Annotated in this window: 45 protein-coding genes and 1 pseudogene (2 of these 46 running past the window's edge); 24 read left to right on the forward strand and 22 right to left on the reverse strand. The window is 72.3% G+C overall.

Annotation, left to right across the window (positions count from 1 at the left end; translation table 11 throughout):
- A protein-coding gene (locus FHX40_RS06515; protein ID WP_142258777.1) for a hypothetical protein crosses the window boundary here: on the reverse strand, positions 1-73 show its 5' portion. It extends 440 nt beyond the left edge of the window; 73 of the gene's 513 nt are visible here — the first part of the coding sequence; its start codon is at positions 71-73; its stop codon lies beyond the left edge, outside the window.
- 633 nt (positions 74-706) lie between these two features.
- Here FHX40_RS06515 and FHX40_RS06520 point away from each other — a divergent pair.
- A complete protein-coding gene (locus FHX40_RS06520; RefSeq protein ID WP_142258778.1) occupies positions 707-1,339 on the forward strand; it encodes a hypothetical protein in 633 nt (210 codons plus the stop codon).
- On the forward strand, positions 1,339-1,872 hold the full coding sequence (locus FHX40_RS06525) for an OmpA family protein (RefSeq protein WP_142258779.1): 534 nt from the start codon (positions 1,339-1,341) through the stop codon (positions 1,870-1,872). The genes FHX40_RS06520 and FHX40_RS06525 overlap by 1 nt, the downstream gene beginning before the upstream one ends.
- A gap of 81 nt (positions 1,873-1,953) precedes the next feature.
- Here the strand turns inward: FHX40_RS06525 and FHX40_RS06530 are convergent, their stop codons facing one another.
- From FHX40_RS06530 to FHX40_RS06555, 6 genes are all read right to left on the reverse strand, one after another.
- Positions 1,954-2,700: a DNA-formamidopyrimidine glycosylase family protein gene (locus tag FHX40_RS06530; protein ID WP_142258780.1), complete on the reverse strand. Its 747-nt coding sequence runs from the start codon at positions 2,698-2,700 to the stop codon at positions 1,954-1,956.
- A 70-nt stretch (positions 2,701-2,770) separates the two neighbouring features.
- On the reverse strand, positions 2,771-4,600 hold the full coding sequence (locus FHX40_RS06535) for a glycoside hydrolase family 15 protein (protein WP_189136201.1): 1,830 nt from the start codon (positions 4,598-4,600) through the stop codon (positions 2,771-2,773).
- Between the two features lie 239 nt (positions 4,601-4,839).
- Positions 4,840-5,142 (reverse strand): hypothetical protein, encoded by a 303-nt coding sequence (locus tag FHX40_RS06540; RefSeq protein WP_142258781.1) that lies wholly within the window; start codon positions 5,140-5,142, stop codon positions 4,840-4,842.
- 4 nt (positions 5,143-5,146) lie between these two features.
- Complete coding sequence (locus tag FHX40_RS06545) at positions 5,147-5,710, reverse strand: hypothetical protein (protein ID WP_142258782.1); 564 nt, start codon at positions 5,708-5,710, stop codon at positions 5,147-5,149.
- Positions 5,707-7,572 carry a DUF6571 family protein gene (locus FHX40_RS06550; protein WP_142258783.1) on the reverse strand — a complete coding sequence of 622 codons (1,866 nt, stop codon included), beginning with the start codon at positions 7,570-7,572 and terminating at the stop codon, positions 5,707-5,709. The genes FHX40_RS06545 and FHX40_RS06550 overlap by 4 nt, the downstream gene beginning before the upstream one ends.
- Positions 7,573-8,388: 816 nt before the next feature.
- Complete coding sequence (locus tag FHX40_RS06555) at positions 8,389-9,093, reverse strand: hypothetical protein (protein ID WP_142258784.1); 705 nt, start codon at positions 9,091-9,093, stop codon at positions 8,389-8,391.
- A gap of 560 nt (positions 9,094-9,653) precedes the next feature.
- Between FHX40_RS06555 and FHX40_RS06560 the strand changes: the two genes are divergently transcribed.
- The 3 genes from FHX40_RS06560 (at position 9,654) to FHX40_RS06570 (ending at position 23,153) form a co-directional block, all read left to right on the forward strand.
- Positions 9,654-15,935, forward strand: coding sequence for a protein kinase domain-containing protein (locus tag FHX40_RS06560; RefSeq protein ID WP_142258785.1), 6,282 nt, complete (start codon positions 9,654-9,656; stop codon positions 15,933-15,935).
- 91 nt (positions 15,936-16,026) lie between these two features.
- Complete coding sequence (locus FHX40_RS06565) at positions 16,027-18,972, forward strand: DEAD/DEAH box helicase (protein ID WP_142258786.1); 2,946 nt, start codon at positions 16,027-16,029, stop codon at positions 18,970-18,972.
- Positions 18,972-23,153: an Eco57I restriction-modification methylase domain-containing protein gene (locus FHX40_RS06570; protein ID WP_142258787.1), complete on the forward strand. Its 4,182-nt coding sequence runs from the start codon at positions 18,972-18,974 to the stop codon at positions 23,151-23,153. The genes FHX40_RS06565 and FHX40_RS06570 overlap by 1 nt, the downstream gene beginning before the upstream one ends.
- Positions 23,154-23,192: 39 nt before the next feature.
- Here FHX40_RS06570 and FHX40_RS06575 read toward each other — a convergent pair whose 3' ends face one another.
- Positions 23,193-23,609, reverse strand: a complete 417-nt coding sequence (locus FHX40_RS06575; RefSeq protein ID WP_170198740.1) for a hypothetical protein — start codon at positions 23,607-23,609, stop codon at positions 23,193-23,195.
- A 201-nt stretch (positions 23,610-23,810) separates the two neighbouring features.
- Here FHX40_RS06575 and FHX40_RS06580 point away from each other — a divergent pair, with 201 nt between their 5' ends.
- A complete protein-coding gene (locus tag FHX40_RS06580; RefSeq protein WP_142258789.1) occupies positions 23,811-24,533 on the forward strand; it encodes a DUF6882 domain-containing protein in 723 nt (240 codons plus the stop codon).
- A 31-nt stretch (positions 24,534-24,564) separates the two neighbouring features.
- Here FHX40_RS06580 and FHX40_RS06585 read toward each other — a convergent pair whose 3' ends face one another.
- Positions 24,565-25,251, reverse strand: a complete 687-nt coding sequence (locus FHX40_RS06585; RefSeq protein ID WP_142258790.1) for an SDR family oxidoreductase — start codon at positions 25,249-25,251, stop codon at positions 24,565-24,567.
- A gap of 144 nt (positions 25,252-25,395) precedes the next feature.
- Between FHX40_RS06585 and FHX40_RS06590 the strand changes: the two genes are divergently transcribed.
- The 3 genes from FHX40_RS06590 to FHX40_RS06600 all read left to right on the forward strand — a co-directional run bounded on the left by FHX40_RS06590 (position 25,396) and on the right by FHX40_RS06600 (position 27,783).
- Positions 25,396-25,926, forward strand: a complete 531-nt coding sequence (locus FHX40_RS06590; protein ID WP_170198741.1) for a PadR family transcriptional regulator — start codon at positions 25,396-25,398, stop codon at positions 25,924-25,926.
- A gap of 110 nt (positions 25,927-26,036) precedes the next feature.
- Complete coding sequence (locus tag FHX40_RS06595; RefSeq protein ID WP_142261581.1) at positions 26,037-26,993, forward strand: ATP-binding cassette domain-containing protein; 957 nt, start codon at positions 26,037-26,039, stop codon at positions 26,991-26,993.
- Positions 26,994-27,030: 37 nt separating this feature from the next.
- Positions 27,031-27,783, forward strand: a complete 753-nt coding sequence (locus tag FHX40_RS06600; protein ID WP_142258792.1) for an ABC transporter permease — start codon at positions 27,031-27,033, stop codon at positions 27,781-27,783.
- A 69-nt stretch (positions 27,784-27,852) separates the two neighbouring features.
- Here FHX40_RS06600 and FHX40_RS06605 read toward each other — a convergent pair whose 3' ends face one another.
- The 5 genes and pseudogenes from FHX40_RS06605 to FHX40_RS06625 all read right to left on the reverse strand — a co-directional run bounded on the left by FHX40_RS06605 (position 27,853) and on the right by FHX40_RS06625 (position 35,487).
- Positions 27,853-28,878, reverse strand: a complete 1,026-nt coding sequence (locus FHX40_RS06605; protein WP_142258793.1) for an NAD-dependent epimerase/dehydratase family protein — start codon at positions 28,876-28,878, stop codon at positions 27,853-27,855.
- A 178-nt stretch (positions 28,879-29,056) separates the two neighbouring features.
- A pseudogene (locus tag FHX40_RS06610) lies at positions 29,057-30,553 on the reverse strand (SulP family inorganic anion transporter); the annotation flags it as partial.
- A 428-nt stretch (positions 30,554-30,981) separates the two neighbouring features.
- Positions 30,982-33,114 carry a hypothetical protein gene (locus FHX40_RS06615; RefSeq protein ID WP_142258795.1) on the reverse strand — a complete coding sequence of 711 codons (2,133 nt, stop codon included), beginning with the start codon at positions 33,112-33,114 and terminating at the stop codon, positions 30,982-30,984.
- 192 nt (positions 33,115-33,306) lie between these two features.
- A complete protein-coding gene (locus tag FHX40_RS06620; RefSeq protein ID WP_229788629.1) occupies positions 33,307-33,843 on the reverse strand; it encodes a YbhB/YbcL family Raf kinase inhibitor-like protein in 537 nt (178 codons plus the stop codon).
- Positions 33,844-34,200: 357 nt separating this feature from the next.
- A complete protein-coding gene (locus tag FHX40_RS06625) occupies positions 34,201-35,487 on the reverse strand; it encodes a serine hydrolase domain-containing protein (RefSeq protein WP_142258796.1) in 1,287 nt (428 codons plus the stop codon).
- 178 nt (positions 35,488-35,665) lie between these two features.
- Between FHX40_RS06625 and FHX40_RS06630 the strand changes: the two genes are divergently transcribed.
- Positions 35,666-36,181, forward strand: a complete 516-nt coding sequence (locus FHX40_RS06630) for a PH domain-containing protein (protein ID WP_229788631.1) — start codon at positions 35,666-35,668, stop codon at positions 36,179-36,181.
- Positions 36,178-37,905: a PH domain-containing protein gene (locus tag FHX40_RS06635; protein ID WP_229788634.1), complete on the forward strand. Its 1,728-nt coding sequence runs from the start codon at positions 36,178-36,180 to the stop codon at positions 37,903-37,905. The genes FHX40_RS06630 and FHX40_RS06635 overlap by 4 nt, the downstream gene beginning before the upstream one ends.
- Before the next feature lie 102 nt (positions 37,906-38,007).
- On the opposite strand, the gene sepH is transcribed toward FHX40_RS06635, so the two are convergent.
- From sepH to FHX40_RS06650, 3 genes are all read right to left on the reverse strand, one after another.
- Positions 38,008-39,393: a septation protein SepH gene (sepH, locus tag FHX40_RS06640; protein WP_142258797.1), complete on the reverse strand. Its 1,386-nt coding sequence runs from the start codon at positions 39,391-39,393 to the stop codon at positions 38,008-38,010.
- Between the two features lie 487 nt (positions 39,394-39,880).
- On the reverse strand, positions 39,881-41,182 hold the full coding sequence (locus tag FHX40_RS06645; RefSeq protein ID WP_142258798.1) for a D-arabinono-1,4-lactone oxidase: 1,302 nt from the start codon (positions 41,180-41,182) through the stop codon (positions 39,881-39,883).
- Positions 41,183-41,197: 15 nt separating this feature from the next.
- Entirely contained in the window at positions 41,198-42,430 is a 1,233-nt protein-coding gene (locus FHX40_RS06650) for an MFS transporter (RefSeq protein ID WP_229788636.1), read from the reverse strand.
- A 232-nt stretch (positions 42,431-42,662) separates the two neighbouring features.
- On the opposite strand from FHX40_RS06650, the gene FHX40_RS06655 reads away from it, so the two are divergent.
- Positions 42,663-43,913, forward strand: coding sequence for a lytic transglycosylase domain-containing protein (locus FHX40_RS06655; protein WP_229788639.1), 1,251 nt, complete (start codon positions 42,663-42,665; stop codon positions 43,911-43,913).
- A gap of 15 nt (positions 43,914-43,928) precedes the next feature.
- Here FHX40_RS06655 and FHX40_RS06660 read toward each other — a convergent pair whose 3' ends face one another.
- Positions 43,929-44,900: a ferrochelatase gene (locus FHX40_RS06660; protein ID WP_142258799.1), complete on the reverse strand. Its 972-nt coding sequence runs from the start codon at positions 44,898-44,900 to the stop codon at positions 43,929-43,931.
- Between the two features lie 65 nt (positions 44,901-44,965).
- On the opposite strand from FHX40_RS06660, the gene FHX40_RS06665 reads away from it, so the two are divergent.
- The gene (locus FHX40_RS06665; RefSeq protein ID WP_268241038.1) at positions 44,966-45,784 is read left to right on the forward strand and encodes an inositol monophosphatase family protein; all 819 of its coding nucleotides are present in this window, start codon (positions 44,966-44,968) and stop codon (positions 45,782-45,784) included.
- A 282-nt stretch (positions 45,785-46,066) separates the two neighbouring features.
- Here FHX40_RS06665 and FHX40_RS25005 read toward each other — a convergent pair whose 3' ends face one another.
- Positions 46,067-46,243, reverse strand: a complete 177-nt coding sequence (locus FHX40_RS25005; RefSeq protein WP_170198742.1) for a hypothetical protein — start codon at positions 46,241-46,243, stop codon at positions 46,067-46,069.
- Positions 46,244-46,697: 454 nt separating this feature from the next.
- Here FHX40_RS25005 and FHX40_RS06670 point away from each other — a divergent pair, with 454 nt between their 5' ends.
- The 5 genes from FHX40_RS06670 to FHX40_RS06690 all read left to right on the forward strand — a co-directional run bounded on the left by FHX40_RS06670 (position 46,698) and on the right by FHX40_RS06690 (position 51,852).
- Positions 46,698-47,351, forward strand: a complete 654-nt coding sequence (locus FHX40_RS06670; protein ID WP_142258800.1) for a response regulator transcription factor — start codon at positions 46,698-46,700, stop codon at positions 47,349-47,351.
- 7 nt (positions 47,352-47,358) lie between these two features.
- Complete coding sequence (locus FHX40_RS06675) at positions 47,359-48,720, forward strand: sensor histidine kinase (RefSeq protein WP_142258801.1); 1,362 nt, start codon at positions 47,359-47,361, stop codon at positions 48,718-48,720.
- Between the two features lie 451 nt (positions 48,721-49,171).
- Entirely contained in the window at positions 49,172-49,471 is a 300-nt protein-coding gene (locus tag FHX40_RS06680) for a DUF4193 domain-containing protein (RefSeq protein ID WP_142258802.1), read from the forward strand.
- Positions 49,472-49,499: 28 nt separating this feature from the next.
- Positions 49,500-50,327, forward strand: coding sequence for a hypothetical protein (locus FHX40_RS06685; RefSeq protein ID WP_373286889.1), 828 nt, complete (start codon positions 49,500-49,502; stop codon positions 50,325-50,327).
- A 139-nt stretch (positions 50,328-50,466) separates the two neighbouring features.
- A complete protein-coding gene (locus FHX40_RS06690; RefSeq protein ID WP_142258803.1) occupies positions 50,467-51,852 on the forward strand; it encodes an alpha,alpha-trehalose-phosphate synthase (UDP-forming) in 1,386 nt (461 codons plus the stop codon).
- Between the two features lie 63 nt (positions 51,853-51,915).
- Here FHX40_RS06690 and FHX40_RS06695 read toward each other — a convergent pair whose 3' ends face one another.
- A complete protein-coding gene (locus FHX40_RS06695) occupies positions 51,916-52,200 on the reverse strand; it encodes a DUF4235 domain-containing protein (RefSeq protein ID WP_142258804.1) in 285 nt (94 codons plus the stop codon).
- 161 nt (positions 52,201-52,361) lie between these two features.
- Between FHX40_RS06695 and FHX40_RS06700 the strand changes: the two genes are divergently transcribed.
- The 5 genes from FHX40_RS06700 (at position 52,362) to FHX40_RS06720 (ending at position 56,075) form a co-directional block, all read left to right on the forward strand.
- Positions 52,362-53,642, forward strand: coding sequence for an AI-2E family transporter (locus FHX40_RS06700; protein ID WP_229788641.1), 1,281 nt, complete (start codon positions 52,362-52,364; stop codon positions 53,640-53,642).
- Positions 53,643-53,682: 40 nt separating this feature from the next.
- Positions 53,683-54,120 (forward strand): dUTP diphosphatase, encoded by a 438-nt coding sequence (gene dut, locus FHX40_RS06705; RefSeq protein WP_142258805.1) that lies wholly within the window; start codon positions 53,683-53,685, stop codon positions 54,118-54,120.
- Between the two features lie 84 nt (positions 54,121-54,204).
- Positions 54,205-54,882 (forward strand): DUF3710 domain-containing protein, encoded by a 678-nt coding sequence (locus FHX40_RS06710; protein WP_229788643.1) that lies wholly within the window; start codon positions 54,205-54,207, stop codon positions 54,880-54,882.
- 48 nt (positions 54,883-54,930) lie between these two features.
- The gene (locus FHX40_RS06715) at positions 54,931-55,344 is read left to right on the forward strand and encodes an OB-fold nucleic acid binding domain-containing protein (protein ID WP_142258806.1); all 414 of its coding nucleotides are present in this window, start codon (positions 54,931-54,933) and stop codon (positions 55,342-55,344) included.
- Entirely contained in the window at positions 55,341-56,075 is a 735-nt protein-coding gene (locus tag FHX40_RS06720) for a DUF3159 domain-containing protein (RefSeq protein ID WP_142258807.1), read from the forward strand. Before FHX40_RS06715 ends, FHX40_RS06720 begins: the two co-directional genes overlap by 4 nt.
- A gap of 60 nt (positions 56,076-56,135) precedes the next feature.
- Here the strand turns inward: FHX40_RS06720 and FHX40_RS06725 are convergent, their stop codons facing one another.
- Complete coding sequence (locus tag FHX40_RS06725; protein WP_142258808.1) at positions 56,136-56,795, reverse strand: potassium channel family protein; 660 nt, start codon at positions 56,793-56,795, stop codon at positions 56,136-56,138.
- Positions 56,795-57,457 (reverse strand): potassium channel family protein, encoded by a 663-nt coding sequence (locus FHX40_RS06730; RefSeq protein WP_142258809.1) that lies wholly within the window; start codon positions 57,455-57,457, stop codon positions 56,795-56,797. Before FHX40_RS06730 ends, FHX40_RS06725 begins: the two co-directional genes overlap by 1 nt.
- Positions 57,458-57,615: 158 nt before the next feature.
- Between FHX40_RS06730 and FHX40_RS06735 the strand changes: the two genes are divergently transcribed.
- Positions 57,616-57,671, forward strand: partial view of an APC family permease gene (locus FHX40_RS06735; protein WP_142258810.1) — the beginning only. 1,975 nt of this gene lie beyond the right edge of the window; 56 of the gene's 2,031 nt are visible here — the first part of the coding sequence; its start codon is at positions 57,616-57,618; its stop codon lies beyond the right edge, outside the window.

Genomic DNA, 57,671 nt, shown 5'->3' on the forward strand with positions numbered 1-57,671 from the left:
TGAACGCGGCTATCGCCACGAGGGCCAAGCCGGCGCCGAAGTCGGATAACTCATCCTTTTTCTCCTCTGCCATCATGACCTCCTGTCGACATGGTCCGCAGGTGTCGTCCGGTGTACCGACCGGATACGGCTGCAGTCATGACGGTCGGACGGTGTGCGGGGAGAGGAGGATGCGGTATGTCGTCGCTCGGCCTCTTCGCCCGGCCACCGGCCGTACCTCTGGGCCCAGCAATGCGTGACAAGTCACGTTTTCCTGAACGGATCGAGGTCGTGAGGAAAGAGACTGCAGCGCTTTTCGGTGTCGGTGGCTTGTGAGCATTGGCGAACCTACCATCCGGAACCCGGGTTTGGGTGGGGATCCGGCGAATTCGTTTTTCTGACTATTCATAATGAAGTCGGATTTTGTAGGACGATATTTGTCTCGCCGTGGACGTGACCGTCTTTCGGTGAATGCGGTCCGCCGTGGTCACTTTGGGTGCGCCGTCCACGGATGCGGGGAACGGGCTTTCGCGGTGGGCTGGGTGGACCGTATGCCACCAGGTGGGTGGCCTGCAGCAGACTTGGGTCGCGTCCGTGCGCCGGCGCTGTTTCGTAGAAATTTCAACAATTGCGGGCGGGATTGGTGCTCAGGTAGAGACGGCCTTTCCGGTCTTGACTCGCTAACCTCTCTGGTTGTCCGTTGTGTCGTCATTTGGGGGGACCTCGAATGAGTCGCCGGATCTGGTTGCCCGGCCTGCTTGTCTGCGCCGTCGCCGTGTCCGGGTGCGGGCTGGTGCAGCGTGGTGTCGCCGCCATGGAGAGTCCGGCCGAGAGCGCCGCGGCCGAGGGGCGGCAGAACGCGGCATCCGAGCAGGACGCGGCGAGCGGCGAAGAGCGGAATCCATCCACCGGGCAGGACGAGGCCGGCCAACCCTCGACCGTGGACGCGAGCAAGGTGATCGTCAAGGCCGTCCACGACGCGGCGTTCGCGCCGAGGGCGACGGTGGAGATCGCCGTGCACTCGCTGAAGCGTCGCGGCAAGCTCGCCGACCTGGTCATCTCGCTCACCCCGCGCGTGCCCGAGGGCGTCAAGGTGGACGAGAAGCTCAGCCCCTTCGAGATCAACGGCCGGAACGTCTTCCGCGTCTACCTGATCGACACCGTGAACCTCAAGCGGCACATGGTGGTGCGGGACGCCAATCGCAGGCTGCTGGAGCCCGACGAGGTGTTCACCTCGATCCGGATCGGCCAGCGGGCGATGCTCACCTACACCTTCGCGGCGCCACCGGAGAACGTCACCAAGATGGACGTGCACGTGAGTAACTTCCCGCCGTTCACCGACGTACCCCTGGAGTCCTGATGCTGCGCTCGCTGGCCGTTCTGCCGCTGCTGCTGGGCACTCCGAGCCCGAGCCCGCAGCCCACCGTGCTCGATTCGGCGATCCAGGAGTCGATCGTGGATCTGCCGCTCGACGGGACGATCCTCGATCTGAGGCTCACCGTCGAGGACCTGGAGGTGGAGACGCGCCAGGGGGAGCAGACCTTGGTCACGATCTCCTCGGACGTGCTGTTCGCGTTCGACAAGGCCGACCTCACCGAGACGGCCCGGCGCCGGATCGCCGCCCTCGCCGACCGGCTGAAGAACAGCCGGGGCGTGATCACGGTCGAGGGGCACACCGACTCGCTCGGCTCGCCGTCGTACAACCTGCGCCTCTCCCGCAAGCGCGCCGACGCGGTCAAGCGGGAGCTCGCCCGGCTGGTCCCCGAGGCGCGGATCAAGGCCGTCGGGTACGGCGAGGCCCGCCCGATCGCGCCGAACACCAAGGACGGCAAGGACTACCCGGAGGGCCGGGCGAAGAACCGCCGGGTGACCATCAAATTCAACGGCGGCTGACCCGCGGCGACGGCCCAGGGTCCCGTCGCCGTGCGTGCGGAACGCGCGCCCCGGCCGGGCGGAGCACCGCGCGGCCCGGCGTCACTCCGGCTGGTCGACGGGGCACCGGTACACGGTCCGGTGCGCGAGCTGCCAGGTCTGGACGGGAGCGCCGCACCGGCGGCAGTGCTCGCGCTTGTAGACCCAGCGCTCGGAGGGCGCGTCCGGGTCGCTGACCACCTGCCCGGCGTCCCGGCCGAGGGCGAGGTAGGCGACCGCGGCGTCCCACAGCCGGCCCGCCGTACCGGAGGAGAGGTGGCGGGCGCACGGGTGGAGACCGGCGAGGAAGAGCAGCTCGGCCCGCCACGCGTTGCCGATCCCGGACCAGACCTTCTGGTCGAGTACGGCCGCGCCGACCGGGCCGCGGAACGCGGTCAGCCGGGCGATCGCCTCGTCGCGGGAGGCGTCGGCGCGCAGCGGGTCGGGGCCGAGCGAGGCGCGGAGCGCGGCGACCTCGGCCGGGGACAGCGCCTCGCAGCGGGACGGGGCGATCAGGTCGTACGCCACCGCGTCGGTCGCGAGCCGCAGCCGGGTGCCGCGGCGCGGGCTCGCCGTGGGGTCGGCGTAGCGCAGGAAGAGCCCCTGCATGCCGAGGTGCACGTGCACGGTGGGCGCGTCCGCGAAGTGGTAGAGCAGGTGCTTGCCCGCCGCCTCCACCGCGGTGAGCACCCGGCCGTCCCAGGGCCGCGCGTCGAAGCGGCCCTGCGGCCCGGACGCCCGTACCGCCCGCCCGGCGAGGTCCGCGTGCTGCTCGGCGGCGTGGCGGTGGATGAGATGTCCCTCCGGCATGCGGACCGCCTACCCATCCTGGGCCGCCGCATGGGCGGCCGGGCCACGCGTCGGCCATGGGCGCGGGCGGTCAGCGTTCCAGGGCGCGGTCGAGGTTGAACGCGGCGCTGATCAGGGACAGGTGGGTGAAGGCCTGCGGGAAGTTGCCGAGCTGCTCGCCGGTGTGGCCGATCTGCTCGGCGTACAGGCCGAGGTGGTTGGCGTAGGTGAGCATCTTCTCGAAGGCGAGGCGTGCCTCGTCGATCCGGCCCGCCCGGGCGAGGGCCTCGACGTACCAGAACGAGCAGATGGAGAAGGTGCCCTCGGGGCCGCGCAGGCCGTCGGGGTCGCCGGTGGTGTCGTACCGGTAGACGAGGGAGTCGGAGACGAGCCTGCGGGTGATCGCGTCGAGGGTGGACAGCCACTTCGGGTCGGTCGGGGAGACGAACTTCGCCAGCGGCATCATGAGCAGGGACGCGTCGAGCACGTCGTCGCCGAGGTGCTGGACGAACGCGTTCTCCGCCGCCGACCAGGCCCGGCGCATGATCTGCCGGTAGACGGCGTCCCGGGTGACACGCCAGCGGCGCATGTCGGCGGGCAGGCCGCGGCGGTTCGCCATGCGGATGGCGCGCTCGATCGCCACCCAGCACATCAGGCGGGAGTAGACGAAGTTCCGGCGCCCGCCGCGGGTCTCCCAGACGCCCTCGTCGGGCTGGTCCCAGTGCTCGCACACCCAGTCGACCAGCGCGCACACCTCGTCCCAGCGGTCGCTGGAGATCGGCTCGCCCCACTTGTCGTACAGGTAGATCGAGTCGATCAGCGCGCCGTAGATGTCGAGCTGGAGCTGGCCGGCCGCGGCGTTGCCGACGCGCACGGGGGCCGAGCCGCGGTACCCCTCCAGGTGGCCGAGCTCGATCTCGGGCAGCTCGCAGCGGCCGTCGACGCCGTACATGATCTGCAGCGGGCCGGTGGGGCCGTCGCCCACGAGGTTGACGTGACGGCCGAGGAAGCGCATGAAGTCCGCGGCCTCCTCGGTGAAGCCGAGCCGCAGCAGCGCGTACACGGTGAACGCGGCGTCGCGCACCCACACGTAGCGGTAGTCCCAGTTCCGGCCGCCGCCGATCAGCTCCGGGAGGCTCGTGGTGGGCGCGGCGACCGGGCCGCCGGTGGGCGCGTAGGTGAGCAGCTTCAGGGTGAGCGCCGAGCGGTGCACCATCTCCCGCCACCGGCCGCGGTAGCGGGACTTGGACAGCCAGTTCCGCCAGAACCGCACGGTGGCGGTGAACTCGCGCTCGGCCTCCGCGACCGGGCAGCCGCGCAGCGGAACCTCCTCGCCCACCCGGTCGAGGGCGAACACGGCCGACTCGCCCTCGTGCAGCTTGACCTGCGCGATCACGTCGGCGCCGTCGGCCTCCATCGGGGCGGACCCGGTCAGCGTCAGGGTGAGGTCGGGGGACTCGAACACCGCGCGGTCGGCGTGCAGCCGCAGCGTGTGCGGCTGCAGGGCGTAGCCGAAGCGCGGGGCCACGCGGACCCGGAACGGCAGCGTGCCGCGTACGCAGACCACGCGGCGGATCAGCCGGTGCCGCCGCGCCTCGCGCGGGTCGTCGACGATGGGCATGAAATCCTGGACCTCGCCGACGCCCTGCTCCGAGTAGAAGCGGGTGATCAGGATCGCGGTGTCCGGGAAGTAGAACTGCTTGGTACGGCTCGGCACGTCGGCCGCGAGCTCGAACGACCCGCCGCGGTCCGCGTCGAGCAGCGAGCCGAACACGCTCGGGGCGTCGAACCGGGGGCAGCAGTACCAGTCGATCGTGCCGTTCGTGCCGACGAGGGCCGCGGTGTGCAGGTCGCCGATCAGCCCGTGCTCAGAGATGGGCAGATAGCGGTCACGGGCCGGGGCCCGGCCCTCGGTGATCACGGCGGTCCTCCCTTCCCCCGCCCCACGCTATGGGGCCGCGGGGAGGAGACGGGTCTGCCGCAGGTCAAGGAACGGCCGCGGATCCTCCCGATCCGGCGACCGGGGTACGGCAGGCGGCCGGTTCGCCGGGCGCTCCGGCCGGCGTGGGCGGCCGACCTCGGACGCGGTCCCCGGAGCGGCGCCACAGGCGATCGGACGCCGACGCCGGGCGACTCCGCCCGGTCATGCCGTTCGCCGGATCACGGCATGTTGTAGCGTTCCCGGATACGCCGCGCCTCGTCCTCGGGCACCTCGCGCGGCGTCCTGGCCAGGGTCTCGCGCAGGTCGGCCAGGATGTGGGCGGTCGCCGTACGGACCCTGGCGCGGTACTGGGCGAGTTCCTGGTCGAACCGCCGCGCCGCCGGCCCGGTCCACACCTTGCCGGAGCGGAACTGCTCGCAGGGGACCCCCAGATCCCTGTCCACCGCCTGCACGAGCGGCTCGACCAGGTTGAGGGTGTCCTGGAGCGCCCGGTGCAGTGGGTTGGGTACGAGCTGCGCCACCTGTTCAGGAGCCCTTCCCGGGAGTGGGTGAGGGGACGGCGTCGCCGAGCAGCCTCGGTGCGATCAGCCTCATCAGCGCCACGACGTCCGCCTCGTGGTCACGGCCTTCCGCGCCGCGGTCCATGTCCACGACGAGCATGGACTTCCCCCGGATCAGGACCGCGAGCGCACCCGCGTGATCCCCGAACCGGGTCGCGGAATAGTAGCCGTCCGCGTCCGCGAGAATCCTGGGAAGGCGCTTGGCACCGTCACGGACCTCCGACTCGACCCGTCCGGGATCATTGTTGGTGGCCAGCTCGATGTCGAGAACCTTCACCTCTTCTTCGTCCGGGCGGTAGACCCCGCACCACCCTTCTCGATCCCCATCCGCCGGAGCCAGCTCGAAAGAGCCTTTGGCCGGGGGGTTGCGCAGCCCCGTCATGCGCTCCACCGCCTGCAGGGGCACGTGATCGCAGACGAATGGCGGAGAGGCCGTCGTGGGCAGGGGCGTGGTGTCCGGCCGGCTGCATGCCGTGGTCAGGATGCACGCGGCCAGGACCGCCGTGAACAACGCTCTTCTCGGCGTCATTGGAACTTCCTGAACCCCTTTTGGTATCCGCTGCTCAACGCGGCCTCGACCTCGGACCACGTCTTTCCCGCCAGTCCTTCGTACAGCCATCGGCGATACGCGTCGTAGGCAACGGGATTGCCGTCGGCATCCCGGGAAGCGAGCATCTCCGCCCGAGTCAGCAGGGTCGTGCCGTCCTCCTTCAGGAAGTTGTTCGGAGCCTTGCGGGGGTCGTCACCGGGACGGAGATCGCTCAGCGACGCCCAGGGGTGGGTCTTTGCGGGAGGATCCGCCGAGCCGAACAGCCCGTGATCGAGGAGGGACTGGGCGGCGAGCTGGTGCACGAGAAACTCGATCTCCGCCGCTGTGCCGTTCGCTTTCCGCACGGCCTTTTCCGTCGACGCCTCGGTCTCCAGCGCGTTCTCGATGACGCCGGTCCAGGATGAGGTCGTGCCGGCCACGATCGGCCATCCCGCGTGCTGCGGAATGGAGAGCCCGGAATTGACCAGGGCGATCACGATTTTCACGGCATTGTTCTGCCGCTCGTCCAGCTCCTTGCCTGCCGCGATGGTCGCGACACCTGCCGCACTCGTGATGAACCCGAATCCTGCGCCGAGCTCTCTCGCCGCCGCTTTGAAAGCGACGCTGCCCCGCCCGTCCGCCAATTCGGCGGCACTCGCGCCCAGCAGCATGCGCGCCCATATGGTCTGCGCGCCGGAGACCATGGCGAACGCTTTCGGGTCGGCCTGGAAAACCTCCTTCATCACCGCATGCAGCTCTTCCCGGTCGAACCGGGCTCCCCAGTCCTCCCGGCCGGGCAACAGCGCGTGATCCTCTCCGGCGACACCCGGTTTGGCGTCCGCGCCTGCGGCGGCGACCCGATTCACGTCGCGGATGTAGGAGGCGAAGATCTGGCTGAGGGCTTCGGGGGAGAGCCGCAGCGAACGTCCCCGGTCGAGGCGTTGCGCCTCCAGGTGGATGACCTGGGACGCCAGCTTGGCGGACAGGTAGCCCCGGGACGGGTTGTCCGCCGATCCGGCGTGGTCGCGGAACACCGTGGTCGCGGCGAGCAGCGCCGCGCTCAGTGCCTTACCGTCGTCCAGCGCGCGCCGCTCGTTCATGAGCCGGTCGAGGACGCCGGGCTGGGCGAAGAAGTCCTGCGCCGCTGCGGGGACGCGGGACAGGGCGGTCAGCACCCCGGGCAGCGGATCGAGGACCGGGACGCGGTTCGCCGCTTCGATCTTTCTCGCCACGTCCAGCAGGAAGGCGGCGTCGTAGGTGCCGTGCATCAGGGCACGGGAGAGCCAGTAGTGCTGCCCCTCCGACCCCTTGGCCGTCAGCTCCGCTCGCCAGGCGGCGTCCAGGCGCGGGCTCGCCGCGGCCAGAGCCTTCCCCAGGGCGGCCTGGAGACGCTGCGCGGCCGCCCGGTCGGTGCCCTTCCCGGTCGTGGCGAGCACGGTGCGGAACCCGGTCGCGCCGAGGGCGTGCATCAACGCCGTGGCGAAGTCGGCGTCACCGGCGCGTCTCTCCAGCTCGGCGAGCACGGTCCGGTCGATCTCGCCGCTGTGGGCGGTACGGCCGAGGGCCAGGGCGGCGGCGTACGCGTCGGGGTCTCCGGCCGCCCGCGCGTACCGGCCCTCGTCGAAGGGGGCGAGGCCGGTGGCCGGGACGGCGCCGGGGCTCCAGCGTTCCCGGACGGCCTGGACGGCCTCGTGGCGGCGGCGGAGGTCGGGACGCTTGTCGGCGATCCACTGCCGGGTCTCGCGCAGGACGGCCAGGTGCGAGGTGTCGAGGTCGAGTGCCTCAAGGGCGTGGCGGATGCGCGGCTCGTTGGTGCCGAGGGTGTCCTGGGCGCGGGCCAGCGCCTTCTCGAAGGCGTCCATCTGCGCCGGGTCGATGCCGGAGAAGCCCCAGCCGCCCGCGTCGGGGCGGACGTCGACCGTGGGGTGGGGATTGGGGGTGGCGCCCCCGGTGGGATGGCCGTCGCGCCGCGGGGCGGCCTGGGGCGCGGGCGAGGGCTCCGGGGAGGGGCTGGGCGTGGGGGTGGGGGCCGGATGAATTCCGGATTCGGCGGGCCGGGGCTGCGGTGAGGGGATCGCGGTCGGCTGCGGGTGCGGCGATGGCGCGGAGGGGGATCGTCCCATCGGGCCTCCGGCTTGCTCGGCTGCACACGGGCGTTCGTACGCTTCACGTTAGCGTGAGCCCGCCGCCGGAAAACGGCGTTCGCTCATCTTCGGCATGACGATTCGCGTTTTCGCCCGGACGGCTTGCCGTCGGCGGCGCAAACGGCGGACATGTGCCCACCGAAGATGAGCTTCGCGGTTTGTCCCTCGGGGCGGGTTTCGATTTTCGGTTTCGGCCGATCGGCCGAAACGGCGCATCGGGCGGGCGCCGGTTATCGGCTGTCGAAATCGTGGTTTCCGGATCGGCCGAATGTGATCGATCCGCCGGTCATCTCCGGAGAAAGGGGTGTGCGGCCCACCGTACCGGTGGCGGCACGATCGCCACCGCCTCGGCCGCGTGCGTACGTACGGGGCGCCTCATCGGCCGGGCGGCCGTATGGCCGGTCTCTGGGGCGGCGTTTTGATCGTTTCGCTTGTGGGATCGGTAGGCATGCCCGGCTTGCCGGGGACACCTACGCTCGCCGATCTCCCCGACGACGCCGCGTTCCTCATCCCTGGAGCACAGACAGCTCCACCTCAAGGAGGCGTTGGGCCGGATGGCGACGGTACGGCGCGGCCGAGTAGCCTCGGCGCGACCAACCTCATCAGGGCCACGGTGTCCGCTTCGGGGTCACGGCCTTCGAGCCTCTTGTCGAGGCTCACGATCAAGGTCGACCGTCCTCTGGTGAGCACCGCCAGCGCGCCGACGACGTCACCTCCGGAACGCTTCGTGGCGGAGTACCCGTCTCCTCCCGTCACGATCGGGGGAAGGCGCTTGGCGCCCAGCCGGACCTCCTCCTCGGTGCTTCTCGCCGCGAAATCGGTGAGCAGCGACACCTCCAGAACCGGGAGCCGCTCCCCGCCGGGTTCGGAGACGATGCACCACCCCGAGCCGTGGCCGCCCACCGCATTCAGGTCAAAGGAGCCGCGCGCCACGAGGTGGGTGAGGCCGGTCATCCGTTTCACCGCCTGGCGCGGCAGATGACCGCACACATAGGGCGGCGCGGCGACGGTGGGCAAGGGCGCGGTATCGACCTTCTCGTCGGCGGCGCAAGCCGTGATCGACGCCGGCAGGCAAAGCGTCGCCGCCGTCAGGTCGGCGACGGCTCTCGTCCTCATCATGCGAACGTGACGCATTTTCGCCGACATCCGGCGTATGTCGAACGCCTCCTCACCCTCATCACTTTCATCTCGCCGCTCCCGATCCGCCGACGTCGTGACCAACGGCCCGGTCGTCTTCACCCTTGCTCTCGATCCTTTCGCCCAGGGCCGCAGGGTCGTGCCATCGCTCACGGGAGCGCGTTGCCGGAGCCTTCCCGACATCCTTCTTCAGGCCACCGAGCGACACCCAAGGCGATTCTTTCCCGGAAGGTGCGGCCGGGAGGCTTTGCGCGGACCACGTGGCGGTGTCCGAAGCGTTGCCTTTGCCCCCGCCCTGTCGGCCGTCTCGATCGGGCGATCGATGGGTGACGTCGCAAGGTGCCGGTTGACGCGGCTCGGGTTCATAACAATCGGCGCCTCGTCCGTGACGCTGTCGTGTTGCCGCTGGTAAGAATGCGTGCGATCACTTGTGGAGATCCACTGCCGCGTGCGACGTCCGCACTCGTTGCCGTACAGACGTCGAGGTTGGTTTCGCGTTCTCTTCTTGTGAACCGAATTAACTGAATTCTCGCCCGTGATGTCGGGTTGGCGGTGTATTGTTCTTGGCATGTCCGGGACCTGTCGCCTGCCCGGACGCTTGCCGACCGCGGGTGCTTCCCGACCCCGGCTGGACCATAGGGAGCGTGAGGAGTAAGTAGCCGATGAACGCAGGTCTGGTCGCGAACCGCTTCCGTCTCCTGGCTCCCATCGGCACGGGCAACATGGGCGAGGTCTACCGCGCTGAGGACGTGGCCGCCGCCGATGGTGAGGACCGTGTAGTCGCGCTCAAGCGCATCCTGCGCAGCCGCTCCGGCGTGATCATCGACTCGCGCTCCGACCTGAAGGCCGTGCAGCGCTTCCAGCGCGAGGTGCGCATCATGCGCAGGCTGCGCCACCCCAACCTGACCCGCATCATCGCCGGCGGCGTGGATGAGCAGGACGGCCGGCCGTACCTCGCCATGGAACTGCTCGACGGCGAGCTCCTCAGCGATCTGGTGGCCGAGCAGCCGGAACTCCCCATCGCCTGGGTCGCGGCCCTGGGCGCGCAGATCGCCGACGGCCTCGCCGCCGCCCACGCCGCCATGGTCGTGCACCGTGACCTCAAGCCCGGCAACGTGATGCTGCTGCGCGGCGGCATGGTCAAGATCCTCGATTTCGGTATCGGCCGCATCATCGACGACACCGAGGCCGACGGGCTGACCAGCACGGGCGTCACCGTCGGCACGGCCCGCTACATGGCCCCTGAGCAGTTCCTCTCCGCCGCCGTCACCCAGGCGGCCGACCTGTACGCCTTGGGCTGCGTGCTGTTCGAGCTCGCCACCGGCTACCCGCCGTTCCGCGGGGCATCCGCGCACGAACTGGGCGACAAGCACATCAACGATGAGCCGCCCAAGGTGAGCATGCTGCGCTCGGACGTCCCCGAGGACATCGTCAGGCTCATCGACAGGCTGCTCGCCAAGGAACCGGCCGATCGCCCCGCCGACGCCGTCTCCGTCCGGGAGGCCCTGCTGCCGTACGCGCTGGGGGAGACGAGCCCGGCGCCGGTCCCCGGATGGGAGGACTTCGACCCGGTACGTCACCTGACCGCCACCCGCGCCGACGGCCGTACCCCCCGGCCGCGGCCCGAGCCCGAGCGGTCCCCGGCCTCTCGCCGGGCACCGGCCGGCATGGACGTCTTCGCCGTCCACCGCCGTCTCATCGAGGACTACCGGGCCTTCACCGAGGGCGGCACCGTCATCCGGGACGACCGGATCGCCGCGTTCGTCGAGGAGGACCTGGACGCGGGTTCCCAGTGGCCCACCCCCTGGGTGTCGCTCAACCCGTCCTTCGCTTCCGGCGGGACCATCAGGGAACTGGTCGAGCAGCAGGTGCTGCACGAGGAGTGCGCCAACATCTTCCAGGAGGGCAAGACCAAGGGCGGCACCAGCTGCGACGGCACCCCGCTCACCCTGCACCGCCACCAGCGGGAGGCGATCACCGCCGCCCAGTCCGGCGCGTCCTACGTGCTCACCACGGGCACCGGCTCGGGCAAGTCCCTGTCGTACATCGTGCCGATCGTGGACCGGGTGCTCAAGGCGCGCGAGAAGGAGGGCCCGAACGCCCGCCGCCGCGTCCGCGCGATCATCGTCTATCCGATGAACGCCCTGGTGAACAGCCAGATGGAGGAGCTGCGCAAGTTCCTGCAGGACGGCTACGGCCCGGGCAAGGAGCCGGTCACCTACGCCCGGTACACCGGCCAGGAGGACGACGAGGAGCGCAAGCGCATCCAGAACAACCCCCCCGACATCCTGCTCACCAACTACGTGATGCTGGAGCTGATGCTGCTCCGCCCGGATGAGCGGCGCTCCCTGATCAGGATGGCCGAGGGCCTGGAGTTCCTCGTCTTCGACGAGCTGCACACCTACCGGGGACGGCAGGGCGCCGACGTGGGACTGCTCGTCCGCCGGGTACGCGAAGCCTGCAAGGCCGAACGCCTGCAGTGCGTCGGCACCTCCGCCACCATGTCCAGCGAGGATCCGGGGGCGTACGGCGCGCAGGAGGCCGCCGAGGATCCGCGGGACGTCGTCGCCCGCGTGGCGAGCACGCTCTTCGGCACCGAGGTACGCCGCGAGAACGTCATCGGCGAGACTCTCGTCCGCGCCACCGCCGGGCCTCCCGACCGGGTGCCGCCGGAGCGCCTGAACGCACCCGGTGCGCCCCGCGCGTACGAGGACCTCGTCAACGACCCCCTCGCCCGGTGGATCGAGTCCCGCTTCGGCCTTACCGAGGACGGCACCGGCCGTCTCGTACGCCGCAGGCCCGCGAAGATCGAGGAGGCGGCGGCCGAGCTCGCCGCGCAGACCGGGGTGAAAGTGGAGACCTGCGCCGAGGCGATCCGCGACACCCTGAAGGCGGGCGCGGAGGCGCGGAACCCGGAGACCGGCCGTCCGCTGTTCGCCTTCCGCCTGCACCAGTTCCTGTCCAAGGGCGACACGGTCTACGTCACCCTGGAGGACAAGCAGACCCGCTACATGACGCGGGACTACCAGCTCGTCCAGCCCGGCAGCGACGGCAAGATCCTGCTTCCCCTGGCCTTCTGCCGCGAGTGCGGCCAGGAGTACCTCACCGTCTGGCGCACCGAGCGTGACGGCAAGATCGTCTATCAGGCGCGCCGCGACACGGTGGCCACCGGCGGCCGGGCCGACGACGGCTACCTGTACGTCGACGACGACCGCCCCTGGCCCGCCACCCTCCAGGAGGCGATCGAGGCCCGCCGCCTCCCCGAGTCCTGGCTGGAGATCGACGAGCACGGCATCGAGACCGTCCGTCCCTCCTACCGTTCCCGGGTGCCCCGGGCCGTCACCGTGGACCCGTACGGCGTCGAGGGCCGCGGCGAGCTGAAGGCCGCCTTCATCCCGTCCCCGTTCCTGTTCTGCCTGCACTGCGGGGTCAGCTACGAGCAGGTCCGGGGCAAGGACTTCGCGAAGCTGGCCACGCTCGACGCCGAGGGCCGTTCGTCGGCGACCTCCCTGATCTCCGCCTCGATCGTGCGGTCCCTCATGGAGATGCCCCCCGAGGCGCTCGACAAGAAGGCGCGCAAGCTGCTCGCCTTCGTCGACAACCGCCAGGACGCCTCCCTCCAGGCCGGTCACTTCAACGACTTCGTGCAGGTCGCCCAGTTGCGCGGCGCGCTGTACCGGGCGGTGCTGGACGCCGGCGAGGAGGGACTCCGCCACGAGGACCTCCCCGACCGCGTCCTGGAGGCCCTCGCCCTGGATCCCTCCGAGTACACCAAGGGCGACGACCTTCCCCCCTCGCTGGCCCGCAACGCCAAGCGGACCCTCCGCGACGTCATCGCCTTCCGCCTCTACCTCGACCTGGAGCGCGGCTGGCGCGTCACCATGCCCAACCTGGAGCAGACCGGCCTGCTCGAGATCCACTACGAGGACCTGGACTGGATCGCCGCCCGGGAGGAGCGCTGGGCGAACCGGCACCCCAGGCTGCGGGAGGCCGAGCCGGGCCGCCGCGCCGAGATCATGAAGGTGCTGCTGGACGAGATGCGCCGCGGCCTCGCCATCGACGTCCAGTACTTCCGAGACGACTTCGACTCGTTGCAGCGTGCCAGCGAGGAACGCCTCGTCGACCCCTGGCGGCTGACTCCGAGCGACCGTCCCCGGGTCGGAACCGCCTACCCGCGCGCGTCACGTCCAGGTCTGGACCGCTCCGGCTTGTTCCTGTCCGGTCACGGCAAGTTCGGCAAGTACCTGCGCCGGGTGCACTTCGGCAGGTCGCTCTCGGCCGATGACGCCCAGCTGATCATCGAGGACGTCCTGGAGGTGCTCGCCGAGGCCCACCTGGTGACCCGGGTCGAGGTCGCCCCGCAGCAGGCGGGCCGCCGTCGCCGGCCCGCGGGCCCGCCGGTCGTCGGCTACCGTGTGTCCGCCGCCGCCCTGATCTGGCGTGCCGGAACCGGCGAGACCGGCGCGCACGACCCGCTGACCCGCACCTACGCCAGCGGCGACGGCCCCCGCGTCAACACCTTCTTCCGCGACCTGTACCGCGACACGGCGAGGGCGCTGGCAGGCCTGACGGCCCGCGAGCACACCGCGCAGGTCCCGCTGCCGGAGCGGGAGCGCCGTGAGGAGGCGTTCCGCAAGGCCGATCTGAAGGTGCTGTACTGCTCGCCGACGCTGGAGCTGGGCGTCGACATCTCCGACCTGAACGCGGTGCTCATGCGCAACGTGCCGCCCACCCCGGCCAACTACGCCCAGCGCAGCGGCCGGGCGGGCCGCTCCGGCCAGCCCGCCCTGGTCACCACCTACTGCGCCACCGGCAACAGCCACGACCAGTACTACTTCCGCCGCTCCGACCGCATGGTCGCCGGGGTGGTCACCCCGCCCCGTCTCGACCTCGCCAACGAGGACCTGGTGCGCTCCCACGTGCAGGCGATCTGGCTGGCGGAGTCGGAGCTGAAGCTCGGCCACTCCATCCCCACGATCATCGACATCTCCTATCCGGAGGACTCCCGCCGCCCGAACCCGCCGCTGCCGCTCGTCGACAGCGTGCAGCAGGTGCTGCGCGACGAGGCCGTGCAGCGGCGTGCCGTGGCGGCGGCGCACCGCGTGCTGGACGACCTGTTCGCCGGCTTCGACCGGGCCTCGGTCACCTGGCTGCACGACGGATGGATCGAGGAGAAGGTACGGCTCGCCCCCGAGGAGTTCGACCGCGCCTTCGACCGCTGGCGCGACCTGTACCGGGCGGCCCTGATCGACCAGTACGAGCAGAACCGCCGGGTCCTCGACCACACCCTCACCGAACGGGACCGGAAGATCGCGGAGCGGCGCCGCCACGAGGCCGAGACGCGGCTGAGACTGCTCAAGAACGAGAGCCTCGACAGCAGGTCGCTGCTGTCCGACTTCAACCCCTACCGCTACCTGGCCAGCGAGGGCTTCCTGCCCGGCTACTCGTTCCCGCGGCTGCCGCTCGCCGCGTACATCCCGACCACGGGCCGCCGGTCCGGCGACGGCGACTACCTGCAGCGGCCCCGCTTCCTGGCGATCCGCGAGTTCGGCCCCGGCGCGCTCATCTACCACGAGGGCGCGCGCTACCAGGTCACTCGTATCCAGCTGCCACCGGACACGACCGGCGATCTGGTCACCGGGGAGGCGCAGCGCTGCCCGGCCTGCGGCTACCATCACGAGCCGGCCGACCGGGACGACCGGTGCCGCATGTGCGACACCCCGCTCGGCGTCCCCACCACGGGGCTGCTGCAGCTGCACACCGTCTACACCACCCTTCGCGAACGCATCTCCTCGGACGAGGAGGAACGCCGCCGGGCCGGGTTCAAGCTGGTCACCTCCTATCGCTTCCAGGACCACGGCGCCCGCCCGGGCCGCGTGGACGCCCTGGTGTCGGACGCCGAGGGCAGGATCGCCACCGTCTCGTACGGCGATTCGGCCCGGGTCCGCGTCACGAACCTGCGGCGGCTGCGCGCCAAGCCCGACGAGCCGGACGGCTACTGGCTCGACCCGGCCGACGGACGCTGGCTGAACGAACGCGACGCCGCCGAGGCGTCCGGCGACTCCAGCGAGATGCCGGTGGCCGACGCGGACGGGAACGAGAAGCGGCGTAAGATCCGGGTCATCCCGTATGTCCAGGACACCCGCAACATCCTCGTGCTGAAGCTGGAGCAGCGGCTCGAGGTCCCGATGGCGTTGTCGCTGATGTACGCGCTGGAGCGGGGTATCGAGGCCGCGTTCGAGCTGGAGGACTCGGAGCTCACCAGCGAGCTGCTGCCCTCCGACGACCAGCCCACGGACCGCATCCTGTTCACCGAGGCGGCCGAGGGGGGTGCCGGAGTGCTGCGCCTGATGCAGTCGCAGCCGGGCGCGCTCGCCCGCGCGGCCGCCGAGGCCCTCGCCATCTGCCATTTCGACGAGGAGGGCAACGACCTGGGCGGCCCGCACCCGGACCGGCCCTGCGCCCGGGGCTGCTACGAGTGCCTGCTCACCTACGGCAATCAGATCCACCACTGGGCCATCGACCGCCACGCCGTACGCGACCTGCTGCTGCGGTTCGCCCGGGCCAGGGCCGTGCCCACCGGTCCCGGTGAGTCACGCACCGAGCAGCTCGCCCGGCTCACCGCCCAGGCGGACACCGCCCTGGAGGCCAGGCTCATCACCTGGCTCAAGGAGCGGGGTCTGCGCCTGCCCGACGAGGCGCAGACGCTCATCCCGGAGGCGCACGCCCGCCCCGACTTCGTCTACCGCCTGCCCGGCGTCAACGTCGCGGTCTTCGTCGACGGCCCGGTCCACGACGCCGCCGACGTCGCCCAGCGCGACCGCGAGGCCGAGGAGCGCCTGCTCGACCTCGGCTGGGACGTCGTCCGCTTCCCGCACGACGGCGACTGGGCCGCGATCGCCCGCGAGTTCGAGCGCTACTTCGGCCCGGGAGTGAACACGTGACCGGCCGCCGCGACCGCACCCCGGCCACCGTGACCGCCGGATCATCGGGACCGGCACATCCGTACCGCGACGACCATCCGAGGAACCGCAGATGACGACCGCCACATACACCCCCGGCTCCTTGGTCTCCGCCCGCGGCCGGGACTGGGTGGTGCTTCCCGAGAGCGAACCCGACATGCTCGTGCTGCGCCCGCTCGGCGGCACCGACGACGAGGTCGCCGCGGTCTTCCCGGCCTACGAGGAGGTCACCCCCGCCCGGTTCGCGCCTCCGTCGGCCGCCGACCTCGGCAACGAACGCGCCGCGGGCCTGCTCCGCTCCGCGCTGCGCATAGGCTTCCGCTCCGGTGCCGGGCCGTTCCGCTCCCTCGCCGGCATCGCCGTCGAACCCCGCGCCTACCAGCTCGTCCCCCTGCTGATGGCGCTGCGCCAGCGCACCGTGCGCATGCTCATCTCCGACGACGTCGGCATCGGCAAGACGATCGAGGCCGCCCTGATCGCGGCCGAGCTGCTCGCCCAGGGCAGCGCCCGCCGCCTCGCCGTGCTGTGCTCACCTGCGATCGCCGAGCAGTGGCAGCAGGAGCTGCGCGACAAGTTCGGCATCGACACCGAGCTCGTGCTCGCCTCCACCGTCTCCCGGCTGGAACGCGACCTCGACCTCGGCCAGTCCCTCTTCGACCGCCACCCGAACGTCGTCATCTCCACCGACTTCATCAAGTCCGCCCGGCACCGCGACGACTTCGTCCGGCACTGCCCGGACCTGGTCATCGTCGACGAGGCACACACCTGCGTCGCCGCCGACGACACCGCCTCCACCCAGACCCAGCTCCGCTACGAGCTGCTCCGCCGCATCGCCGCCGATCCCGAGCGGCACCTGCTGCTGGTGACCGCCACCCCGCACAGCGGCAAGGAGAGCGCGTTCCGTAACCTGCTGGGCCTGATCCGCCCCGAGCTGGCCACGGTCGACCTCGGCACCGAGGAGGGCCGTGCCATGCTCGCCGCGCACTTCGTCGCCCGCAAACGCGCCGATGTGCGGGAATTCCTCACCAAGGAGGACGGGCTGCCGGACGACAGCCTCGCCGAGCAGACGTCCTTCCCCTCCGACCGGCTGTGGAAGGACGTGACCTACCGGCTCTCCCCGGCCTACCGCGAGCTCCTCCGGGACGCGATCGCGTACGCGGGGGAGCGGGTCACCGCCGCGGGCCGACAGGGCAAGCGGGAGACACGCATCGCCTGGTGGTCGGCGATCGCCCTGCTGCGCTCCCTGGTGTCCTCGCCGCGTGCCGCGGCCCAGACCTTGCGCACCCGCTCGGCCGCCGCCTCGGCCACCACCGCGGAGGAGGCGGACCGCCTCGGCGCTCCGCTCACCCAGGACTCGGCCGACAGCGACCACATGGAGGGCCTGGACGTCGCACCGGGAGCGCGTACCTCCGGCGTCCAGGCCGCGGACGCCGAGCCGGCGGACCCCGATGGTGGGAACACCCGCCTCGCCGAGCTCGCCGAGCGCGCCGCCGCTCTGGAAGGCCCCCAGCACGACAAGAAGCTGGCCACCCTCATCAGCCAGCTGAAGGCGCTGCTGAAGGAGGGCTACCACCCGATCGTGTTCTGCCGCTACATCCCCACCGCCGAGTACGTCGCCGACCATCTCAACGGCAGGCTCGGCAAGAAGACGATCGTCCGGGCCGTCACGGGCACCCTCTCACCGCAGCAGCGCCTGGAGCGCATCGAGGAGCTCGTCGACGCGGCAGGGGAGGACCCCGACGCCCGCCGCGTCCTGGTCGCCACCGACTGCCTGTCGGAGGGCGTCAACCTCCAGCACTACTTCGACGCCGTCGTCCACTACGACCTGGCCTGGAACCCCACCCGCCACGACCAGCGTGAGGGGCGGGTCGACCGGTTCGGCCAGAAGCGCGACAAGGTGAAGGTCATCACCATCTACGGCAGCGACAACGGCATCGACGGCAAGGTGCTGGAGGTGCTGCTGAAGAAACACCGCCAGATCCGCAAGGACCTGGGCATCTCGGTCTCTGTGCCGGACGCCGCCGCGACCGGGGTCACCGACGCGATCGTCGAATGGCTGCTCATGCGCGGCCTCGACGACAACGGCCAGCAGGCCCTGTTCGACATCGAGGAGCTCCAGCGGGTCGAGGAGCGTGCGGCGGCCCTGGAGGCGGAGTGGAACTCGGCCGCCGAGCGCGAAAAGGCCTCCCGCAGCCGGTTCGCCCAGCGCGCCATCCACCCGGAGGAGGTGGCCCGTGAGGTGGCCGCGATCCGGGAGACCCTGGGCCGCGCCGACGAGGTCCGCGGTTTCGCACGGCACGCCCTGTCAGCCCTGAACTGCGTGCTCGTCGAGGGGCCGGACGGCGACTTCACCGCCGACATCAGCGGCGCCCCGGCCGGCCTGCGGGACGCATTGGCCGCCGCGCGCGGCGGCGCCGAGGACGGCGGCCCGATCCGGTTCCGGAACACCCCCTCGGTGGCGCGCGGCGAGGCCGCGCTGGTCCGCACCGACCCGGTGGTGGGCGCCCTCGCCAACTACGTGCTCAACACGGCGCTCGACCCGAAGGCGAGCGGCCCTCGCCCCGCCCGCCGCTGCGGCGTCATCCGTACCACCGGGGTCGCCACCCGCACCACGCTCCTGCTGGTCCGCTACCGCTTCCACCTGACCCTGCCGTCCCGCTGGGGAGAACGCCGCCTCGTCGCCGAGGACGCCCGGGTGCTCGCCTTCGAGGGCGCGCCCGCCAACGCCGTCTGGCTGCCGCCCGACCGGGCGGTGAGCCTGCTCGACGTCACCGCCGACGCCAACACCGACCCCACGTTCGGCGAACGCACCATGAACCGTGTCCTCGACGGCCTGGCCGCCGTCGATCCCCACCTCGACGAGTACGGCGAGCGGCTCGCGGCCGAGCTCCTCGCCTCCCACCGCCGCGTCCGCAGCGCCTCCGGCGAGATCGTCCGCGGCGTGTCCGTCACCGCCCAGAAGCCTGCCGACATCCTCGGTGTCTACGTCTACCTGCCCGTCTCCGGAGGTGGCGCCTGATGTCCGCCCGTGCCAGCACCCCCCCCACCGCCACGTTCGGCCCGGCGACCTCGCGAGCAACGGGTCTGCGCAACCACGTCTTCACCGCCGTGTCCGCCGTGGGCGGCCTGCTCCCGCCCGACATGCTGATCCGCATCGCCGAGGACCGTGGCGTCCCGGGCAGCAAGCCCGCCGACTACCGCGTGGTCGGTTCCCGCTCGGTGCGCGACGAGGCCGAACGCCACTGGGACTACCTCAAGTCCATCTGGCAGGAGCTCCGGGAAAAGCTTCCGGTGGCGCCGGAGACCGAGACCCCGGCCGACCCCACCGGCGTTGCGATCAGCCAGTGGCTCGAGCCTCTCTTCGCCGAGCTGGGCTTCGGCGACCTGACGAAGGTCGCCCCGCCCGGTCTGCGCTCCGACGACGGCGAGAAGATCTTCCCCATCAGCCACCACTGGTCGCACGTCCCGATCCACATGGTCCCCTGGAACGTCGGCCTCGACCGGCGGCCGGCGCCCGGCGCGATCCCGCCGCATTCGCTGCTCCAGGAGTGCCTGAACCGGACCGAATCGCACCTGTGGGGCGTGGTCACCAACGGCCGCCGCCTGCGCCTGCTTCGCGACTCCAGCGCCCTCGCCACCGCCTCGTACGTCGAGTTCGACCTGGAGGCGATCTTCGACGGCGAGCTGTTCAGCGAGTTCGTCCTGCTCTACCGGATGCTGCACGTCTCCCGTTTCAAGGTCGAGGACGGCAAGTCGCCCTCGACGTGCTGGCTGGAGAAGTGGCGCGAGGAGGCGATCGCATCCGGCACCCGGGCGCTGGACCATCACCGCGACGGCGTGCAGCGGGCGATCACCGCCCTCGGCACCGGCTTCCTCCGGCACCCCGCCAACGAACGGCTGCGCGCCGACTTGGACGTGGACGCCTTCCACGTCGCCCTGCTCCGCCTCGTCTACCGGCTGATCTTCCTCTTCGTGGCGGAGGACCGCGGCCTGCTCCACCCGCCCGAGGCGAGCGAGGAGGCCCGTCTCCGGTACGCCAGGTACTTCTCCACCGCGCGGCTGCGCCGCCTGGCGAACCAGCGCCGTGGCACCGCGCACGGCGACCTCTACGAGGCGCTGCGCTTCGTCCTGAACGCCCTGGGCAACGAGAACGGCCTGCCGGAGCTGGGCCTGCCCGGCCTCGGCGGCCTGTTCGACGAGACCGACGCCGACGCGCCGCTGCGGGGCCTGTCCCTGTCCAACGCGGACCTGCTGGAGGCGGTACGCCACCTTTCCCGCGTCCGGGACGTGCACTCGGCCCGCTGGCGTCAAGTGGACTACCGCAACATGGGCGCCGAGGAACTCGGCTCCATCTACGAGTCGCTGCTCGAGCTCGTCCCCAAGCACAGCGCGATCGACCGCACCTTCGAGCTGGTCAACCGCCTCGGCAACGAGCGCAAGAGGACCGGCTCGTACTACACGCCGAGCTCGCTCATCGAGAACCTGCTCGACTCGACCCTCGACCCGGTGATCGACGACGCGCAGAAGCGCGGCGAGGAGAAGGCGGCCGCCGCCGGCGAGCCCGACCCCACCGAGCACATCGTGGCCGAGCTGCTGTCCCTCACCGTCTGCGACCCGGCCTGTGGCTCGGGCCACTTCCTCGTCGCCGCCGCCCGCCGCATCGCCAAGCGGATCGCGGCGGTGCGGGAACGCAACCCCGAGCCCACGGTCGAGGCGGTACGGCATGCCATGCGCGAGGTGGTCACGCGCTGCATCTACGGTGTCGACCTCAACCCGATGGCGGTCGAACTGGCCAAGCTGTCGCTGTGGCTGGAGGCCCTTGAACCGGGAAAGCCGCTCGGTTTCCTCGACGCGCACATCAAGCAGGGCAACGCGTTGATCGGGGCGACCCCTGCGTTGCTGCGCGACGGCATTCCGAACGCGGCGTTCAAGGCGATTGAGGGCGATGATCCGGACTATGCAAGGTTTCTGGAGGAGCAGAACGACCAGGAACGTGCTGGCCAAGTCGGCCTATTCGAGATGCACACGGCCACGAAAGTGGCCAACACCGCTTTCGCCTCCGGCTTGCGCAAGATTATGGCCGGACCATCCGGAAGTCTTGTCGACGTCCGTCGGCAGGCGGCGGAGTATCGTGCGTGGGAGCAGTCGGCGGAGTATATAAAAGCCCGTCACATCGCCGACGCCTGGTGTGCTGCGTTCATGTGGCGCAAGACGAAGGACGCGCCGCCCCCGATAACCCATGAGGTATTCCGTGCCCTCCAGGACCCGGACGCCAAGGCCGCCCCGCAAGAGACACACGAGGAGATCGAACGGCTCCGCAGGCAATACGGCTTCTTCCACTGGCACTTGGCATTCCCAGACGTGTTCTCGGTTCCGGAAGGCGGCGTGGGTGAGGAGGTGAATCCAGATACCGGTTGGGTAGGGGGATTTTCATGTGTTCTCGGTAACCCGCCTTGGGACAAGGTGGACTTCGAAGACAAGAAATACTTCAGCGTTGTCGATCCATCGATCGCAGCTATCGCTGGCACTGCCCGACGAGCTCGGATAGCTCAGTGGATCGTGGAGAATCCCGAGGAAGGCAATCGCTATCTAGCCGAGCGCCGCAAGGTAAAAGCAACTTTGCACTTTGCTGGCAAGTCTGGTGTATTTCCTCATTGTCAGAGAGGGCTTAGCGTTAAGGGAGTGACCTCACTTTTCATAGATCATCTGTTCGTCGAGCGATTTTCTCAAATTGTTGCTCCGACGGGCCGGTTCGGATGTGTCATTCCCACGACGATAGCGACGGGAGCAGGATCGCAATACCTCTTTCGTAGCCTTTCTCAACGAGGGGCCATAGCTTCTCTATATGACTTCGAGAATCGGAAGCCGCTGTTTGTCGGAGTGCACTCGAGCTATAAGTTCTGCCTACTGTCGATGGTGGGTCGAGATTTGTATGAGCCTCGGGCCGAATTCGCCTTTTTTCTCGCAGACGTCTCTGAGCTCAACAACGTTGATCGTGTATTTGGGTTGAGTCCCGAAGAAATCTCCCTCATGAATCCCAATACGGGAAATCTGCCGATCTTTCGAACGCGTCGCGACGCTGATCTTACAGCTGCCATTTATAGCAGGATCCCTGTTTTGAGTAGGAACTCCGATCCTCATGCATGGCCTATCGACTTCGTTCCGACGATGTTCCATATGACGGACGATTCGGACCTTTTCCGGACTCGTGATCAGCTGGAAGTCGAGGGCTGGGAGCTCCAGGGGAATGTGTTCGTCCGGGATGGGAAGCGGATGCTGCCGCTGTATGAAGCAAAAATGGCGCACCACTTTGACCATCGCTGGAACTCTTATTATGGTACGGGAAATGATGATCGGCGGCGCTTGACTTTAGATGAAAAGTGCGATCCATTGGCAGTGGTAAGTCCGCGTTACTGGGTCGCAGAAGATGGATTTATTGCGACCGTGAGGAAGAATAAGAACGTAGAAATTCCTGGAGTTGCTCTGCGTCTGGCGGAGTTGGGGTGGGACCGAGACTGGCTCTGTGGCTGGCGAGATGTATGCCGAACTACTGATGAGCGTACAGCTATTCCTGCATTCCTTCCGCGAGTCGCCGTGGGTCACACATTTCCCTTGATGCTCCCGCGCGTCTCGCCTGATCTCGCCGCAGCTCTTATAGCCGTGCAGAGTTCTCTGGTATTCGACTTCGTGAGTCGCCAAAAAGTGGGCGGTATTCATATGGCTCTCATGGTCTGGAAGCAGCTACCTGTGCCGTCCCCCGAAATGCTTAAGCCTCATACTTCATTTATTACGCCTCGAGTCCTCGAGCTTGTATACACCAACTACGAGATGGCTGGACTAGCGCATGATCTCGGCTGTTCGTCCGCACCCTTCCGCTGGGACGAAGAGCGGCGGGCACAGATTCGCGCCGAGCTGGACGCCTATTTCTTCCATCTCTACGGAATAAGCCGTCCGGACGTGGACTACATCCTGGAGACCTTCCAGTCCGAGAGCGGTGGCCTCAAGAACAACGAGATCGCCCGATACGGCAGGTACCGCACCAAGGAACTCGTCCTCGACGCCTACGACCGCATGGCCGCGGCGGGCGTCGACCTGGCCAGCCCTCTCGTCGATGGCGAGAACTACGTCTCACCGCTCACTCCGCCCCCGGGGCACGGGCCCCGGCACCCGGAGAGCGGCGGCGATGCGGGCCGCGTGTGAAGCGCCGAAGGACGGGTGAGGGCCGCGTCCCGGTGACGGTCAGGCCGCCGGGCATCGGTGGTCGGCCTGGCGGTTCGGGCAGCAGACGACGCCGCAGGTGAGGAAGCGGCCGCCGGTGAGCCAGAATCCCCACTGCACGTCGACGCCGCCCTCGAGCGAGGTGCGGGCGAGATGGAGGCGGAAGTCGAGGCCGATCGCGGCCTCGGCGTGCGGGGCGAGGAAGGACGGCTCCGCCGACTTGTAGCGCTCGGCGAGCCAGTCGAGCGCGTCGTCGACCTTGGTGAAGGTGGCGTCGATCCGGCGGGCGGGCTTCAGCAGCCAGTCGCAGGTGCGCATCGGGGGCAGGGGAGAGGCGAGGAACGGCGCGGGATCCTCGGGCGGGGGCGGCATGCGCCGCTCGGCCTCGTTGCGGAGGTCTTCCCCCATGCCCGTCCAGACATAGCAGTGCAGGTGCATCGAAGCTCCCTACGTGTGAGAGATCCCTGCCCGGCGGTGACCGGACAGGAACCACCCACGCAGCGGTTCGTCGACGTACCGATCGCTCTGCTTCCATGGTGGCCACGCCGCCACCGGGTACCGCGGCCCGGATGGCCGGTGGTGGCCAATGCTGCGGCGCTTTGATCGTTTTTGTCGGTGGCGGCCGGTAGCCTGCCCGGCATGTCGGAAACACCAACGCTCACCAACCTCCTCGACGACGCCGCGCTCCTCTCCCTGGAGCACCAGCTGCATCTCGAGGAGGTGCTGGGCAGCCACACCTGGCAGGTCGACATGCGGGAGGGCCGCTTCGAGTTCACCGGGGACAGGCCGCTCGTGTGCACCCGCTTCCACCTGCTCGGCACCGCCGCCCCGGGCCCGCGCTCCTGGCTGTGGGGCTGGGCGAACCCGAGCGGCTTCCCCGAGCCGCTGGTCGCCCTGTCCGCCTCGCTGCGCGAGTTCGGCGAGCGGTACGGCATCGCCGCGCTCGCCTCGGCCGAGGTGCCGTTCGACGCGCTGCCCGGCTCGCCCACCGAACCGGCCGAGGTGGCCTACCTGCTGGCCGACGCGGCCAAGGCCGTGTCCGGCCGGTGGACGTTCTACAGCGGACAGGTGGGCGGCGGCACCCGGGCCGCGTTCCTCATCGAGCACCCGGACTTCGAGCTTCCCCCGCCCGACCCGGCCCGGGTCCTGCGCCTCCTCGGGCAGGGCCTCGCGTCGCTGCCGCTCTCCGACCACCGGCGCGCCCTGTACGGCTACGCGGTGCGGCGCGGCCTCGGCGCGATGTTCAGCCCCGACCACGCGCGGCTCACCATCACCGGGCCGGCCTTCGAGGTCGTCGCGGAGTTCGACCCGCAGGGGCGCGTCGCCTCCATCAACGGCACGGCCACCGGCCGGTCCGGCTGAGCGGACCGGCCACGCGGAGGCGGGACCGGGATCAGTTGGGCGGTCCCGCCGACGGCCGGACGGTGATCTCGGTGACGTGCGCGTCCGGCGAGGCGGTGACCGCCGCCAGCACGGCGCGGGCCACCGACTCCGGCCTGAGGTACTTCTCCGGCTCGTACGGGCCCTTCTCCTGGGCCCGCACCCCGCGCTGCATGTCGGTGTCCACCCGCCCCGGGTAGATCGTGGTCACCCGCAGCCCGCGCTCCTCCAGGCGCAGCGCGTCGGCGAAGGCGCGCAGCGCGAACTTGCTCGCGGCGTACGACGCCCAGGTCGGGTTGGCCCGCTGCCCGGAACCGGAGTTGATGAGCACGACGTGCCCGCCGGCGGCGCGCAGCGCGGGCAGCAGCAGCCGGGTCAGCTCGGCGACCGCGACCACGTTCACGTCGAAGGTGCGCCGCCACACCTCGGCGGGGGTCTCCTCGATCCGGCCCAGCGTCACCACCCCGGCGCTGTGCACGAGCACGTCGAGCCGGTCGATGCCGGCGACGTCGGCCTCGGTGACCTCGGTCAGCTCCACCGGCCAGGGCCGGGACCCCGGCAGCTCGGCCGCCAGCCGCTCCAGCGCCGCGCGGTCGCGGCCGCCGAGCAGCAGGTCATGGGTGGGCGCCAGGGCGCGGGCCACCGCGGCCCCCACCCCCCGGGACGCCCCGGTGATCAACGCGATCGGGCGTGCTGGCATGCCGCACAGCCTATTGCCTCGGCACCGGCGCCCGCGGCCCGGGCCCACGGCTTGCCGTACCGGCGGCATGCGAAGGACACCGGGGCGAGTCAGCCATGCCGGATTCCTGTTGACAGCTACTCAAGTTTGAGTACAAATTTGTACATGTCCTCGACACGGGTCCTCATCCTCGGCGTCCTGCTCGACGGTCCGCTCCACGGCTACGAGGTACGGCGCCGCCTGGAGCTGTGGGGCGCCGACCAGTGGGCGCACGTGGCGTTCGGCTCGATCTACCACGGCCTCGCCAAGATGGCCGAGGAGGGCCTGCTGCGCCGGCTGGGTGAGGGCACGGGCGGCCGGACCCGGTACGAGATCACCGAGGCCGGCCGGGCCGAGTTCATGCGGCTGCTGATGAGGCACTGGTGGGAGATCAGGCCGATCGTCGACCCCTTTCAGGTGGCCCTGACCTTCATGGACCGGCTCTCGCCCGCCGACCTCGTCGCGGCGATGGAGGGCCGGGCCGCGCAGCTGCGGGCCGCGATCGAGATGACCCAGCGGGCGATGGCGGCCAAGCGCGCCCACGGCGCGCCCCGGCACATCGACGAGACCCTGAGGCTCAACGCCGCACAGCTCAAGGCCCAGCTCGAGTGGATCGAGGACGCCCTGCGGCGGGTCGAGAAGGGCGAGCTGCCCTGATCCGGGCCGTCCCGCCCCTCGGCCCACCCGCCTGACGCCCCGGCGGCGCGGGACGACCCCGCCCGCCGTACCGGGCACCCCGTTGCACCCCTGCGAACGGAGTCGAAATGATCATTGAGGCGCACGACCTGCGCAAGACGTTCACGGTCCGGCGCGGCCCCGGCAAGCCCGTGCAGGTGGAGGCCGTGCGCGGCATCAGCCTCACCGTCGGCGAAGGGGAGATCTTCGCCTGCCTCGGCCCGAACGGCGCCGGCAAGACGACCACGGTGCGCATGCTCGCCACGCTGATCACCCCCACCTCGGGCACCGCCCGGGTCGCCGGGTACGACGTGGTGAAACAGGCCGCCAAGGTACGGGAGCGCATCGGTTACGTCGGCCAGCACGGCGGCATCGACGAGTACGCCCCGGGCCGGGTGAACCTCGTCATGGCCGGGCGCCTCGCCGGGCTCTCCCGCGCCCAGGCCGCGGCCCGCGCCGACGAGCTGATGGCCGCGTTCCGCCTCACCGAGGTCGCCGACCGCCCGGTGCGCACGCTCTCCGGCGGCCAGAAGCGCCGGTTCGCCCTCGCCGTCGGCCTGGTACACCGGCCGCCGCTCGTCTTCCTCGACGAGCCCACCACCGGCCTCGACCCGCAGAACCGCGCCAACCTCTGGGAGGAGATCCGCGCCCTGCGCGACCAGGGCACGAGCGTGCTGCTCACCACCCACTACCTCGACGAGGCCGACGCGCTGTGCGACCGGCTCGTCATCGTCGACCACGGCAGGATCGTCGCCGAGGGCACCCCCGAGGCGCTGAAGAAGGAACTCGCCGGGGACGTCGTCACGCTCCGCGTCGACGACCCCGCCGCGGGCCGCGAGCTGCTGGAGGAGCAGCCGTACGTCACCGAGACGCAGCAGGACGGCGAGAGCCTGCGCGCCTACCTCGAGGACGGCGAGCACAACCTCCCGGCGCTGCTGCACGCCGTGGAGAACGCCGGCCTCGCGATCCGGTCGATCGCCCTCGAGCGGGCCACGCTCGACGACGTGTTCCTCAAGTACACCGGACGCTCGCTGCGCGACGCCGCCTGACGCGGCCCCGACGCGACGACGAAAGGAACGCCCCTCGATGAGGCTCCGAGACACCCTCCTGTTCCTCGGCTACGAGCTCGGGAAGCTGCGCCGTAACCCGGCCTGGCCGCTGCTCGGCCTGATGCAGCCGATCCTCTACCTGCTGCTGTTCGCGCCGCTGCTGCGGGCGATCACCCCGAACGGCACGATGGAGGAGGCGCTGCTCATGTTCACGCCGGCGGCGCTCGTGATGATCGCCCTGTTCGGCACGCTGTTCACCGGGTTCGGGATGATCACCGAGACGCGGAACGGCGTGCTCGAGCGGCTCGCGGTGAGCCGGGCCTGGCGGCCCGCGATCATCCTCGGCCGGGTGGCCAGGGACGTGCTCATGCTGATCGTGCAGTCGCTGATCATCCTGGGCGTGGCCGCGCTCATGGGCCTGCGGGTCGGCCTGCCCGAGATCGTGCTCACCCTCGTGCTCATGGCCGCCACCGGCCTGTTCGCCGCCAACCTCTCGTACGGCCTGGCGCTCGCGGTGCGCGACGAGAACGGCATGTCGCAGGTCATCCAGTTCTTCCTGCTGCCGCTCATGCTGCTGTCCGGCCTCATGCTGCCGATCTCGCTCGCCCCCGAGTGGATGCAGGCGGTGGCGCAGGTCAACCCGCTCTACCACGCGGTCGAGGCGGGACGGTCGCTGTTCGCCGGGAACTTCTCCGACCCCTCGATCCCGATCGCGTTCGTCGTCTTCGCGGTGCTGAGCGCGCTCACCCTCACCTGGTCGGTCCGGTCGCTGCGCCGGCTCGCCGGGTAGGCCGGCCCGGCGAGGGCACCGGGCCGGGCGTCGAGAGCGGGGCGGCGCGCCTGGCCGCCCCGGCCCTCGCTACCGCCCGCGGGCGTCCCATGCGGCGAGGATGCGCGCCTCCTTCTCGGGGTCGATGCCCGGCCGGGGCACCTTGCCGCGGTTGGTCGCCGGGGGTTCGTGCGTGAAGCCCACGCTGCTGAGCCAGGCCCAGGTGTCGCGCACCGTCTCGGCGATGGGGCGGCAGCGCAGTCCGGCGGCGTGGGCCTTCTCGGTGGACAACTGGAAGACCGCGGCGAAGGCGGGTTGCTCCGGAGCCCACAGCGGAAGCTCGTTCCACGGGCCGACCTGCTGCTCGAGCAGGAAGGCGTCGTCCATCCAGACCGGCTCGGCGTCGGAGCCGGTGGCCCGCGCGCACTCGGCGAGCAGCTCACCGAAGGTGGTGGCGCCGGGTCGCGAGCCGACGATGAACCGGTCGCCGACGCCCCGCTCGGCCTGGTCCAGCAGGAAGATCGCGACGTCCCGGGCGTCGATGAGCTGGAGCGGCCGGTCGGGGTGACCGGGCGCGACGAACCGGCCGCCGCGCCGTACCCGCTCCAGCCACGCGGGCAGGCGGCCGACGTTCTCGTACGGGCCGAGGATCACGCCGGGCGAGAGGATCAGCTTCTCGCCGTCGAAATAGCGCTCGACCGCGCGCTCGCTGCCCGCCTTGAACAGTTCGTAGTTTCCGTCGTCGGGGCCCGCGTCCGGCGAGCACTCGTGCAGCGGCGAGTTCTCGTCGACCGGCTTCACGGGAAAGTCGAGGATGGCGCTGACGCTGGAGATGTAGGCGTACATGCCCGCCTTGCCGGAGAAGGCGCGGGCCGAGTCGGCGACGACGCGCGGCACGAGGCCGAACACGTCCACCACGACGTCCCAGGTGCGACCGTCGACCAGCCGTTCCAGATCGGCCCGCACCTCCCGGTCGCCGCGCACGGTCTCGACACCGGGCACGTCCGTCGCGCTCTTGCCTCGGTTGAACGTCGTGACTTCGTGGCCGCGCCGGAGCGCCTCCTCGACGATCGCACGACCCAGGAACGCCGTGCCGCCGATTACCAAGATCTTCATGACTTCACGGTACGCGCCCGGTCAGGGTGGCGGGTTACGCCGACGGCGAAGGCCGGTGCCACCGGCGGATCGGGTCACGATCGGCCGGGCACCGGCCGCGGAGGGGCCCGTCGCCGGCCGTCCCCGGTGCCCCGCCGGGCGGCGGCCACGGCAGGCGCTGCCGGCGCTACAGCGACTTGGCCGGCGCCGCGCGCAGGCCGCTCGCGGCCATGGCGTACCACTCGCCGTGCCGTTCGGCGATCTCCACGGTGCCGCCGCCGCGCTCGTGCTCCCGGCGCCAGTCCCGCAGGGTCTCGAACGCGGCGTGGTCCATGAAGTCCACCTCGAGCTCCACGCCCACCGGCGCCCCGGTGGGCACCGCGCGCAGCGCCTCGATCAGCCGGGGCACGCCGAGGAAGGTGAGCGAGCCGCGCACCGCCACCCGCCAGCGGCCGTCCGGCGTGGTCCGTACGGTGACCGAGATCCTGGTCAGGCGCCGCAGCACCTGCAGCATGGCGAGGCCGAGGCCGAGCAGCACCCCCTCGGCGAGGCCGATGAGCACCACGCCGCCCATCGTGGCCAGGTACACCGGGATCTCGCCGTACCCGCGCAGGTTCCGCATGTGGCCCACGTTGACCATCTGCACGCCGATCGACACGAGCAGGGCGGCGAGCGCCTCCATGGGGATGAGGGAGATCGCCCAGCCGAACGCCACCACGAACACCAGCACCCACACCCCGTGCAGGATCGCGGATGCGCGGCTGCGCGCCCCGGCCCGCGCGTTGGCGGTGCTGCGCACGATCACCCCGGCGATCGGCAGGCCGCCGAGCAGGCCGGAGACGAGGTTCCCGGCGCCCTGGCCGATCAGCTCCCGGTCGAGATCGGCGCGCGGCCCGTCGTGCAACCGGTCGACGGCGAGCGAGCACAGCAGGGACTCCGCGCCCGCGAGCACCGCGACGAGCAGCACGGCGCCCGCGATCCCGTGCCAGTCGCCCTCCGGCCACAGCGGCGACTGCCAGCCGCCGAGGCCGGACAGGTCGACGTGGGTGACCTCCCAGCCGGCCAGATGCGCCACCACCGCGGCGATCAGCAGGGCGGCGAGCGGCGCGGGCACCGCGCGCAGCCAGGGCAGGCGCGGCCAGACGGCGAGCACGGTGACGGTGAGCACGCCGACCGCGACCGCGTGCCCGTGGTTGTCGAGGATCTGCGCGGGCAGCTCCGTGAGGTTCTCCACCGCGGACGACTGCGGGCTGCCGCCGAGCACGATGTGGAGCTGGGCGAGCGCGATCACCACGCCGACCCCGGCGAGCATGCCGTGCACGACCGCCGGGGAGACCGCGAGCGCCGCCCGGGCCACCCGCAGCAGCCCGAACGCGAGCTGCAGCGCCCCCGCCATCAGCGTGATCATGCAGGTGGCCCGCCACCCGTACGTCTGCACCAGGTCGGCGACGACGAGCGACAACCCGGCCGCGGGCCCGCTCACCTGGAGCGCCGAGCCGCCCAGCGCCCCGGCGACCACGCCGCCCACCACGGCCGCGATCAACCCGGCGACGAGCGGGGCCCCGGAGGCGACGGCGATGCCGAGGGAGAGCGGCACCGCCACGAGGAAGACCACGAGCGAGGCCGGGAGGTCGTACCGCAGAACAGAACGGAAACCACTAAATGTAGTATTCTGACTACAGTGTGTATTCGTCATGGGGTGACCCTACGGCAGGTGGTCACCATCGGCGTGAACATTCGGTGAAATCACGTTTACGTACCGCAATTCCGGCTGGTTCCGGACGTCCGCAGACCCGCGGAGCGGCATGGTCGCGCGAGCCGTACCGCCCGGGCGTGGCGTGCCGCCGACGCGGGTTCGGAACCGAGCGGGGGCCGGGCGGCCGCGACACGGAACTGCGGTGAAAGGCGCTAGCGGTGGGACAGGGCGCCGGAACGGCGCCAGACGACGGCGGGGCGTGGGGACCGCGGGAGCGCGAGGGCGACCGGCCGGGCCCGTTTCACCCGGATCGCCGCGGTCCGTCCGCGCCCGCTGCTCCGGCCGCCGCGGTACGGACACACGGCGGCCGGTTTCGCGTCGGACGGTCTGGAGGGGTACGGCCCGGCCGGGCGGGGCGGCGGGGCCGGTCAGCGGTAGTAGTCGGGGTAGTCGGGGTCGGCGCCGCGGTGGGCGCCCCGGCGGCCGCGCGGCTTGGTGTTCTTCGGGTCGGAGGAGGCGGTGTCGCCGGTCTTCTCGGTGTAGGACGGCAGGCCCGCCTGCGGCTCCCGCTCGGGCCAGGCGAGCGGGGCGGACGGGCTGCCGGTGCCGCCGATCGTGTAGGAGCGGCCGGACAGCAGGTCGTCACCCCCGGCGTCGGGCTTCGCCGAGCCGGTCACCGTGTCGGCGTCGTCGATCGTGGCCCAGCCCGGGCTCACCTCGTACGAGGACCCGGCCGAGCCGACGGGGGCCGCGGGACGGGGCCGGTACCCGTCCCGGAACGAGGTCTGGTACCCGGAGGTCGCCCAGGTCTCCCGGGACGACGAGGCCGGCGGCGGCTCGTCGTCGAGCACGTCGCGCACCGCGGGCCACCCGGCCTGCGGCGTCGGCGTGGCCGGTGCGGGCGGCAGCGGAGTGCCCGCCGCGGGGGTCGACGCACCCGCGCCGGAGCCCACCGGCGGCAGCGAGAACACGCCGGTCTCCGGCAGCGGCGTGCCCGCCGGGGCGGGGCCCGTCGGCGTGGGGGTACGACGGGCCGACCTGGCCGGCGGGTCGGGCATGAGACCCGCGGGGGTCGCCGACGCCGGCGGCATCGCGGGGAAGGGCTCGCTCGGGGAGCGCCGCGGCTCGGGCGTGCCGCTCTCCGGCGTGGCCGCCGGGGTGGGCGGGAACGAGCCGCTCACCGTGGGGGCGCCGGGGAAGGAGCCGGATGCCGGCGACGGACCACCCTGCGTCGCCGCCCGGCGACCACGCGCCTCACCGGTACGGCGAGCCGCCCCGGCGGTGCCGAGCGGGTCGAGCGCGTCGGCCCGGGCGGCCGCGGCGGCCGGGCGGGGAGCGGTGGACAGCGGGTCGGCGGGCGTGCGGCGGTGCGCGCCGGTGCCCAGCGCGTCGGGCCCGGGGGCCGACCGGGGACCCGTGGTGAGCGGGTCGGCGAGCGCGTCCGCACGCGGCTGGGCGATCGGCTCGGCGAGCGCGTCACCCGGCCGCGGCCCGGTGGTGAGCGGGTCGGCGGGCGTGCGGCGGTGCGCGCCGGTGCCGAGCGCGTCCGGTCCGGCCGACGCCGCGGCGGGCCGGGGCGCCGTGGTGAGCGGATCGGAGGAGCCGGGACGGCCCGACCCGGCGCCGATGGGGTCGGCGAGCGGGGTGGGCCGGGCGGGTGCGGCGCCCGGACGCGGGCCGGGACGCGACGAGCGGCCCTCACGCGGCTGCCGCGGTGCGCCACCGGGCCCCACCGGCTGCCGGGAGGCCGGTCCGGCGGCGGGTGCGGGACGCCCGGCGGGGCCGCCCGCGGGCGCGTGCCCGGGGCGGGCGCCGGCCGCGGCGCCGGGGCGTCCGGACGCGGGCCGGGCCGCGGCGCCGGGCTGCGGCGCCTGCGCGGCCGGGGGCGACGCGGCGGCGTTCGGCCGCAACCCCGGCGGCGCACCCGCCGGGGTCAGGCCCGGCTTCGCGCCGGCCGGGGTCGCGCCGGGGCCGGGGAAGCGTACGGTCTTGTCCTCCGCGCCCGCGGTCGACGGCGTGGCGCGGCCCGACTCCACCAGGTCGGCGAGGTTCTTGCTCTGCCGCGTCGGCAGCGGCGGGGGCGGCGCGTCGGCGGAACCGGCGGGGGAGGACTGGCCGGCCGGACGCGGGGTGCCCTGCTTGCCGTCGGCGGGGCCGCTCTCCTCGTCGCGTACCCGTGTCCAGTAGTCGTCGTCGTAGTCGTCCGAGTCGCCCCACTCGTCGCCGCGTTTCTTGCGGCCGCCCGAGCGCTGGCCGGAGCCCTTGTCAGCGGAGCCCTTGCCCTCGGACCCCTTGCCGGAGCTCTTGCCCAGGGAGGGGCGAAGGGAGCGGCGGCGTTCCTCGGGCTCGTCGTCGAGGGAGTCGAAGTCCTCCGGGAAGCTCTCGAAGAACGTGTCCTCCGCGGGCCGGGTCAACAGCCGCTTGGTCTTGCCCTCGGCCATGGCCTTGATGCGCTCGGGAGTCAGGTTGCTCTCCCGTCGCCTTCCCGACCGGATGCCGATGGTCACGATGGCGACCACCAGGAACACCACGGCGCCGAGGCCCACAATGATCGCTATCATCGCACCGTCCTTGTGGCCGTGCGGGCCATGGCCGTCCAGAGGCGCCGGCGAGATCGCGCGGCCATCAACGCGATCTTCCCCCTTCGATCACCTGCGCGCAGAGATTGGATCTGATTGTGTCCGACCACTATGACCGCTGTCACACCTTAAGTGAAGATCTGATAACCATTGCATCCTCCGGTCCGGAGCACGTCACTCGATGCCCGTGGCGGTGATACGGCCCCGGGCGATGGTGTGATTCGCGATGGCCGGCAGGGTTTCGGTCAGCCCGGCACCCTCCCCCAGATCCAGCCTCGTGTCGAGCGCATAGACACTGAACCGATAGCTGTCGCCGTCCCGGCACGGCGGGTCGTAGCCCACCTTGCCGCCGGTCCCGCGGCCCTGCCGGGCGCCCTGCGGCACACCGTTCTCGATCAGCACGGTGGTGCGGTGGTCGATGTTGAACACCACCCAGTGCACCGCCGAACCTTTCGGCGAGCTGGTGTCGGCCACGAGGGCGATCGACTTGGCCGTGGAGGGAATGTTCGACCAGCGCAGCGGCGGGTTGTTCCCGCTGCCGCAGGCGTACTCCCGTGGCAGGGGAGCTCCGTCGCGGAACTGCGAGCTGGTCACGGTCACCGAGTCCAGCGGCCGGTCCGCGCCGGCGGTACCACAGCCGGACGCCACGACCCCCACGGTCACCAGCATCACCGCGAGGCCCTTGCGTCCGGCCTTTCTCCCCTGCCCCATGGTGGACGATGCTACGCGCAACTGAGCCTGCTCCTGACCGGATCGCTCGCATCGGTGGCCCCGGCGGCCGGGACAAGTGCAGCGAGCGGCCAGAATCAGGGCAGGTGGCGGCGTGTGGGCAGGGTGAGATTGCCCACAGCCCCGGCTTCGTGATCTTATCCCGCTCCCCGAGTGAGCCGGTACGGCGTGCACGCAGGCCTGCGCCGGGACGTGTGGCCGGCGCGCAGGAAGACCGGCGGAACGAGCGGTTCCGTGGCCCATGGCCGCGCCGCACGCCGCCGTGCCGGTGATCGGCACGGCGGCGGAGACGGAGGGGGAGACGAGCGGGAGCCGGGAGGGGAGACGCCGTCTCCCCGGTCAGCGCAGCCAGGGCGCGGTGTGGCTCCGCGGCGGGATGCCGGCGGCCGACCTCGCCGCCGGGGCGTCGCCCTCGGCCTGCCCGGTGCCGCAGATCGCGCCGACCAGGTGCCGCCGCCAGGCCTCCTCACCGGCCGCCGCCTCCGGGTGCCACATCGTGTTGATGCCGGACGCCACGAACCTGGTGCCGTCCTCGGCGGCGGCGGCCACCGTGAGCATGCCGATGACCCCGCCGTCGTGGCCCCACACCGGGCCGCACGGCACGGTGAACCGCACCAGGCCGAGGCCGTAGTCGAGCGGGAGGTCCGCCAGGCCGGGGCCCGGGAGGACCGGCACCGTGGCGCGCATCTCGGCCAGCCGCGCCGCGCTGATCAGGCGCCCGCCGCCCAGCGCCGCGAAGAAGCGGTTGAGGTCGTCCATCGTGGACACCAGCGCGCCCGCCGTACCGGCCCACGACATGTCATAGGTGCTGAAGTCCCGCAGCGGGAAGGAGCCCATCGCGGAGGTGTACGCCCTGGCGTGCGGCTCCGGCAGGTGCGGCGTCCGCGGGAAGAAGGTGCGGGTGAGCCCGGCGCGCCGGATCACGTGCTCGGTGACGTACCGCTCGGCGGGCATCCCGGTGACCTTGGCGAGCAGCAGGCCGAGCACGATGTAGTTGGTGTTCGAGTAGACGCCCGGAAGCTCGCCCGGCCTGCCCGACGGCCCCACCTCGAGCCCGAGCCGCACCAGCTCGTGCGGGGTGAACCGGCGGAACCGCACCCGCTCGATGCTCTCCGGGCCGGTGAAGATCGCCTCGTCGTGGTCGCCCAGGTGGCTGGTGTGGTTGAGCAGCATGCGGACCGTGATGCGCCGGTCGGGCAGCAGGCCCGGCAGGTACCGCTCCACCGGGTCGTCGAGCCGGATCCGGCCGAGGTCCACCTGCTGCACGACGGCGGTGGCGACGAAGGTCTTGGTGACGCTGCCGATGCGGTGGTACATGTCCGGCCGCATGGGCCGCCCGCGCTCCAGGTCGGCGAGGCCCGCCGCGCCCCGCCAGTGCTCCCGCCCGGCCCGCACCGCCGAGTAGGCGCCCGCGACCCCGCCCGCGGGCACCTCGTCGAGCGTGCGCTGCAGCTCCCGCCGGTCGAGCCGCGGCGCCGCCGCGTCGGTGGCGGCCGGGGCGACGCCCGTGCCGGCGAGCAGCACGCCGAGCCCCAGCGCGACGATCGCCCGCACGCGGCCGCGCGGCCTGCTGCGGCCTGCGCCGGTGCGATTCCGCCGACGTCCCAACCGGAGAGCGCCCTTCATCGGTCCTCCCCGGCTCGGTGCCATGCCAAGATCACCGTACGGCGGGCAGGCCGGAGATGCGCGCGATTATGTCCGCGTATGCCGCGTTCGGCGGGTACCGGCCACGGAGCCGCGCGCCCGCCCCGGCATGATCGGGATGACAGCGGGCTCCACAACCATCGACGACTAGGGTTGAGACGTGACAATCGCCCTGCGTGACCCCGAGCATCGGATCTCGCCACGCGCCGTGCTGCTGTGGCTGGTCCACAACGTGATCTGGGCGGCGATCCAGGTGGGGGCCGTCCTGTTCGCCGTGTCCCAGATCGACTGGAGCGGCTGGACCTGGCTACCGGGGTGGATCCAGGACAACATCCGCCTGCTCCCGGTGATCGTCGCGGCCATCTGCTTCCCGCTCGCCTTCATCGAGGCGTTCTGGCGGTACGCGGTGCACCGCTGGGAGTTCACCGGCGACGTGGTGTACGCCCGGTCCGGCTGGATCAGCCGCGAGTGGGTGTTCGTGCCGGTGAGCCGGGTGCAGACGGTGGACAAGTCGCAGGGCTGGCTGGAGCGGGCGTTCGGCCTCGCCACCCTGAAGATCAGGACGGCCTCGCACGCGGGCTCGACCTCGATCAAGGGCCTCGACTTCACGGTCGCCGCCGAGCTCGCCGAGCGCATCGCCCAGCGCGCCAAGCAGGTGCGGGACGACGCGACATGAGCACGCCGTACCACGAGACCGGATCCGGTCCCGCCCTGCCGCACCCGCCCGCCCCCGGCGCGCCCGGGCCGGGCGGCCCTCCCGGCGCGCCGGTGCACCCGCAGGCGCCGGTCCCGGTGCTCCCGCCCGCCCGGCTGAGCCCGCGCGTGCTGCTCATCGACCCGCTGCGCACGCTGCGCTCGCTCCTCCTGCCGCTCGTCGGCGTGCTGTTCGTGGGCGGCTTCTCGCCCCGGTCGTTCCTGTGGGCCGCGCTCGGCGTGGTGCTCACGATCATCTACACCACGGTGCGGTGGGCCACGTTCACCTACCAGGTGGTGGGGGACCGGCTGGAGCTGCGCCGCTCGCTGATCGGCCGGTCGATCCGCACCATCCCGCTCGACCGCATCCGCGGCGTGGACGTCAGCACCCCGCCGCTGCACCGGCTGCTCGGGCTCGCCGTGCTCCGGATCGACACCGGCGCGAGCGGCGAGGAGTCCCAGGAGGGCGAGCTGAACGCGCTCACCGTGGCGGACGCCGAACGGGTACGGACCGTGCTGCTCCGCCGCGCGGCCGAGGTGCACGCCGCCGACGGGCAGGCCACGGCCCCGGCCGCCGAGCCCGGCGCGGAGGGCACGGCCGTGCCCGTGGCCCCGGCCACGCCGCCGCCGGGGGCGCCGGAGGCGCAGGCCGCGGCGCCGTACGGCGAGCCGCCCGCGCCGCCCGAGCACACGCTCGCCCGCGTGCCGCGCCGCTGGCTGCTCTACGGTCCCCTCTCCGGGGCCTACCTGCTCACCCCGTTCGCCCTGGTCGCCGGTGCGATCGGCGTGGCGTTCCAGGCGGCGGAGGAGTTCGGGATCAGCGCGAGCACCGCACGCAGCATCGGCGAGTGGCTGCTGGCGCACCCGTACCTGCTGATCGGCGCGGCCGTGGTGCTCGTGCTCGCCATGCCGGTGGTCGGCGGCCTCACCTACGCGGTGCTGCACTGGGAGTTCACGCTGCGCCGCCGCGACGGGTTCCTCGTCGCCGAGCGCGGCCTGATCGACCGCCGCAGCGTCTCGCTGGAGATCGCCCGGATCCGCGGCTACGAGCTGCTCGAGGGCCTCGGCGAGCGGCTCGCCGGGGTGGCGCGGCTGCGCGCCCTCGTCACCGGGCTCGGCGACGCGCGCACCCGCGGCCAGCTGCTGCCGGTGACGCCCCGCCGGTACGCCCTCGGCGTCGCCGCCGAGGCGGTCTGGCCGTTCACCGGGGATCTGGAGCCGCACCCGCGGGCGGCGCTGCGGCGGCGCCTGTTCCGCGCGGTCGCCCCGTGGGCCGCGCTCGCGGTCGCCGGGTTCGCGACCGGGTGGCCGGTGGTGGCGTGGCCCGCCGTGGTCCTCGCCGTCCTCGGCGTCCCGCTCGGCATCGACCGGTACCGCGCGCTCGGCCACACCTTCGACGGCGAGCACCTCGCGGTGCGGTCGGGCTCGCTGCGCCGCGTCCAGGCGCACCTCGAGGGGCGGGCGGTGGTCGGCTGGACGATCCGGCAGAGCTGGTTCCAGCGGCGGTCCCGCCTGGTGACCGTGGTCGCCGGGGTCGGCGCGGGCGGCGGTGGCTACTCGGCGGTCGACGCGGGCGAGGACCAGGGCGTCGAGTTCATCGCACGGGTCACCCCGGACTGGATCCGTCCCTTCCGCGCCGAGGGGGAGCGGGCGCCCGCGGCGGGCCGGGCGGCGACGGACGCCACCCCGCCCGAGGCGGCGGGCTGAGCCCGGCACGCGAACACCCCGCGGGGACGGCGTCGACGGACGACACGGGGGACCGCCGCGGCGGAATCGCCCGGGCGGCGGCGCGGAACCGGTGCGGCGGGATCAGTCCTGGCGGCGGGCGCCGAACATGATCTCGTCCCAGGTGGGGACGGAGGCGCGGCGGCTGCGCTTGCGGCCGCGCACCGCCTTCGCCGGCTTGACGGGCTGCGGCGGCGGGACCGGCTGCGGCGGCGGAACGGGCTGGGGCGGCGGCACCGGCTGCGGCGCCGCGGGCCGCGGGGCGGCCTCGGCGGCCTGGCCCGGAACACCCTCGGCCGGCGCGGCCTCGGTGCTCTCCGCGCTCGGGCGCGCGGCGGGCACGGCGACGGGCTCCGGCGTGGGCTCGACCACCCGCGGCTCGGGCACCACGACCTCGGGCTCGGGCTTCGCCGTGGCGGCGGGCTCGGCATTCGGCGCGTCGGCCACCGCGGCGCCGCCGGACGCGTCACCCTGCGCCGCCGTACCGCTCGCGGCCGGCTCCGCGGCCGTACGGCCCGTCTCCACGGGGGCCGGCGGCCGGAACGGGACCGGCGGCGGCGCGAACGGCACGCCGGGCGGCGGCGTCTGGGACTCCACGGGCGCCGCCGGGCGCGCGCCGGCCCGGTTGGTCTCGTCGCCGAGGACAGCGGCGGGCAGGCCGAGCGGCTCGCGGCCCGCGGGCGGGCGGCGGTCGGCCGGCGGACGCAGCGACTCGGCGGTGATGAGGTCGGCCTCGGGGTCGGCGGGAACCGGGGAGACGGCCGGGCGCCCGGGCGCCTCGGGGCGCAGCGGGGTCGGCGGCGTCGGTGTGCCCGCCGAGGCGGACGGGCCGCGCTTCGCCGCCAGCCGGGGGACGAGCGGCGTCACCGTGGTGTCCTCGTCCGGCTCCACGTAGTCGACGGCGGAGAGGCGCATGGCCTCCTCGTCGTGCGGGGTGATGTGGCGGCGCCGGGGGTCGAAGAGCCACTCCGCATGCCGGGTGGTGCCGTTCCACACGTAGCCGAGCTTCACCCGCCACAGGCCGTCGTCGCGCTTGCAGGAGTCCCAGTCGATCTCGTCGCTCGACACCCCCCGGCGCATCAGCCGCTCGGCGACGAGTTCACCGAGGGTCGGCCGCGGCCCGTTGGTCTCGCCCGGCAGACGCACCGCGACGCGCTGCGCCTGCTGAGCCATGTACTCGCGCTCTTGCAGCACGGGTCCCTCGAACCAGCGGACCCGCTCCACGGGGATGCCCGCGGTCGCGGCGATCTCCTCGGCGGTCTCTCCCGCGCGGATGCGCGCCTGGATCTCCTTCGGGCGCAACGGACTCTCCACTTCGATCTCGTACTGGCCGAGACGGGAGAAGTTGCCGCGGACGGCCGCACGGAGCCGGTCGTCGACCGGGAGCGTGAAGCGCGTACCCCTGCCGGCGGTCGCCAGCACGAGGTACGTGCCGTCCTCGCTCACCGCGACGAGTCGGAGCTCCTGCATGCGAGTCCCTTCGTCGTCGTGCTCAATCTTCCCCCGGACCCTTGAGTCTGTCGCGAGAGTCGTTTCCCTTCCAGCACCGTACCCGGCATGTCCGAACATCGCCTTCCTCGGGGGTGCCAGAGTCGCGGTGACGCCGGGCACTTTTGTCGTGTTTACCCTTATACACACTTTCGGTGTGCCGCAACCGGGTACGGCCCTGGACGAATTCTCGCGTGTCGCGGGCGATCGCGGCGTGGACTTGGGCGAAGAGCTCGAAGAAGAATTCACGCGCCCACATCCTCAGCCAGGTCGTGCCCACCTCGCCGCCGGTTTACCGACTCCTTGCCGTCGGCCCCGGCCCACTGCACACCGTCTCATCCGGGAGCGGGAAAGCAAGCCGACACGCCGGGGCAGAGTGCCGATCACGTGGTGATTCCGTCCGAACGCGCGGGCAACGGTCACCCGCGCCGTGCCGTCCGTGCCGGTCAGGGCACCGCCCGGGTACGGCTCAGCCCAGCACGGTGTCGAGGTACGCGTTGCCGAAGACCCGGTTCGGGTCGAGCCGGTCCCGCAGCGCGACGAAGTCGCCGAAGCGCGGATAGACCGCGGCGAGGTAGGCGGCGTCGCGGGTGTGCAGCTTGCCCCAGTGCGGCCGGCCGTCCAGCCGCACCATGAGCCGCTCGGCCGCCTCGAAGTAGCGCGGCTCGGGCGTGCGGTGGAAGACGTGGAACGCGAGGTACGCGGTCGCCCGGCCGTACGCGGGGGAGAGCCAGGCGTCGCTCGGCGGCGACACCCGCACCTCGACCGGGAAGGAGATGCGCAGCCGTTCCCGGTCGATGAGGTCGCGCACCCCGCGCAGCGCGGTGCCGAGGTGCTCCACCGGGATCGCGTACTCCATCTCCAGGAAGCGCACCCGGCGCACGGTGGCGAACACCCGGTACGACACGTCGGTGAACTCGACGGCGCTCAGCGCGGCCCCGGACAGCCGGTTGATCGCGGGGATCGCCGCGGGCACGCGGGCCCCGATCTCGCACAGCGCGCCGAAGACGGTGTTCTCCAGGAACTCGTCGTCGAACCACCGCCGCAGCGGGCCGCGGCCGCCGATCGGCCCGTCGCCGCGGTTGTTGAGCTTCACCAGGCAGGCGTCGGTGTGCGGGAACCAGAAGAAGTCCACGTGCTCGTTGGCCGCGAGGATCTCGTCCAGCCGGCCCAGCAGCGCGGTGAGCCGCATCGGCCGCCGCACCGCGCGGAGCAGGAACGACGGCACCACCTTGAGCGTGACCTCGGTGACCACGCCGAGCGCGCCGAGCCCGACGCGGGCGGCGTCGAACAGGTCGCGCCGCTTCGGGTCGGCCTCGTCCTCGCCGACCCGCGTCACGGTGCCGTCGGCGAGCACGAGCTCGAGCCCGGCGACCTGGTCGGCGAGGCCGCCGACGTCCCGGCCGGTGCCGTGGGTGCCGGTCTGCAGCGCCCCGGCGATCGTCTGCGCGGTGATGTCGCCGAGGTTCGCCAGGGCGAGGCCGCGCCGGTGCAGCTCGGCGTTGAGCACGTGCAGCGGGGTGCCCGCCGCCACCCGCACCCGGCCGTCGCCGACCTCGCGCACGCCGGTGAGCGCGTCGGGCCGCAGCAGCAGCCCGTCGGTGAGCGCGACGCCGGTGAACGAGTGGCCGCTGCCGGCCATCCGGACCCGCCGTCCCGCCGCGGCCGCCCGGGCGACCGCCTTCGCCACCTCGTCGGTCGAGGCCGGGGTCTGCACCTCGGCGGGGTGGGCGACCTGGTTACCGGCCCAGTTCCGGAACACCTCGCGCATAAATGTGAACGGTACTCATGAACGCCCCTCGCCGGTAGGGGTCTGCAGCACCGAGCGCGCGGGGTCGTCGGGGGTGCGCAGCAGCGCCGACCCGGCGTACGCGATGGCCACCGCGACCAGGCCGCTGAGGAACGAGTAGAGGTAGGCGTCGCCCGGGCCGTACAGGTCGGTGAGGCGGCCGCCCGCCCAGGAGCCGACGGCGACGCCGAAGCCGAGCGCGGTGGAGATCCACGCCATGCCCTCGGTGAGCAGGTGCGACGGCACGAGCCGCTCGATGAGCGCGTAGCCGGTGATGATCGTCGGGGAGATCGCCAGCCCGGCGCCGAACAGCGCGGTCGCCATCGCCAGGTTGCCGCGCACCAGCAGGATCGGGGTGAGCCCGACCGCGAACACCAGCAGCGCGCGCAGGTACCGGGTGCGCAGCGGGATGCGCCAGGCCCGCCCGCCGAACCACAGCCCGGAGACGAGACTGCCGCCCGCGAAGGCGGCGAGCATCGGCCCGGCCGCCCCCTTCGCGCCGTTCGCCTCCGCGTACGCCACCGTGATCACGTCGGCCGAGCCGAACACCGAGCCCATCGCGAGGAACACGGCGGCGAGCAGCGCGACGCCGGGGATGAGGATCGGGCTGCCCCGGTGCCGCACGCCCTCGCCGCGCCGTACCGGCGGCTCGGTACGGCGCTGCAGCGCGAACGCGATCGTGCCGCCCACGCCGAGCACGAGCGCGAGCACCAGCCCGGCGTACGGGCTGACCAGGGTGGCGAGCCCGGTCACGATCGTCGGCCCGGAGACGAAGATCACCTCGTCGGCGACCGACTCGAACGAGAACGCGGTGTGCAGCCGTCCCGATCCGCCGAGCAGGTGCGTCCAGCGCGCCCGCACCATCGAGCCGAGCGAGGGCGCCGCCGCGCCCGCGACCACGCCGGCCGCGAACAGCGTCCAGGTCGGCGCCTCGGCGTGCACGAGCAGCATGAACGCGACGAGCGCCGCGCCGTGCAGCAGCGAGAGCGGGATGAGCACCCGGGCCTGGCCGAACATGTCGACCAGCCGCCCGGACAGCGGGGCGGCGAGGGCGAACGCGATCGCGACCGCGCCGGAGAGCGCGCCGGCGGTGGCGTACGAGCCGGTCACCGCGGAGATGAGCAGGACGACGCCGATGCCGTGCATCGACATGGGCATCCGGCCCAGGAATCCGGTGATGACGAAGCCCTTGACGCCGGGCGTGCGGAACAGGTCTCGGTACGGCCCCACCACGTCGTCTTCCTTCCAGCCACTCACAGCAACGCGCTCACGGCGCGAGTCCGCGGTGCCCGCCCACGGCGACCGCGATCGCCGTTCGTGCTCAGCGGACGGCGACGCCCACCCGAGACATGCGAAATGTCCCCTTTGACCTTCGCGTAGCTGTTATGTCATCCGCAAGTAATTTTGCACCCTCGCATCTGTTACTCGGACACAGCGCCCCGGTCGATCTAAGGTGTCCGCCGTGCCCCGTATTCCGCACCTCGCGATCGTGGTCGGGACCCTCGCCGGGGTGATCGTCCTCACCATGGCCGCCGCGGGGGTCCACCTGCTCGCCCACGGCGGCACGGGCGCGACCGCCGCGGCCGGTGCCGCGGGCACGGCCCCGGGTCCGGCGCACTCCGCCGGGCCGCGCGCCGACCTCCCCCTGGTCACCGTGCCCGGGCAGGACACCGGGGCGGCCGCCGCTCCCACGCCGTCCGCGACCGCACGGCCGTCGCCGGACGCCTCCGCGGGCGCCGGGCTCCGCCTCACCCCGCCCGCCGTGGTGGCGATCGCCCCGCGCCGGGTCGGCGACGCCCACCTGCGGCGGCTGCGGTCGCTGCGGCACGTGCGCGGCGCGCTCACCGTGGGCGGCGGGGCGGTGCGGGTCGCCGGGGTCACGCTCAACCTGCTCGCCGTACCGGTGGCGGAGTTCCCCAGGTGGACGCCGGTCGGGGTGGCGGACCGGCCCGAGCCGTGGGAGGCGCTGCGCCGGGGCGAGCTCGTCGCCGAGGCCGCGGCCGCGCGCCGGCTCGGCCTCGTCCCCGGCGCGCACTACCAGATCGACGGCGGCCCCCGGCTCCGGCTCGCCGCCGCGGCCGCGATCGGCCTGCCCGGCATCGACGGCTACGTGAGCGAGGAGACCGGGCGGCGGCTCGGGCTCACCCCCGGCGTGGTGGTGCTGGTGAGCGGCCCGGTGACGAGGGCGGGGGAGCTCACCGGCGGGGTGCGCCGGGTGCTCGGCGCGGGCACCCAGGTGGTGGTCACCGGCGCGCCCGCGGCCGCCCGCACCGCGGCGCCGCGCGCCGCCCGCACGCCGTCCCGCGACGAGTTCACCGGCCGCGTGGGCCGCCCGGGCAGCTACATCGAGCTGTACCGGCGCGCGGCGGCGCTCTGCCCCGGCCTGTCCTGGACGGTGCTCGCCGCGATCGGCCAGGTGGAGAGCGGCCACGGCCGCAACAACGGGCCGTCCTCGGCGGGCGCGCTCGGCCCGATGCAGTTCATGCCGGCCACCTGGAGGGCCTACGGCGTGGACGGCGACGGCGACGGCAGGGCCGACATCATGAACCCGTACGACGCGGTCCCGGCGGCCGCGAACTACCTGTGCGCCACCGGCGCGGGGCAGGGCGGCGACCGGCTGGCGAAGGCGATCTGGCACTACAACCACTCGTGGTCGTACGTGTCCAGGGTGCTCTCCCTCGCCAACGCCTACGCCGCGGCGTACCCGGACTGATCCGGGTACGGCCGGTCAGGGGCGGCCGGGGCGGGCCGGCGCCGGGCAGCAGAGGTCCGGGCAGTTGACCGGCTCGGGCTCGGCGAGCAGGTCCGCGACCATCTCGGCGAACCGGGGGTGGGTGCCCGCGGTGGCCGCGCGGGTGAGCGCGATGCCGAGCTCCCGCGCCACGTCGGCGGCCTCCACGTCGAGGTCGTAGACGACCTCCATGTGGTCGGTGACGAACCCGATCGGCACGAGCACCACCGCGGCCACGCCCTCCTTGGCGAGCGCGCGCAGATGGTCGCACACGTCCGGCTCCAGCCACGGCACGTGCGGCGGCCCGCTGCGGCTCTGCCACACCAGGTCCCACTGGGTCCGCCCGACGCGGTCGGCGACGAGCCCGGCCACCCGGCGCAGCTGCACCTCGTACCCGTTGCGCCACGGGCTCGCGCCCGCCGCCATGGACAGCGGGATGCTGTGCGCGGTGAACACCAGCCGGGCGCGGTCGCGCAGCTCCGCGGGCAGCCGCCCGATCGCCTCGGCGGTGTGGTCGGCGAACGCGGCGATGAACGCGGGGTGGTCGAAGTAGTGGCGCAGCCGTACCACCTCGGGCGCGCCGGGCACCTCGGCGCGGGCCCGGGCGATGTCGTCGAGGTACTGGCGGCAGCTCGAGTAGGAGCTGTACGCCGAGGTGATGAACGCGGCGGCGCGCCGTACCCCGTCGGCGGCCATCTGCCGCAGGGTGTCGGCGAGGAACGGGTGCCAGTTGCGGTTGCCCCAGTAGATCGGCAGGTCCACGTGCGGGCGGATCGCCTCGATCAGCTCCCGGCACTGCCGGTTGATCGGGCTCACCCCGCCGAACCGCTGGTAGTGGGCCTCCACCTCGAGCAGCCGCTCCCGGGGCACGCCGCGGCCCCGGACCACGTTCTCCAGGAACGGCATCACGTCGTCGGGCCCCTCGGGCCCGCCGAAGGAAACGACGAGCAACGCGTCATAGCTCCCCATGACCCCATCCAACCGCACGGACCCGCCGCCCCTCCTTTCGCGGGGGTAAAGGTAGGTTCGGCAGGGTGAGCAATCAGCTGGATGTCCCCCGAAGCGAGCTGCTCGACCTCGCCGTACGCATCGCCAAGGAGGCCGGCGACATGCTCGTGGCCAAGCGGCCGCGGCGGCCGGAGATCGTCGAGACCAAGTCGAGCCCGACCGACGTGGTGACCGCACTGGACCACGCCTCCGAGGAGCTGATCCGCGGCCGGATCCGCGAGGCCCGGCCCGCGGACGCCATCCTCGGTGAGGAGGACGGCCTCAGCGACGGCGCCGGGCGGGTGCGCTGGATCGTCGACCCGATCGACGGCACCGTCAACTTCCTGTACGGCCTGCCGGAGTGGGCGGTGAGCATCGCCGTGGAGGTCGACGGCGAGGTCGTGGCCGGCGTGGTGAACGTGCTCCCGCGCAAGGAGGTGTTCGCGGCCGAGAAGGGCGCGGGCGCCTACCTGCTCACCACCGGGGAGCGGCTGCACTGCACCACCGGGGTGCCGCTCGAGGAGGCGCTGATCGCCACCGGGTTCGGCTACGCGCGGGGCCGCCGCAAGGTGCAGGCCGAGGTGCTGGCGCACGTCGTCCCCCGGGTGCGCGACATCCGGCGCGTCGGGTCGGCCGCGGCCGACCTGTGCGCGTTGGCCGCCGGGCGGGTGGACGGCTACTACGAGCGCGGCCTCAACCTCTGGGACTACGCCGCGGGCGCGCTGATCGCCGCGGAGGCCGGGGCGCGCGTCGGCGGGCTGCACGGCAACCCCATCGGCCCGGAGTTCGCGATCGCCGCCGCGCCGGAGCTCTTCGAGCAGCTGCACGACCTGCTCGCGCCGCTCGACCCGGCGCGCGACGCCTAGCGCGCGGCCGGCGGGGCCCGATGCGCCGGTACGCCGGCGTGGTGTCCGGCGCGACAGGCATGCCGAAGGCGGGGTCTGACGCGCCGGACCCGTCGGTGGGTCCGGTCGCCGGGCCCGCCGGTCCCTGCGGCGTCCTACCGGTTCGGTGTTCGGTGCACTGCCCGGGCCCGTGCGCGCCGGGCCCGCTCACCGGGGCGGTTCACCGTACCCGCCTGACCGGCCCGAGATCGCGGGTCGCCGCCGTGCTCGCCGCCCGGCGGGCGCGGCCGGCGGCCCCGCCGGTCAGAGGGCGGGCGGCTGGGGCGGCGTGACGCCGTTCTCGATGGCGATGCGACGAAGGTCCTCGATCTCCGCGGTGAGCGTGTCGGCGAGGAAGTCGTCGCCGGCGGACCGGGCCTCGCGCAGCCGGCGGTAGGCCTGGTCGAGCCGGTGTTCGATCGTGGCCGTGAACTCGCCCATCTCACCTACTCTCTCGTGCTGACCGCCGTCACCGGGACGGCGGTGGGGCGGGTGGACCACGCCCTACCCACGAGTCGCCCTGGTCTAAACCTCACTTCGCGGTGATTTCACAAGTGTTCGTCAGGCGTTCGTCATGACCTAAAGTGAGCAGGCCGGACGGGGTTGCGGCGGCCCGGCTTACCGCGCGCTTACGGCGACCGGAGGGACAATTGGGAGCCGTCGGTACCGCGCCGGCACACCGTGCCGGGCGCGGCCGCCCGCCGTGGCGCCACCGTGCGGGCGCCACGGCGTGCCGCAGGTGACGGCGCCGCGCGGCGGCGTCGATCATGTGGCGACCACGTGGCGACGAGACGGCGAAAGGGCGCCGCGACGCGGCCCTGCGGAGTCACCCTGTGAAGTGACCCCCTGGCGGGGCGGAGCGGAGCCTGCTGCGAACAAGGGAGGCGGCGAAGGCATGCGGGTCCTTGTGGTGGAGGACGAGCGGGTGCTCGCGGACGCGATCGCGACCGGGCTGCGGCGCGAGGCGATGGCGGTGGACGTGGCCTACGACGGGGCCGCGGCGCTGGAGAAGACCTCGTACGTCGACTACGACGTGATCGTCCTCGACCGGGACCTGCCGAAGGTGCACGGCGACGAGGTGTGCCGCCGGCTCGTCGCCCGGCGCAACCCCTCGCGCATCCTCATGCTCACCGCCGCCGGTGAGGTGGACGACAGGGTCGAGGGCCTGGAGCTGGGCGCGGACGACTACCTGGCCAAGCCGTTCGTGTTCATGGAGCTGGTGGCCCGGGTGCGCGCGCTCGCCCGGCGCACCGCCCCGCCGCTGCCCCCGGTGCTGGAGCGCGCGGGCATCCGGCTCGACCCGGGCAAGCGCACGGTCACCCGGGACGGCCGGGAGATCTCGCTCACCAAGAAGGAGTTCGCGGTCCTGGAGGAGCTGATGCGCGCCGACGGCGCGGTGGTGAGCCAGGAGGACCTGCTCGACAAGGCGTGGGACGAGAACATCGACCCGTTCACGAACGTGGTGCGCGTCACGATGATGACGCTGCGCAAGAAGCTCGGCGATCCCCCGGTGATCGAGACCGTCCCCGGGGTGGGCTACCGGCTGTGAGCGATCGATGAGCGAGCAGCGACGCCCGCGCTCCGCGTACCCCCAGGGCCAGGCCGGCGGGTGGCGGAGCGAGCAGCCCACCGTGGAGAGCCCGCGGGGCCCCCTGCCCGGCCAGCCGCCGCCGCCCACCGGGCCGCCGGTGTGGGACGGGCCCCCGCCGCCCGCGCCCGCGCCGCTCGTGGTACGGCCCAGCCCGATCGACCGGCTGAAGGCGATCGGCGGCCGGATGAGCATCCGGGTGCGGCTCACCCTCACCTACGGCGCGCTGTTCTTCCTCTGCGGGGCCGTGCTGCTCGGCGCGATGTACGCCTACGCCGGCCACCTGCTCAACGACACGCTGACGTCTCCGGAGGACATCGCGGTCCCCTCGCGCTGGCCGCCGGAGCTGGCCGAGGCCTACCGGGAGGCGTACGCGGAGCAGCGGGAGGCGGCGATCCGCGGGGTGCAGGCCGCGCTGCTCAAGCGGTCCCTGCTCACCCTGCTCGGGCTCGGCGTGATCGCGCTCGCGCTCGGCTACTTCGCCGCCGACCGGGCGCTGCGCCCGATCCAGAAGATGACCGCGACCGCGCGCCGCCTGTCGGAGACCTCGCTCGCGCACGAGCGCATCGACCTGCAGGGCCCCGACGACGAGCTGAAGGAGCTCGCCGACACCTTCGACGCCATGCTCGCCCGGCTCAACCGGGCGTTCGACGCCCAGCGCCGGTTCGTCGACAACGCCTCGCACGAGCTGCGCACCCCGCTGGCGATCAACCGCACGGTGCTCGAGGTGGCGCTCGGCGACCCGGAGGCCTCCGAGGACCTGAAGGTCCTCGCCCGCACCCTGCTCGGCACGAACGCGCGCAACGAGCAGCTCATCGAGGGGCTGCTGCTGCTCGCGCGCAGCGAGCGGGAGCTGAGCGTGCGCAAGGAGGTCGACCTGTGCGAGGTGGCGCAGACCGCGGTCGAGCAGCTCGCCCGGTTCGCCGAGGAGAACCGGGTGACCGTGCGCACCGAGCTGTTCCCGGCGCGCACCACCGGCGACCCGGTGCTGCTCGAGCGGTGCGTGTCGAACCTGGTGGAGAACGCGATCAAGTACAACCTGCCCGAGTCGGGCGAGGTGTGGGTGCGCGTCGGCACCCACGACGGGGGATCGGTGGTCCAGGTCTCCAACACCGGGCCGCACGTGCCCGCCTACGAGGTGGACGACCTGTTCGAGCCGTTCCGGCGGCTCAACGCCGACCGGATCGACTCGGCGCGCGGCGCGGGGCTCGGCCTGTCGATCGTGCGCGCCGTGGTGCGCGCGCACGCGGGCACGGTCACCGCGGTGCCGCGGGACGGCGGCGGCCTGGTGGTGACGGTGCGCCTGCCCCATGGCCTGAGGGCCGCGTGACGGCGTCTCCGCGGGCGCCGGAGGGCACGACGAGGGCACGCGTGAGAGGTGCGCGGCGGCCGCCGGAGCGCCGCGTGGCCGCCCCTCCGCCGCCCGGTCCGCGGCCCCGCCCGCGGCCCGCCGTACCGGCGCGCGGGGCCGGGAATCGATCGCGGGGTGTGACGCGTTGGATCAACCCGCGGGGGAGCGTCTCTCTACGGTCCGCACATGTGGTTTGATGTGCCGTCGAACATGTCGGGGCCGGGTGTCCGGCGGCGGGGATACGACCGTTTTCCGGCGGGCTTCGGCGCGCCCGGAGACGCGGCCCCGGCGTGGCTGGAGGTTCGTGACGGGCCTGATCCGGGTACCGAAGCAAAATCTCCTCGCCGGAATGGGCACAAGATGGGCTTCCCAGACGTTATAGGCGCGCGACGGTGCGCAGACACATAGACGAGGGGGATGGAGTACGCACATGGCTACCGACTACGACAGCCCGCGCAAGACCGACGACGACCTGGGGGAGGACAGCCTCCAGGAACTCCAGGCGCGGCGCACCGACAAGGCCGCCAGCACGATCGACATCGACGAGACCGACCTCGCCGAGTCGCTCGAGCTGCCCGGCGCCGACCTGTCCAACGAGGAGCTGTCGCTGCGGGTGATCCCGCGGCAGGCGGACGAGTTCACCTGCTCGAGCTGCTTCCTGGTGCACCACCGCAGCCAGCTCGCGTCCGACCGCGACGGCCGGCAGATCTGCCGCGAGTGCGCCGCCTGACCGTACCGGCCTGAGGAGGGTCCGCGTTGTGACTTCCGAGGCGGATCGGCCTGCCACCGATCCGAACGAGGTTCCGTCCCCGGCCGGAGGCGGCCACGGCCTCGCACCGGGCGAGGCCCACGGCGAGGTCGCCGACCTCGTCGGCAGACTGACCGAACGTGAGGGCATGGACACGGCCGAGCGGCGCCGGCTGCTCGGCCGTCTCACGCTCGCGTTGCGGCGCACGGCGCGGCAGACCCGTTCGTCCGGATGGCGGCGGGGCCGGTGGCTCGCTGAACTTTTCGTGTCGATCGCCCCGCGCATCCCGATCCGAGACCTTTCCACCCTACAGGAGCACCATTACGGACTCACCGGCGACCGCCTCGCCGATGACCTAATTCGCACCGCCGCGAAGGCCACCACCGCGGTCGGCGCGGTCGGCGGCGCGCTCGCCGCCGCGGAGTTCGCCGCGCCGCCGCTGCTGCTGTCGGCGCCGGCCCAGATCGTCGCCGAGACCCTGGTGGTCGCGGCGATCGAGGTGAAGCTCATCGCCGAGTTGCACGAGGTGTACGGCGTGCCGGTGCCCGGCACCACCGTGCAGCGCGCCATGGCGTGCACCACGGCGTGGGCACGGCAGCGCGGGGCCGACCCGCTCACCCCCGGCTCGATGACCGCGGCGCTCGGCACCGCCGCGAAGACCGCCCTGCGCAGACGGCTCATGCGCACGCTCGGGCGGCATCTGACCACGTTGGGGCCGTTCCTCACCGGCGCCGTGGCCGGTGGCGCGCTCAACCGCGCGGCCACGCTCCGGCTCGGCCGTGCCGTACAGGAGGAGCTGCGCGCCCGGGCCCAGGGTTCACCGGATATTCCCCGCTAATTGGTTGACCGAAATATTCCCGTAAATCGCCCACCGGCGCGATTTCCAATTTGTGAGAACTCTATGACCTAAGGTCGGATACGAGAAGTCCTGCCCGGTTTCGTATGGTGGTTCAAAACAGAACACACCGGGAGGTCGAGTGCACGCCACGAGCTCGTTTCTGATCGTAGCGAACAGGCTACCGGTCGACCGCACCATCGGCCCCGACGGCGAGGCGTCGTGGCGACGGAGCCCCGGCGGCCTGGTCACGGCCATCGCGCCGGTCATGCAGCGCCGTGACGGCGCGTGGCTGGGCTGGCACGGAGCCCCGGACGAGGAGCTCAAGCCCTTCGACCACGAGGGCATGCACCTGATTCCGATCCCGCTCTCGTCCACCGAGGTGGAGCTCTACTACGAGGGCTTCTCCAACGCCACCCTCTGGCCGCTCTACCACGACGTCGTCGCCAAGCCCATCTACTCCCGGGTGCTGTGGGACGCCTACCGCGCCGTCAACGACCGCTTCGCCCGGGCGGCGGCCGACGCCGCGGCCCCCGGGGCCGTCGTCTGGGTACAGGACTACCAGCTCCAGCTCGTGCCCGCGATGCTCCGCAAGCTCCGCCCCGACCTGAAGATCGGCTTCTTCCTCCACATCCCCTTCCCGCCGGAGGAGCTGTTCCTCCAGCTCCCGTGGCGGCGGGAGATCCTCGAGGGGCTGCTCGGCGCGGACCTCGTCGGCTTCCAGCGTCCCGGCGGCACCTCGAACTTCATCCGGCTGGTCCGGCGGCTGCTCGGCCAGCCGAACACCCGGCACGAGATCCACGTGGACGGCCGGATCGTGCGCACCGAGGCCTTCCCCATCTCGGTGGACTTCGCCTCCATGGACCAGCTCGTCCGCAAGCCGAGCGTGATCCAGCGTGCCCGGGAGATCCGGGCCGAGCTGGGTGACCCGGTCCACGTGTTCCTCGGCGTCGACCGGCTCGACTACACCAAGGGCATCGGACAGCGCCTCAAGGCGTTCGGCGAGCTACTGAGCGAGGGGTCGCTCGCCCCCGGCGAGGCGGTGTTCGTGCAGATCGCCACCCCCTCGCGGGAGCGGGTCGAGGAGTACCGGCTGCTGCGCGACGAGATCGAGCTGCAGGTGGGGCGGATCAACGGCGAGCACGGCTCGCTCGGCCAGCCCCCGATCTGCTACCTGCACCAGTCCTACAGCCAGGAGGAGCTCGCGGCGCTGTACCTCGCCGCGGACGTCATGGTGGTGACGCCGCTGCGGGACGGCATGAACCTGGTCGCCAAGGAGTACGTGGCCTGCCGGCCCGACCTGCGCGGTGCCCTGGTGCTCAGCGAGTTCGCCGGGGCCGCCGACGAGCTGCGGCAGGCCTACATGGTGAACCCGTACGACGTGGAGGGGCTCAAGCGGGCGATGCTCGCCGCCGCCCGGGCCACTCCCGACGAGCTGGCCCGCCGCATGCGCTCGATGCGGCGCCGGGTCGCCACCTACAACGTCGACCGGTGGGCGAACGACTTCCTGTCCGCCCTGGAGGGGTAGCCGTCCGGCGGAGGCTTCCCCGCTGACCGCCGGGACGCACGCCCGGACGTTCCCACTGGACAACTAGGACAAGCCGCCGGCCTTCTGCTTCCAGGACTGCCACCGCTTGGCGACGGTGCGGGTGGCGACGATGCGCGTCACCTCCATGCCGACGCCCATGACGACGGCGTACCCTATGGCCTCGGCCATGCTGATCTCCAGCGAGTCGGGGTCGGCCGGCGGCTTTTTCCCGGTCACCTTCTGCCAGCCCCACTCGATCGCCTTGCGGGCCACGAAGCCGGTGCCGAGGCCGATCACGGCCCCGATGAGCCGCCACACCACGTCGGGCCGTTCCGCTTTCTCCGTCATCCGTGCTCCTTTCCTCACCGGCATCGAAACCCTACTGCGCCGCGGCCCCGGCGAGGGCGCAGGAAACCCCGGCGCGCGGCACGGCCGTACCCGGACGGCACATTCCGGACCTCGCCCGTTTCCCGTGCGCATCGGCGCCGCCGGCATGACAGGCTTGACGTGTGATCCCCGATAGCCACAACCGCCGTGCGCCGAGCGTGCCGCCGGTGCTCGCCACGCTGGCCGCGTGGAGCTGGCGACTGATCGTGGTCGGTGTGGTCGTCTACTTCTTCGCCCAGATCGTGGTGACGCTGCGCTTCGTCGCCCTGCCGGTGGCGATCGCGCTGCTGCTCACCGCCCTGCTCTTCCCGCTCACCGACGGGCTGCGGCGGGTCGGGCTGAACTCGATGGCGGCGACCTGGCTCACCATGCTCACGGCGTTCGCCGTGCTGGGCATCACCGGCTGGATCGTCGGGGCGCGCGCCAACGAGGAGTTCCCGAACCTGGTCCAGCAGGTGCAGGACACCGCCCGGGACATCCAGGACTGGCTCATCCACGGCCCGCTCGGGCTGCGCGAGTCCCAGCTCGCCGACATGGTCGCCGAGGTGACCCGGCAGCTCAACGAGCAGCGGGCGGCGATCACCGGCACCTTGGTGACCGGCGCGGCCGTCGCCATCGAGGTGCTCGCCGGTCTCGTGCTCGTGCTGTTCGTCACGTTCTTCCTGCTCAAGGACGGCGAGCGGATCTGGAAGTGGTTCCTCAAGGCGTTCGGCTCGGCCACGCCCCGGGTGGACCGCGCCGGGCGCGCCGCGTGGCGCACCCTCTCGCAGTACGTGCAGGGCACCGTGATCGTCGCCGCGGTGCACGGGGTCATCATGGGCATCGTGCTCGCCGGCATGGGCGTGCCGCTGTGGGCGCCGCTCGCCGTACTGATCTTCCTGGCGAGCTTCATCCCGATCGTCGGCATCTTCTTCGCCGGTGGCCTCGCCACGCTCGTCACCCTCGGCGCGCAGGGGCCGATCTACGCGCTGGTCTTCGTCGGCATCCTTGTGGTGGAGCAGCAGCTCGAGAACCACGTGCTGCAGCCGCTGATCGTCGGCCGGGCGGTGCGGTTCCACCCGCTCGCGATCATCCTCGTGCTCGGCGTCGGCGGCGTGCTCGCCGGGATCACCGGCGCGGCGGTCGCCGTACCGATCGCGGCCGTGCTCTACCGGGCGCTGCCCGAGCTGTTCCGCGAGCAGGCCGCCCTCCCGCCGCCGCCCGGCGGAACCGCCGCCGAGCGGCCGCCGGCCCCGCCCGAGGAGCCGCCCGCCGGCCCGGACGAGGAGACCGGGGAGGATTCCGGCGAACGGGCCGGCTCCGGGCGCTCCGGCGGCGGCGCCGAGGAGGCCGGGCCGTCCGGCGAGGGCTCCGCGGCCGAGCGGGAGGGCGCGGACGACGTGTCCCGGCCGCGCAGCCGGTAAGGTCTGCGTTCGTGACGAGAACCGCGGCCGGAGGTGATCGATGAGCGTCGAGGTGTTGATCCAGCGGCTCGACCCGGACCTGCCGCCGCCGGCCTACGCCCACCCGGGCGACGCCGGGGCGGACCTCCACGCGCGCGAGGACGTCGAGCTGCTGCCGGGCGAGCGCGCGGTGGTGCCCACCGGGATCGCGATCGCCCTGCCCGACGGGTACGCCGCGTTCGTGCACCCGCGGTCCGGCCTCGCCGCCCGGCTGGGGGTCACCCTGGTGAACGCGCCCGGCACGATCGACGCCGGCTACCGGGGCGAGATCAAGGTGACCCTGATCAACACCGACACGAAGAACACGGTACGGCTGCGCCGCGGCGACCGGATCGCCCAGCTCGTGATCCAGCGGGTGGAGCGGGCACGGTTCCATGAGGTGGAGCGCCTGCCGGGCTCGGCACGAGGCGAGAACGGCTTCGGCTCGACGGGCCGGTAGTCCCGGCGGGCGAGGGCCGGCGGCACCGCCGCCGGAGGTCGCCGGGTGCCACCACGAGGACAGCGGATTGGGAGAGTGAGAGCAGTGTTGCGACTTCGCCGCCGCCGCGAGCGGGAGCCCGCGGCATCGGCCGTCGAGGAGACGCCCGCGCCGCAGCGCGAGTCCGGTCCCTGGGACGCCGACGAGCCCTACCCGGAGCGGGAACGCATCGACCTGGGCGGCATGCAGCTGCCCATCGGGCCCGGGTTCGAGGTGCAGCTCAACGTCGCCGGGGACCAGATCGTCGGCGCGGTGATCCTGGTGGACGGCAGCGCGCTGCAGGTGCACGCGTTCGCCGCGCCGAAGAGCACCGGGATCTGGGACGAGGTGCGCGCCGAGCTCAAGCGCGAGCTCGCCGCGAACGGCGGCTCCGCCGAGGAGGTCGAGGGCCCGTTCGGCGTGGAGCTCGCCGCCAAGGTCAGGCAGGGGGACGACGTGCACCCGGTGCGGTTCTGCGGCATCGACGGGCCGCGCTGGTTCCTGCGCGCGGTGTTCAGCGGCAAGGCCGCGACCGACCCGGAGGCCGCCGCGCCGCTGGAGGACGTGGTCCGCGACATCGTCGTGGTGCGCGGCGACGGGCCGATGCCGCCCAAGGAGCCGATCGAGCTGCGGCTGCCGCCCGAGGCACGGCAGGCGATCGAGCAGCAGCAGGCCGCCGCCGCGTCCGGCCGTCCCGCCGTCGACCCGCTCCGTCGCGGCCCCGAGATGACGGAGACCCGCTGAGCTCGCCTACCCTGGACGGCGACGGCACGTCCGAGGGGTGGGTGACCGATGGGGACCGAGCCTCGTGCGGGGCGACCGGGCGAGCGGCCGAGGACCGGCGGGCTGCGCGGCCTGCTGCGGCGGCTCACTGCCGGCCTCGACGAGCTTGAGGCGGAGGAGCTGCGCGAGGACCTGGGTGCGGAGAACGCCACGCCGATCGCCGCGTGTGCCGAGCGGCGCAGGTTCCGCGTCGTGGGTACGCTACGCACCGTGACCCTGCGGCCGAGAGGCGGCGCTCCCGCCCTGGAGGCGGAGCTGTACGACGGCTCCGACGTGATCGATCTCGTCTGGCTGGGCCGGCGCAAGATCATCGGCATCGAGCCGGGCCGGGTGGTCCTGGCCGAGGGCCTGGTGAGCGTGCAGGACGGCCGCAAGGTGATGTTCAATCCCCGGTACGAACTGCGTCCCATGGGTGGTCAATGACCGACGGTCAGGAAAGGGCGGGCGGCATGGACTCGGCCGAACCCACGGCGGCACCGGCGCGCCCGGCGGCGGCGCCCGGCGGCGCGTACGACATCGCCGCGTACGACACTGTGGAGGCCGCCGTGCGGGCCCAGCTCGCCAAGGCGCTCGGCGGCAGGCGCGGCATCCTCGAGGCCGCCGTGCCCACCATCGCGTTCACGCTGAGCTGGATCACCACCGAGCAGCTCCGGCTCAGCCTCGCGATCAGCATCGGCACGGCCGTGCTGCTGCTGGTGGTGCGCCTGGTCCAGCGGTCCACACCGCAGTTCGTGCTCAACAGCCTCGTCGGCATCGGCATCGGCGCGTTCCTCGCCACCCGGACCGGTGAGGCGAAGGACGTGTTCCTGCCCGGCATCCTGTACAACGCCGCGTACGCCGCGGGCATGCTGCTGTCGATCGTCACCCGGTGGCCGGTGGTGGGCTTCCTGGTCGGGGCGATCACCGGCGAGGTGACGGCCTGGCGGTCGGACCCGGGCATGGTGCGGCTCTGCTCGCGGCTCACCTGGCTGCTGCTCGCCCCGTGCGCGCTGCGCGTGGCGGTGCAGCTTCCGCTCTACTACGCCGACCAGGTCGCCGTGCTCGGGGTGAGCAAGGTGGTGCTGGGCTGGCCGCTGCAGGTCGCCGCGTTCGCGGCGATGGTGTGGGTGCTCGCCCGCGGCCGTACCCCGATCGCGAAATCCGACCGCGCCTGAGCCGCGCCGCCCGGCGGCGCCCCGCGGGCACCGGGCGCCCGGGCCGCGGGGCGGGCGACGTCAGTGCGGGGACAGCAGCTGGGCGAGCTCGTGCTCGACCTCCTGGCTCGCCACGAAGAGCAGCTCGTCCCCGGCCTCCAGCGGGTCGTTCGCGGACGGCACGAGCACCCGGCCCTCGCGCAGGATCGCCACCAGGGCCGAGTCCGGCGGCCAGGGCACCGCGCCGGCCCGCTGGCCGACCACGGGCGCGTCCTCGGGCAGGGTGAGTTCGACGAGGTTCGCCTGGCCCTGCCGGAAGGTCATCAGCCGCACCAGGTCGCCGACGCTCACCGCCTCCTCGACGAGCGCGCTGAGCAGCCGCGGGGTGGACACCGCCACGTCCACGCCCCACGACTCGTTGAACAGCCACTCGTTCTTGGGGTGGTTGATGCGGGCGACCACCCGGGGCACGCCGTACTCGGTCTTGGCGAGCAGCGAGACCACCAGGTTCACCTTGTCGTCACCGGTCGCGGCGACCACCACCTGGCAGTCGGCGAGGCCCGCCTCGTCGAGCGAGGCGATCTCGCAGGCGTCGGCGAGCAGCCACTCCGCCTCCGGCACCGTGTCGATCTTGATCGCCTTCGGGTCGGCGTCGATGAGCAGCACCTGGTGGCCGTTCTGCAGGAGCTCGGCGGCGATGGAGCGGCCGACGGCCCCCGCGCCGGCGATGGCGACGCGCATCAGTCCTCCTCGGGGATGCTCGAGAGCACCTTGTGAATGCGGTCCATGTCGCGTTCGGCCGCGATCACGTGCAGGATGTCGCCCTCCTGCAGGACCATGTCCGGCCGCGGCAGCAGCGCCTCGCCCATGCGGTTGACGAACGCCACTCGGGCGGCGATCGCCTGCTCGATCCGGGGGATCGTGACGCCGATCCAGGCGGTGTTGAACACGACCTCGGCGAGGATCACGGTACCGGTGGGGTCGCGCCACAGCGGCTCGGCGCCCTCCGGCAGGATGCGGCGCAGGATCTGGTCCGCGGTCCACCGCACGGTGGCCACCGTGGGGATGCCGAGGCGCTGGTAGACCTCGGCCCGGCGCGGGTCGTAGATGCGCGCCACCACGTTCTCCACGCCGAAGGTCTCCCGCGCCACCCGGGCGGAGATCACGTTCGAGTTGTCGCCGCTGCTCACCGCGATGAACGCCCCGGCGGTCTCGATGCCGGCCTCGATGAGCACGTCGCGGTCGAACCCGATGCCGGTCACCCGGCGCCCGCGGAACCCGGCGCGCAGGCGGCGGAACGCCTGGGGGTCACGGTCGATGATGGCCACCGAATGGCCGTTGTCCTCGAGGATATGGGCGAGGGTGGAGCCGACCCGGCCACATCCCATGATCACGATATGCATGTTCCCCCGCCGTTCGGTGAGGCGGCAGTCGTCCTGTTTTCCGTCGAACCGGCCGGCAGTGTGCCGTCCCTGACTACCTCTATCAGGTCAGTATGGCCTGTCCCGGGCAAGGTGTCCGGTGGCGCCCGATGCCGGCGGCGCGGATAGCATCGGCAGACGTGGCGAAGGCAACGGATCTGGCGAAACGCCTGCTGGTCGGCCCGGCGCTGCGCAC

Origin of the sequence: Thermopolyspora flexuosa (genome assembly GCF_006716785.1) — a bacterium.
Classification (GTDB): Bacteria; Actinomycetota; Actinomycetes; order Streptosporangiales; family Streptosporangiaceae; genus Thermopolyspora; species Thermopolyspora flexuosa.

Coding starts and splice junctions, on each gene's coding strand:
- FHX40_RS06585 (WP_142258790.1), bottom strand. CDS start 25,251: ATGCCAGCACGCCCGATCGCGTTGATCACCGGGGCGTCCCGGGGGGTG.
- FHX40_RS06550 (WP_142258783.1), bottom strand. CDS start 7,572: ATGGACGCCTTCGAGAAGGCGCTGGCCCGCGCCCAGGACACCCTCGGC.
- FHX40_RS25005 (WP_170198742.1), bottom strand. CDS start 46,243: ATGGGCGAGTTCACGGCCACGATCGAACACCGGCTCGACCAGGCCTAC.
- FHX40_RS06590 (WP_170198741.1), top strand. CDS start 25,396: ATGTCCTCGACACGGGTCCTCATCCTCGGCGTCCTGCTCGACGGTCCG.
- FHX40_RS06570 (WP_142258787.1), top strand. CDS start 18,972: ATGTCCGCCCGTGCCAGCACCCCCCCCACCGCCACGTTCGGCCCGGCG.
- FHX40_RS06530 (WP_142258780.1), bottom strand. CDS start 2,700: ATGCCGGAGGGACATCTCATCCACCGCCACGCCGCCGAGCAGCACGCG.
- FHX40_RS06725 (WP_142258808.1), bottom strand. CDS start 56,795: ATGCGCGTCGCCATCGCCGGCGCGGGGGCCGTCGGCCGCTCCATCGCC.
- FHX40_RS06580 (WP_142258789.1), top strand. CDS start 23,811: ATGTCGGAAACACCAACGCTCACCAACCTCCTCGACGACGCCGCGCTC.
- FHX40_RS06545 (WP_142258782.1), bottom strand. CDS start 5,710: ATGACGCCGAGAAGAGCGTTGTTCACGGCGGTCCTGGCCGCGTGCATC.
- FHX40_RS06730 (WP_142258809.1), bottom strand. CDS start 57,457: ATGCATATCGTGATCATGGGATGTGGCCGGGTCGGCTCCACCCTCGCC.
- FHX40_RS06645 (WP_142258798.1), bottom strand. CDS start 41,182: ATGCGCGAGGTGTTCCGGAACTGGGCCGGTAACCAGGTCGCCCACCCC.
- dut (WP_142258805.1), top strand. CDS start 53,683: ATGAGCGTCGAGGTGTTGATCCAGCGGCTCGACCCGGACCTGCCGCCG.
- sepH (WP_142258797.1), bottom strand. CDS start 39,393: ATGCAGGAGCTCCGACTCGTCGCGGTGAGCGAGGACGGCACGTACCTC.
- FHX40_RS06695 (WP_142258804.1), bottom strand. CDS start 52,200: ATGACGGAGAAAGCGGAACGGCCCGACGTGGTGTGGCGGCTCATCGGG.
- FHX40_RS06560 (WP_142258785.1), top strand. CDS start 9,654: ATGAACGCAGGTCTGGTCGCGAACCGCTTCCGTCTCCTGGCTCCCATC.
- FHX40_RS06605 (WP_142258793.1), bottom strand. CDS start 28,878: ATGAAGATCTTGGTAATCGGCGGCACGGCGTTCCTGGGTCGTGCGATC.
- FHX40_RS06565 (WP_142258786.1), top strand. CDS start 16,027: ATGACGACCGCCACATACACCCCCGGCTCCTTGGTCTCCGCCCGCGGC.
- FHX40_RS06525 (WP_142258779.1), top strand. CDS start 1,339: ATGCTGCGCTCGCTGGCCGTTCTGCCGCTGCTGCTGGGCACTCCGAGC.
- FHX40_RS06670 (WP_142258800.1), top strand. CDS start 46,698: ATGCGGGTCCTTGTGGTGGAGGACGAGCGGGTGCTCGCGGACGCGATC.
- FHX40_RS06615 (WP_142258795.1), bottom strand. CDS start 33,114: ATGATAGCGATCATTGTGGGCCTCGGCGCCGTGGTGTTCCTGGTGGTC.
- FHX40_RS06720 (WP_142258807.1), top strand. CDS start 55,341: ATGACCGACGGTCAGGAAAGGGCGGGCGGCATGGACTCGGCCGAACCC.
- FHX40_RS06715 (WP_142258806.1), top strand. CDS start 54,931: ATGGGGACCGAGCCTCGTGCGGGGCGACCGGGCGAGCGGCCGAGGACC.
- FHX40_RS06625 (WP_142258796.1), bottom strand. CDS start 35,487: ATGAAGGGCGCTCTCCGGTTGGGACGTCGGCGGAATCGCACCGGCGCA.
- FHX40_RS06675 (WP_142258801.1), top strand. CDS start 47,359: ATGAGCGAGCAGCGACGCCCGCGCTCCGCGTACCCCCAGGGCCAGGCC.
- FHX40_RS06600 (WP_142258792.1), top strand. CDS start 27,031: ATGAGGCTCCGAGACACCCTCCTGTTCCTCGGCTACGAGCTCGGGAAG.
- FHX40_RS06635 (WP_229788634.1), top strand. CDS start 36,178: ATGAGCACGCCGTACCACGAGACCGGATCCGGTCCCGCCCTGCCGCAC.
- FHX40_RS06575 (WP_170198740.1), bottom strand. CDS start 23,609: ATGCACCTGCACTGCTATGTCTGGACGGGCATGGGGGAAGACCTCCGC.
- FHX40_RS06680 (WP_142258802.1), top strand. CDS start 49,172: ATGGCTACCGACTACGACAGCCCGCGCAAGACCGACGACGACCTGGGG.
- FHX40_RS06620 (WP_229788629.1), bottom strand. CDS start 33,843: ATGGGGCAGGGGAGAAAGGCCGGACGCAAGGGCCTCGCGGTGATGCTG.
- FHX40_RS06660 (WP_142258799.1), bottom strand. CDS start 44,900: ATGGGGAGCTATGACGCGTTGCTCGTCGTTTCCTTCGGCGGGCCCGAG.
- FHX40_RS06520 (WP_142258778.1), top strand. CDS start 707: ATGAGTCGCCGGATCTGGTTGCCCGGCCTGCTTGTCTGCGCCGTCGCC.